This is a genomic window from Chitiniphilus eburneus, from assembly GCF_005048205.1.
Classification (GTDB): Bacteria; Pseudomonadota; Gammaproteobacteria; order Burkholderiales; family Chitinibacteraceae; genus Chitiniphilus; species Chitiniphilus eburneus.
This window is the reverse complement of the sequence record NZ_SUMF01000001.1, coordinates 1-57,027: the sequence shown is the minus strand read 5'-3', so window position 1 is coordinate 57,027 and position 57,027 is coordinate 1. Positions and strand designations below refer to the sequence as shown.

General features: G+C 63.0%; 54 protein-coding genes and 1 pseudogene (1 of these 55 only partly in view). 39 read left to right on the top strand and 16 right to left on the bottom strand.

The features are described from left to right. The 18 genes from FAZ21_RS00265 to FAZ21_RS00180 all read left to right on the top strand — a co-directional run. A protein-coding gene (locus FAZ21_RS00265; RefSeq protein WP_136771278.1) for an NAD-dependent epimerase/dehydratase family protein crosses the window boundary here: on the top strand, positions 1-409 show its 3' portion. It extends 386 nt beyond the left edge of the window; only the last 409 of its 795 coding nucleotides appear in the window; the start codon falls outside the window, past its left edge; its stop codon occupies positions 407-409. Next, on the top strand, positions 406-1,236 hold the full coding sequence (locus FAZ21_RS00260; RefSeq protein ID WP_136771277.1) for a sugar phosphate isomerase/epimerase family protein: 831 nt from the start codon (positions 406-408) through the stop codon (positions 1,234-1,236). The genes FAZ21_RS00265 and FAZ21_RS00260 overlap by 4 nt, the downstream gene beginning before the upstream one ends. Further along, the gene (locus FAZ21_RS00255; protein WP_136771276.1) at positions 1,236-1,592 is read left to right on the top strand and encodes an EamA family transporter; all 357 of its coding nucleotides are present in this window, start codon (positions 1,236-1,238) and stop codon (positions 1,590-1,592) included. The genes FAZ21_RS00260 and FAZ21_RS00255 overlap by 1 nt, the downstream gene beginning before the upstream one ends. After that, positions 1,589-2,407 (top strand): glycosyltransferase family 2 protein, encoded by an 819-nt coding sequence (locus FAZ21_RS00250; protein WP_136771275.1) that lies wholly within the window; start codon positions 1,589-1,591, stop codon positions 2,405-2,407. The genes FAZ21_RS00255 and FAZ21_RS00250 overlap by 4 nt, the downstream gene beginning before the upstream one ends. Positions 2,408-2,606: 199 nt before the next feature. Next, entirely contained in the window at positions 2,607-4,454 is a 1,848-nt protein-coding gene (locus FAZ21_RS00245) for a hypothetical protein (protein WP_136771274.1), read from the top strand. Between the two features lie 546 nt (positions 4,455-5,000). Then, on the top strand, positions 5,001-5,315 hold the full coding sequence (locus FAZ21_RS00240; protein WP_136771273.1) for a hypothetical protein: 315 nt from the start codon (positions 5,001-5,003) through the stop codon (positions 5,313-5,315). A 192-nt stretch (positions 5,316-5,507) separates the two neighbouring features. Continuing rightward, positions 5,508-5,723, top strand: coding sequence for a hypothetical protein (locus FAZ21_RS00235; RefSeq protein ID WP_136771272.1), 216 nt, complete (start codon positions 5,508-5,510; stop codon positions 5,721-5,723). A 262-nt stretch (positions 5,724-5,985) separates the two neighbouring features. Continuing rightward, positions 5,986-7,899: a methyl-accepting chemotaxis protein gene (locus FAZ21_RS00230; protein WP_136771271.1), complete on the top strand. Its 1,914-nt coding sequence runs from the start codon at positions 5,986-5,988 to the stop codon at positions 7,897-7,899. After that, positions 7,896-9,329, top strand: coding sequence for a chemotaxis protein CheW (locus FAZ21_RS00225; protein WP_136771270.1), 1,434 nt, complete (start codon positions 7,896-7,898; stop codon positions 9,327-9,329). Before FAZ21_RS00230 ends, FAZ21_RS00225 begins: the two co-directional genes overlap by 4 nt. After that, the gene (gene cheB / locus FAZ21_RS00220; RefSeq protein WP_136771269.1) at positions 9,322-10,407 is read left to right on the top strand and encodes a chemotaxis-specific protein-glutamate methyltransferase CheB; all 1,086 of its coding nucleotides are present in this window, start codon (positions 9,322-9,324) and stop codon (positions 10,405-10,407) included. Before FAZ21_RS00225 ends, cheB begins: the two co-directional genes overlap by 8 nt. Before the next feature lie 7 nt (positions 10,408-10,414). Continuing rightward, positions 10,415-11,023: a HEAT repeat domain-containing protein gene (locus tag FAZ21_RS00215; protein WP_136771268.1), complete on the top strand. Its 609-nt coding sequence runs from the start codon at positions 10,415-10,417 to the stop codon at positions 11,021-11,023. Beyond that, entirely contained in the window at positions 11,016-11,888 is an 873-nt protein-coding gene (locus FAZ21_RS00210) for a CheR family methyltransferase (protein ID WP_136771267.1), read from the top strand. The genes FAZ21_RS00215 and FAZ21_RS00210 overlap by 8 nt, the downstream gene beginning before the upstream one ends. Further along, positions 11,885-12,256 (top strand): response regulator, encoded by a 372-nt coding sequence (locus FAZ21_RS00205; RefSeq protein ID WP_136771266.1) that lies wholly within the window; start codon positions 11,885-11,887, stop codon positions 12,254-12,256. Before FAZ21_RS00210 ends, FAZ21_RS00205 begins: the two co-directional genes overlap by 4 nt. A gap of 1 nt (position 12,257) precedes the next feature. Next, positions 12,258-14,411 (top strand): chemotaxis protein CheA, encoded by a 2,154-nt coding sequence (locus FAZ21_RS00200; protein WP_136771265.1) that lies wholly within the window; start codon positions 12,258-12,260, stop codon positions 14,409-14,411. Continuing rightward, positions 14,411-14,707: a hypothetical protein gene (locus FAZ21_RS00195; RefSeq protein ID WP_136771264.1), complete on the top strand. Its 297-nt coding sequence runs from the start codon at positions 14,411-14,413 to the stop codon at positions 14,705-14,707. Before FAZ21_RS00200 ends, FAZ21_RS00195 begins: the two co-directional genes overlap by 1 nt. Further along, positions 14,700-15,074 carry a response regulator transcription factor gene (locus FAZ21_RS00190; protein WP_211243325.1) on the top strand — a complete coding sequence of 125 codons (375 nt, stop codon included), beginning with the start codon at positions 14,700-14,702 and terminating at the stop codon, positions 15,072-15,074. Before FAZ21_RS00195 ends, FAZ21_RS00190 begins: the two co-directional genes overlap by 8 nt. An 11-nt stretch (positions 15,075-15,085) precedes the next feature. Next, positions 15,086-15,709 carry a chemotaxis protein CheC gene (locus tag FAZ21_RS00185; protein WP_211243324.1) on the top strand — a complete coding sequence of 208 codons (624 nt, stop codon included), beginning with the start codon at positions 15,086-15,088 and terminating at the stop codon, positions 15,707-15,709. Further along, a complete protein-coding gene (locus tag FAZ21_RS00180) occupies positions 15,706-16,878 on the top strand; it encodes a sensor histidine kinase (protein ID WP_136771263.1) in 1,173 nt (390 codons plus the stop codon). The genes FAZ21_RS00185 and FAZ21_RS00180 overlap by 4 nt, the downstream gene beginning before the upstream one ends. 3 nt (positions 16,879-16,881) lie before the next feature. On the opposite strand, the gene FAZ21_RS00175 is transcribed toward FAZ21_RS00180, so the two are convergent. Further along, positions 16,882-17,619 carry a competence/damage-inducible protein A gene (locus tag FAZ21_RS00175; protein ID WP_136771262.1) on the bottom strand — a complete coding sequence of 246 codons (738 nt, stop codon included), beginning with the start codon at positions 17,617-17,619 and terminating at the stop codon, positions 16,882-16,884. 138 nt (positions 17,620-17,757) lie between these two features. Here FAZ21_RS00175 and FAZ21_RS00170 point away from each other — a divergent pair, with 138 nt between their 5' ends. The 6 genes from FAZ21_RS00170 (at position 17,758) to FAZ21_RS00145 (ending at position 23,534) form a co-directional block, all read left to right on the top strand. Beyond that, entirely contained in the window at positions 17,758-18,582 is an 825-nt protein-coding gene (locus tag FAZ21_RS00170) for a ferritin family protein (protein WP_136771261.1), read from the top strand. A gap of 3 nt (positions 18,583-18,585) precedes the next feature. Beyond that, positions 18,586-19,077 carry a D-glycero-beta-D-manno-heptose 1-phosphate adenylyltransferase gene (gene rfaE2, locus FAZ21_RS00165; RefSeq protein ID WP_136771260.1) on the top strand — a complete coding sequence of 164 codons (492 nt, stop codon included), beginning with the start codon at positions 18,586-18,588 and terminating at the stop codon, positions 19,075-19,077. Further along, positions 19,074-20,420 carry a mechanosensitive ion channel family protein gene (locus FAZ21_RS00160; RefSeq protein ID WP_169307187.1) on the top strand — a complete coding sequence of 449 codons (1,347 nt, stop codon included), beginning with the start codon at positions 19,074-19,076 and terminating at the stop codon, positions 20,418-20,420. The genes rfaE2 and FAZ21_RS00160 overlap by 4 nt, the downstream gene beginning before the upstream one ends. 210 nt (positions 20,421-20,630) lie before the next feature. After that, positions 20,631-21,824 (top strand): DesA family fatty acid desaturase, encoded by a 1,194-nt coding sequence (locus FAZ21_RS00155; RefSeq protein WP_136771258.1) that lies wholly within the window; start codon positions 20,631-20,633, stop codon positions 21,822-21,824. A 244-nt stretch (positions 21,825-22,068) separates the two neighbouring features. After that, a complete protein-coding gene (locus FAZ21_RS00150) occupies positions 22,069-22,422 on the top strand; it encodes a RidA family protein (RefSeq protein ID WP_211243323.1) in 354 nt (117 codons plus the stop codon). A 32-nt stretch (positions 22,423-22,454) separates the two neighbouring features. Further along, positions 22,455-23,534, top strand: coding sequence for a glycoside hydrolase family 18 protein (locus tag FAZ21_RS00145; RefSeq protein ID WP_136771256.1), 1,080 nt, complete (start codon positions 22,455-22,457; stop codon positions 23,532-23,534). Between the two features lie 76 nt (positions 23,535-23,610). Here FAZ21_RS00145 and FAZ21_RS00140 read toward each other — a convergent pair whose 3' ends face one another. Beyond that, positions 23,611-23,934 (bottom strand): hypothetical protein, encoded by a 324-nt coding sequence (locus tag FAZ21_RS00140; RefSeq protein WP_136771255.1) that lies wholly within the window; start codon positions 23,932-23,934, stop codon positions 23,611-23,613. Positions 23,935-24,195: 261 nt separating this feature from the next. Here FAZ21_RS00140 and FAZ21_RS00135 point away from each other — a divergent pair, with 261 nt between their 5' ends. Then, positions 24,196-24,741 carry a DUF2087 domain-containing protein gene (locus FAZ21_RS00135; protein WP_136771254.1) on the top strand — a complete coding sequence of 182 codons (546 nt, stop codon included), beginning with the start codon at positions 24,196-24,198 and terminating at the stop codon, positions 24,739-24,741. A gap of 71 nt (positions 24,742-24,812) precedes the next feature. Here the strand turns inward: FAZ21_RS00135 and FAZ21_RS00130 are convergent, their stop codons facing one another. Further along, positions 24,813-26,582: an ABC transporter transmembrane domain-containing protein gene (locus FAZ21_RS00130; RefSeq protein WP_136771253.1), complete on the bottom strand. Its 1,770-nt coding sequence runs from the start codon at positions 26,580-26,582 to the stop codon at positions 24,813-24,815. Positions 26,583-26,737: 155 nt separating this feature from the next. Between FAZ21_RS00130 and FAZ21_RS00125 the strand changes: the two genes are divergently transcribed. Next, on the top strand, positions 26,738-27,661 hold the full coding sequence (locus FAZ21_RS00125; RefSeq protein ID WP_136771252.1) for a bestrophin family protein: 924 nt from the start codon (positions 26,738-26,740) through the stop codon (positions 27,659-27,661). 52 nt (positions 27,662-27,713) lie between these two features. Here the strand turns inward: FAZ21_RS00125 and aceB are convergent, their stop codons facing one another. Beyond that, a complete protein-coding gene (gene aceB, locus FAZ21_RS00120) occupies positions 27,714-29,306 on the bottom strand; it encodes a malate synthase A (RefSeq protein ID WP_136771251.1) in 1,593 nt (530 codons plus the stop codon). Between the two features lie 453 nt (positions 29,307-29,759). Next, positions 29,760-31,040 carry an isocitrate lyase gene (gene aceA / locus FAZ21_RS00115; protein WP_136771250.1) on the bottom strand — a complete coding sequence of 427 codons (1,281 nt, stop codon included), beginning with the start codon at positions 31,038-31,040 and terminating at the stop codon, positions 29,760-29,762. Between the two features lie 659 nt (positions 31,041-31,699). Here aceA and grpE point away from each other — a divergent pair. From grpE to dnaJ, 5 genes and pseudogenes are all read left to right on the top strand, one after another. Next, positions 31,700-32,233 carry a nucleotide exchange factor GrpE gene (grpE, locus tag FAZ21_RS00110; RefSeq protein WP_136771249.1) on the top strand — a complete coding sequence of 178 codons (534 nt, stop codon included), beginning with the start codon at positions 31,700-31,702 and terminating at the stop codon, positions 32,231-32,233. A 136-nt stretch (positions 32,234-32,369) separates the two neighbouring features. Next, positions 32,370-34,298, top strand: coding sequence for a molecular chaperone DnaK (gene dnaK, locus FAZ21_RS00105; protein ID WP_136771248.1), 1,929 nt, complete (start codon positions 32,370-32,372; stop codon positions 34,296-34,298). A gap of 17 nt (positions 34,299-34,315) precedes the next feature. Beyond that, positions 34,316-34,501 (top strand): annotated as a pseudogene (locus FAZ21_RS21305) (four helix bundle protein); the annotation flags it as partial. A gap of 19 nt (positions 34,502-34,520) precedes the next feature. Then, entirely contained in the window at positions 34,521-34,670 is a 150-nt protein-coding gene (locus tag FAZ21_RS20695) for a four helix bundle protein (protein ID WP_308418433.1), read from the top strand. Between the two features lie 39 nt (positions 34,671-34,709). Then, on the top strand, positions 34,710-35,843 hold the full coding sequence (gene dnaJ / locus FAZ21_RS00095; RefSeq protein ID WP_136771247.1) for a molecular chaperone DnaJ: 1,134 nt from the start codon (positions 34,710-34,712) through the stop codon (positions 35,841-35,843). Between the two features lie 66 nt (positions 35,844-35,909). Here the strand turns inward: dnaJ and FAZ21_RS00090 are convergent, their stop codons facing one another. Both FAZ21_RS00090 and FAZ21_RS00085 read right to left on the bottom strand, forming a co-directional pair. Beyond that, positions 35,910-36,683, bottom strand: coding sequence for a DODA-type extradiol aromatic ring-opening family dioxygenase (locus FAZ21_RS00090; protein WP_136771246.1), 774 nt, complete (start codon positions 36,681-36,683; stop codon positions 35,910-35,912). A gap of 124 nt (positions 36,684-36,807) precedes the next feature. Next, a complete protein-coding gene (locus FAZ21_RS00085; protein WP_136771245.1) occupies positions 36,808-37,698 on the bottom strand; it encodes a glycoside hydrolase family 16 protein in 891 nt (296 codons plus the stop codon). A 271-nt stretch (positions 37,699-37,969) separates the two neighbouring features. Between FAZ21_RS00085 and FAZ21_RS00080 the strand changes: the two genes are divergently transcribed. After that, positions 37,970-38,404, top strand: coding sequence for a PilZ domain-containing protein (locus FAZ21_RS00080; RefSeq protein WP_169307186.1), 435 nt, complete (start codon positions 37,970-37,972; stop codon positions 38,402-38,404). Between the two features lie 26 nt (positions 38,405-38,430). On the opposite strand, the gene FAZ21_RS00075 is transcribed toward FAZ21_RS00080, so the two are convergent. After that, a complete protein-coding gene (locus tag FAZ21_RS00075) occupies positions 38,431-39,627 on the bottom strand; it encodes an MFS transporter (RefSeq protein ID WP_136771243.1) in 1,197 nt (398 codons plus the stop codon). Positions 39,628-39,661: 34 nt separating this feature from the next. Here FAZ21_RS00075 and FAZ21_RS00070 point away from each other — a divergent pair, with 34 nt between their 5' ends. The 6 genes from FAZ21_RS00070 to FAZ21_RS20115 all read left to right on the top strand — a co-directional run bounded on the left by FAZ21_RS00070 (position 39,662) and on the right by FAZ21_RS20115 (position 45,439). After that, on the top strand, positions 39,662-41,008 hold the full coding sequence (locus tag FAZ21_RS00070) for an aminotransferase class I/II-fold pyridoxal phosphate-dependent enzyme (RefSeq protein WP_136771242.1): 1,347 nt from the start codon (positions 39,662-39,664) through the stop codon (positions 41,006-41,008). After that, the gene (locus tag FAZ21_RS00065) at positions 41,005-42,462 is read left to right on the top strand and encodes a sensor histidine kinase (protein WP_136771241.1); all 1,458 of its coding nucleotides are present in this window, start codon (positions 41,005-41,007) and stop codon (positions 42,460-42,462) included. The genes FAZ21_RS00070 and FAZ21_RS00065 overlap by 4 nt, the downstream gene beginning before the upstream one ends. Beyond that, complete coding sequence (locus FAZ21_RS00060) at positions 42,459-43,013, top strand: hypothetical protein (protein ID WP_136771240.1); 555 nt, start codon at positions 42,459-42,461, stop codon at positions 43,011-43,013. The genes FAZ21_RS00065 and FAZ21_RS00060 overlap by 4 nt, the downstream gene beginning before the upstream one ends. A gap of 5 nt (positions 43,014-43,018) precedes the next feature. After that, positions 43,019-44,401, top strand: coding sequence for a sigma 54-interacting transcriptional regulator (locus FAZ21_RS00055; protein WP_136771239.1), 1,383 nt, complete (start codon positions 43,019-43,021; stop codon positions 44,399-44,401). 238 nt (positions 44,402-44,639) lie between these two features. Beyond that, positions 44,640-44,969 carry a BON domain-containing protein gene (locus FAZ21_RS00050; RefSeq protein ID WP_136771238.1) on the top strand — a complete coding sequence of 110 codons (330 nt, stop codon included), beginning with the start codon at positions 44,640-44,642 and terminating at the stop codon, positions 44,967-44,969. Between the two features lie 311 nt (positions 44,970-45,280). Beyond that, positions 45,281-45,439, top strand: coding sequence for a hypothetical protein (locus tag FAZ21_RS20115; RefSeq protein WP_169307185.1), 159 nt, complete (start codon positions 45,281-45,283; stop codon positions 45,437-45,439). On the opposite strand, the gene FAZ21_RS00045 is transcribed toward FAZ21_RS20115, so the two are convergent. Continuing rightward, the gene (locus tag FAZ21_RS00045) at positions 45,436-45,951 is read right to left on the bottom strand and encodes a P-loop nucleotide/nucleoside kinase family protein (RefSeq protein WP_136771237.1); all 516 of its coding nucleotides are present in this window, start codon (positions 45,949-45,951) and stop codon (positions 45,436-45,438) included. The two genes, FAZ21_RS20115 and FAZ21_RS00045, sit on opposite strands and share 4 nt — an antisense overlap. Positions 45,952-46,106: 155 nt before the next feature. Between FAZ21_RS00045 and FAZ21_RS00040 the strand changes: the two genes are divergently transcribed. Then, positions 46,107-47,624, top strand: a complete 1,518-nt coding sequence (locus tag FAZ21_RS00040; protein WP_136771236.1) for a methyl-accepting chemotaxis protein — start codon at positions 46,107-46,109, stop codon at positions 47,622-47,624. 99 nt (positions 47,625-47,723) lie between these two features. On the opposite strand, the gene FAZ21_RS00035 is transcribed toward FAZ21_RS00040, so the two are convergent. The 7 genes from FAZ21_RS00035 to FAZ21_RS00005 form a co-directional block, all read right to left on the bottom strand. Then, complete coding sequence (locus FAZ21_RS00035; protein ID WP_136771235.1) at positions 47,724-48,401, bottom strand: Fe2+-dependent dioxygenase; 678 nt, start codon at positions 48,399-48,401, stop codon at positions 47,724-47,726. 126 nt (positions 48,402-48,527) lie between these two features. Then, entirely contained in the window at positions 48,528-50,819 is a 2,292-nt protein-coding gene (locus FAZ21_RS00030; protein WP_136771234.1) for a catecholate siderophore receptor Fiu, read from the bottom strand. A gap of 481 nt (positions 50,820-51,300) precedes the next feature. After that, positions 51,301-52,242: a DUF6708 domain-containing protein gene (locus FAZ21_RS00025; protein ID WP_136771233.1), complete on the bottom strand. Its 942-nt coding sequence runs from the start codon at positions 52,240-52,242 to the stop codon at positions 51,301-51,303. Between the two features lie 88 nt (positions 52,243-52,330). Next, a complete protein-coding gene (locus FAZ21_RS00020) occupies positions 52,331-53,269 on the bottom strand; it encodes a DUF6708 domain-containing protein (RefSeq protein WP_136771232.1) in 939 nt (312 codons plus the stop codon). Next, on the bottom strand, positions 53,269-55,797 hold the full coding sequence (locus tag FAZ21_RS00015) for a T6SS effector BTH_I2691 family protein (RefSeq protein ID WP_136771231.1): 2,529 nt from the start codon (positions 55,795-55,797) through the stop codon (positions 53,269-53,271). The genes FAZ21_RS00020 and FAZ21_RS00015 overlap by 1 nt, the downstream gene beginning before the upstream one ends. Positions 55,798-55,823: 26 nt before the next feature. Beyond that, a complete protein-coding gene (locus FAZ21_RS00010; protein ID WP_136771230.1) occupies positions 55,824-56,684 on the bottom strand; it encodes a DUF4123 domain-containing protein in 861 nt (286 codons plus the stop codon). Between the two features lie 4 nt (positions 56,685-56,688). After that, positions 56,689-57,027 (bottom strand): DUF2345 domain-containing protein (locus FAZ21_RS00005; protein WP_136771229.1); only part of this gene is annotated, 339 nt, incomplete at its 5' end.

Below are 57,027 nucleotides of genomic sequence, written 5' to 3'. Positions count from 1 at the left end.
TATTCGCTTGCCTGGCTTGGTTGGGCCTGGCTTGCGTAAGAATGTGATTTTTGATTTTCTTAATAAAAACAACCTTCATTCAATCGAAAGCAGAGGGGTATTTCAATTCTACCCCATGGTAAATCTGTGGAGTGACATCCAGACTGCTCGGCGGGAAGGACTCCGGCTGGTGCATCTTACCGCCGAGCCAATGAGCGTTGCAGATATTTCCCTTTCAGGCTTTGGAATACCTTTTGCCCAGGAGCTTTCCAATGACCCTGCCCGATACGATATGAAAACAAGATATGCTCATCTGTTTGGTGCCGAAGGCGGTTATCAATATGACATGCGTGAAGTGATTCTGGCTGTTCGCGCATATGCACAATCCGAGCCGGTTACATTAAAACATGAATCGGGAGCATTATCGTGAGACTTGCGATCTCGAACATCGCATGGGATATCTCGGAGGATGACGACGTTGTTCAGCTGCTGAAAAAATTCGACGTCGATGCAATTGATGTCGCTCCGGGCAAATACTTTCCGGCCCCTGCCAGCGCAAAAGAGAAGGACATCTCCCGGGTCAAGCAATGGTGGTATGAAAGAGGGATCGAAATCACGGGTATGCAAGCCCTGCTGTTTGGTACGAACGGGCTGAATGTATTCGGGGCCGCAAACGTTCAGGAAGCGCTACTTGGCCATCTTGAAGCCGTTTGCCGTATTGGTGCAGGGCTTGGCGCCAAACGATTGGTGTTTGGCTCACCCAAAAATCGCGATCGTTCCGGGCTTAGTGATGATCAGGCACTAAACGAAGCGGTGGATTTCTTTAGACGCCTTGGAGATATTGCTCAGGCGCAGGGTGTCATCATATGTCTGGAGCCTAATCCTGTATGCTACGGCGCCAATTTCATGACTACTTCTGCGGAAACCGCGCACGTTGTGAGAGCTGTCGATCATCAATCCATTCGAATGCAGTTTGATACCGGAGCATTGGCAATCAATGCGGAGTCCGCAGAAGCCGTACTGGCTGATAATGCGGATCTGATAGGGCATGTGCATGCTAGCGAACCAGGCTTGCTTCCGTTGGGAGATGGCGGTGCCGATCATCTGTCGATGTATCAAGCACTCCTCAGGCACCTTCCGGATCACGTGGTATCCATTGAGATGGTTGCAACGAAAGAAGAACCCCATCTCCGTGCTATGGAGCGTGCACTGTCATGTGCGGTTAGCCACTATCGCCCGCAAAAGGATGCACTCTAATGAAATGGCTGATCTTGATGCTTGGTATCGGTGCCAATGCATCAGCAAGCGTTCTGGTTAAGATTGCGATGATGCCTCCTCGGAAATTTCCCTCCTTAACTGATCCCATGTCTGCCCTTACCAATTGGCCTTTCTGGCTGGGGCTGGCTTTGTATGGTGGGGCCTTTTTGCTCTATGCGGCCGCACTGGCGCGCTTGCCATTAAATGTTGCGCATCCTGTGCTGACATCCGGCGCTGTGGCGACCGTGGCGGTGCTTTCTATCTTGGTTTTTCGTGAACCATTTCAATGGACCACTATTACAGGCATATTGCTTGTAATTGCTGGTGTCGTGCTCATTACGGCAGGTGTGGCATGAATCAGGCCGATATCATCCAAATATCGCAGCAAGAGCGAGCGAAATGGCAGATTCCAAGCATGGAGGTATCGTTCTGGCAGGGGCGGCAAAGGGCCTATTGTGTTGTCATCCCCGTGATTAACGAAGGCAAGCGAATCAAGAATTTGCTTGGGCGGATGAAGGCGCTGCAAATTTCAGAGATGGCCGATATCATCATCGTCGATGGTGGCAGTACGGATGGCTCACTGGATAATGCGGAACTCCTGCAGGAGAACGTATGCGGTCTGATTGTGAAAAAAGGCCCTGGCAAACTGAGTAGCCAGCTTAGATGTGCTTATTCATTTGCCCTCGATCAAGGCTACATGGGAATCATCACTATCGATGGAAATGACAAGGATGATCCTGAAGCTATTCCGCGGTTCGTTGATGCACTCCAGGATGGCGTTGATTTCGTGCAAGCCTCAAGATTCCTATCGGGAGGCGTCGCAGAAAATACGCCAAAATCCAGAGATTTTGCAATCCGCTATATTCATGCTCCATGCCTTAGATTTGCATCCGGATTTAAGTGGACAGATACAACGCAGGGCTTCAGAGCCTATAGCAGAAAAATGCTTCTCGATACACGTGTCGCGCCGTTTCGAGACACTTTCTTTCAATATGAGCTGCTTGCCTATCTATCGTATCGAGCCCCCAGGCTCGGCTACCACTGTCTGGAGTTGCCAACAGTCAGGAGATATCCAAAGGGGGAGGTCCCCACAAAAATAAGTGGGATACGAGGCAACCTTGTTGTACTGAAGACGCTTTTTTGTGCCTGCGCAGGGTTTTATAACCCCTGATTTTCTTTTTGTTAACGGTAAAACATCAATTTTGGCGAGCAGAATGCTGAATAATCCGTGTGAGAAAGACAGGGCTCAGATATATGGTATCGTATACTGGGCGATCGTTATCTTGGTTGCATCGTTAAATATCTCGTTGGCATCGCATTATGTTTCATCGGCTCCGTTGGTGGATGGGTGGGCTGTTTGGAACCGAATAATGATGCTGAATTTCAAAGAGATGTCGTTCTTTGATTATCTGTTTGGTTATTTTGGCGCGCATCCACATTCTATTGTCATGTTCCTGGCATGGCTAGACTATAAGTTCTTTGATGGAAGCCAGGTACTGATGGCTTCGGTTTCGTATGCCAGTACCATGGCTTTTGCATTGTTTTCTGCATATCTGTTTTTTTGCTGGGCAAAAAGAAATAAGGCACCCTTGCTTTCCATGATGCTCGGGGGCGCCGTTATTGCCTCTTTAAGCACCAGCTTGGCAGATTGGCAAGTCATGACGATTCCGTTTCACTGTGTTTTATCCGTATCTCGGTTGTTTTACCTGGTTCTCCTCTGGGCTTTGCTCAAAAATCTTCGCAATGGGTCGGGGCTTGGAATGCTGACCCTGACACTCGTTGCCTGCCTTGCCACTACTTTTCATGGAACTGGGCTATTATTTTCAATAATATACTTGCTATTGACGGTTCTTGTTTTTCGAGGATGGTTACGTATATTCATTGGGGTCTTCCCAGTCATCACCTGGTCCGTACAGTCGTATTTTTATAAAATTGGCGGTGAAGTTGATAGCCTTTCTTCGGTTTTTTCTTTTGAAGGGCTTGCTGATTTATCAAAATCCTTTTTCATGTATTTCAGTACGCCGTTGGCTCCGCTATTCAATGGAGTAGATAAATACCCGTTTTTTGTCATTGGATTTATTTTGGTGGTCTTGTTGGTTTGGTTGGTCATGAAGGGGATGCTTAATGTCATTAAAGCCAGATCGTTAAGTGGTGAGCGTGATCCCGGTACAATTGAGAATATTTATGCTGGCACATTAAGCTTGCTTTTGTTGCTTTCAGGTCTTGCCGCATCAGCCCTGATGGTGGTTAGGACTGGTTCTTTGGCAGATGCATATGTTCTAATTACAGCCCGTTATGTTGCCTATGCCTTGATTTCATATTCGTTGGCTGTATGTTTTCTTGTAAAAATTGGTACGCTAAACCGCTCTCTTAGAGCGCTTTCAATGGTGGGTTTGCTATTCCTGGCATTTGTTGCGCTGTACCCTTCGGTTACTTTTTCAAAAAACTATCAGAATGATGTGATATTGAATCGGGCTGTTGCCTTGATTTCCTCCGGATCCTCCCCGCTCGAACCAACTGCCGATAGTATATGGCTTAATGCGAAAGGTGACTGGTATTGGGTTAATGCACTTCCCCGGACTGTAATGTATATGAAGGAGGAGAAATTAGGTCCATGGGCGGATTTGCCTTCCCTTGGCCAAGCATATATTGGTCTTGGGGGTGGAGTAAGAGTGCGTGATGTGATTTATTCTGACTTCGATTCCAGTTGCCACAATATCAGTTACTTTAAGGGGGTTCTTCAAGAACCTCCCCATAGGGCGTTTTCAAGAAGTGGCGTTGCTCCAGTCCTTGATATGGCGAAGAAAGTGATTGGTTTTTCTTCCTATACGAACAATTCTGGGGTCTACGAAGTGGAAGGATTCGTTGTCGATGATTCACGTGTGCCGACTAAACTCATTTCGATAGGCCCTTTGGGTAAGGAATATAGTGGGGATGGCAAGCTTATGGCCATAGCCCCCTACAACTTGACCGATCAAACATGGCTGAACGGTGTGGCTAGGAATTGGCCAGGGTTTTTTGTTGAAGATTCCGAGCCCAATCGAAAGATGCTTACTGTTGGGAGGGTTCTCAGATTTCCGGATGGCTCGTACCAATCAATTGAGCGTCAAATAATTGCAAACGGGTTTTTGAATATACATACAGACAACCCGATCAAGAATGGTGAGGCGGTAGGATTCCCGAAAAAAATCAAAGTGCTTGGTTGGTGCAACCAGTAGGGCTGTCCAGTTTTTGATAGAAATTGGCCCCGGGTGTAAGCCAGCATTGCTGTGCTTACCCGCTGCGGGCTCGATCCGCGGACGCCAATCCCTGGTGCAGGCGCTGGTGTGAGTGCCACCCCGCCCATCTATTGATGGGCGGGCTACCACACGGTGGGTGGTCACCGCAGCGGTAACGCTGAAGTTCATCCAAGGGGATCTGGGGCATTACTTGTATGGGTGGTGTGTGGGGGAAGTAGAGCCAGGGGGAGGGGGTTCTTCTTGCCTCGCATTATCGGCATATGGGAAAGCTGTAACTAAAACCGGCGTCATTGCGCTCGCTGACATCACTACCAGCGTTGGTGGCTACGGCTTGCTTGAAGGTAGTGTCGCTGCAGTGGCGCCGGGAAGTGCTGGGTATCCGGTTGCCTGGGCGACTCAAAAGACAGAAGTTGTGGGCTCCTGGCATGAAGGCCTGAGGCATACCACCGTTATGCCAATATTTCCCTCGTTTGAGAGTTGGTAGCGGCAATGCTAAAGGAATCGGATCACCATCCTGGAGCTCCCGTGCGTCACATGGCCTTGTTTGCGTTGCTGCTTGCCGCCCAGGCCCAGGCCCAGGCCGCGCCGGCCGGGCCCCATCCATTGCGCCTCACCGGGCAATATACGTGTGCCGACGACGTGCGTTTCCACGTGCGTGCCAATATCGACGGAAAGACGCTCTACCTCTACACCCCGCATCGCATCTTTCCGTTGCAGCAGCGGTCACGCAACGAGGGCTTCGAGTGGGCCAACCCCGAGCTCACCTGGGTGGGTACACCTGCAGCCAGCGCCCTGCATAGCGAGCATGGGGTGGTGGCACACGATTGCCGCAAACGTTAAGGGCCCGGGGCGGTTCGCTTTACCACGCGGCGTTCGAGCCCAACCGGCCAATCATCTACTGGTGGAGCTGGCCCCACGCATATTGCGCCATTGTCCGGCTTCAGCACTTCCAAACCTCCTACATCGCTTTCGTGTATCACGGCGTAACCTGAATTTCACGAAAGGGGTTGCTGCCACATGGAGGGCACGAAGATGCGCTACGAAATGTTGAATCACATGCCGGAATTGTTTCGCGCGCTAGGCAATATCCAGCACGGCAAGGGCCAGCCGGCCGACGCCGAATCCCATATGCACTACTGCATGCTGCAAGCCAATGGCCTTGCGCAACGCAGCGGTGGCGGGTTTATCCTGACCGAGCGTGGAGAGCACCTCATCTCGCGGCGCGAAGCGGATCAGGCCCGTCACTGACCGCCAGATACGGTTGCCAGGCAAACTTGGCCCGCGACGTCGCTCGCGGGCTTTCACATTCAGGTTCTTCTCACTTGCTCGGCGCTTGGTTTTGTAGGAATTCGCCTACAGGAACTTCAGCGCTTCGTACTCCTTACAGTCATCCCGCCTCTTTTAAACTCGCGGATGCCCGGTCGTGCGTGCAGTCGCACCCGCTCGCAACCCTCTATTTCTCCCATTCGGAACGCCCGAGCCGGTGCGTTCCCCACTCAGCGAGACCCCAATGGCCCTGGTGCGCAAAGGAACCGACCCCAGCCTGTCGCAATACGACGTCGAGCCTGGGACCGACCAGGCCCCGCGTGAGGTGGAGCGGCTGCGTCAGCAAGCGCGTGCCACCGCCCGTCGCCAGCAACTGGCCGAGCGCCTGGGCGTTGCCACCCAGCAACTGGCCGCCGGCATTGCCGAATCGGCTACCGCAGCCGAAGAACTCCAGCGCAGCATGGACCAGATCGCCAGCGGCGCCGAAGAAGCATCCGGTGCCTCGCAGGTTTCCGCCGTTGCCGTGGCCGAAGCGAGCCGGCACTTCGAGGCCCAACGTGAACTGACCGCCGATATGCAGCGCAAGGTGGAGCAACTGCAAGCGCTCGGCAGCGGTGTCAGTGCCCAGATCCGCCTCACGCTGGTGGGCATCGACGGTATCGATACCCATCAGCGCAACGCCGTGCAGCGGGTATCGGCCATGACCGCCATGGCCGGCGATATCGGCCAGATGGCCGATGCCGTCCTGTTCATTGCCGACCAGACCAACCTGCTCGCGTTGAACGCCGCGATCGAGGCCGCCAAGGCCGGACGGCACGGCAAGGGCTTTGCCGTGATTGCCGGCGAAATCCGCCAACTGGCCGGCGATGCCGAAACCAATGCCGGGCAGATCGGCGACCTGGTCAAGGGAGTCCAGGCCGGCATCGGCGAAATCGTCGCCGCCATCGAGCGCTCATCGCAGCGTATCGGCGAGCAGGTCGCAGCCGGCAGCCGGGTCGATGGGCAACTGGTCCGCATGCGAGACGACATCGAACAGATCCTGGTCGCCGCTGCGCGCATCAATACCGGGGCCGTCGAGGCCGCCCTGTCGGCGCAGCAGGTGGCGCGCGGCACCGAGGTGGTCGCCACCGCCGCGCAACAACAGTCCGTCGCCTGCCAGGAAGCACTCCAGACGATCACCGAGCAAAGCGTTGCACTGGCCCAGGGCGAGGCCGCAACGCGTGCGCTTGCCGCGCTGGCGGACGAGTTCCGTAGCGGCACCCAGGCGTCTCGCGTGTCCGCCATGTCCGAGGCCGCGCTGGCGCTGTCCACCACGGTCCAGGAACTGGGACATGCCTCGGGACAGATCAGCGTGGCCTTGCAGCAGATCGGCCGAGGCGCCCAGGACCAGTCGGCCGCCACCACCGAGCAGTCCGCCGCCGCCGATCATATCGAACGCAACGCCGCTGCGGCGCAGGAAGAAGCTCGCCACAGCATCGAGCGCGCCACAGCCATGCAGGTGCTGCTCCAGGACAATCGCCGCGAAGTCGAGGCGCTGATCGCCGGCGTGCGCGACACCGGCGAAGATAACCGGCGCTGCCAGGGGCTGATCGCCGAACTCGACACGCAGCGGCGCCAGATCGAAAAGGCCATCGAAGCACTGTCGATGATCGCCATCCAGACCAATATGCTGGCCGTGACCGGTGCGGTGGAGGCCGCCAATGCCGCCGAGAACGGCCGCGGTTTCGTCACCGTTTCGGCCGACATCAAGAAGCTGGCCGGCACCGCCCTCGGCAATGCCGGCCACATCAAGGACGTGGTGCGCCAGTTACAGGACACGCTGTACGAAGTACGGCGTGTTGTCGATGAAGTGGGCGTGCTGACGCAGGCCGAGATCGGCAAGACACAACGCATCGCCGAAGGGCTGGCGGACATGGAAGCCGACTTCGACGCACTGGTGGGGCAGGGGCGCAGTGTCGGCGATGCCGCGGGCGAAATCGGTCAGCGCGTCTCGCTGCTGCGCCAGGGCATTGGCCAGATTGCCGTGGCCGCAGCCCAGGCCAGCGGCTCGGCGGGCGAAGCATCGGTGGCCGCGCGACAGCAGATGCGCGGGATGGAAGATCTGGCCGCCGCAGTCGAGGAAGTGACCGCGCTCACCGACGCGCTGAAATCCGCATGAGCGCCACTGTTGCCGACGTCGCAAGCGGACAGGACGCCGGCTGGCTGGTCTATCGCGTCGGCGACCTCACGCTGACCAGCCCGCTCGACCAACTGGCCGAAGTCACTCGTCTGCCGACCTTGTATCCGGTACCGCTGGCGCCCCCTGGCATGCTGGGCATGATCAACCTGCGAGGACGTGCGCTGGCCGTGCTCAGCATGAGCGCATTGCTGGGCCAGCTTGCCGTGCCGCCCACGCCGGGCAGTCGCCTGTTGGTGCTGTACCACGGCGCGCAGGGTGTGCTGGTGGATGCGGTGCACGGCGTGGCCGAATTCGAGCCGGCCGCGCTGCAACCGGCCGATGCTGAACAGCGCGCCGCCGGCTGGGCCGGATTATTCGCCGCCCAAGGCGAATGGCCCGACCTGCTGGTGCCCGATCTCGCCCGCCTGGCCGCCGCCAGCGTGCGACCGGCGCGCAGCGCGCCCACACAGGCGCCCGCCGACACGCCGCAAACCATGGAGCAGGCCGCCGATCTGCTGCTGGCCTTTGCCCTGGGCGACCAGGAATACGCCGTGCCGGTGGCACAGGTGCGCGAAGTGGTGGCCGCCCCCACCGAACTGCTGGTGGCGCCGCGCATGCTGCCGCACATGCTGGGGCTGATGTCCTCGCGTGGTCGCCTGTTGCCGGTGCTCGACGCGCGAGCCGCGCTGGATGCGCCGGACGGCACGGCGCGGCAGGTACTGGTGCTGCGGGTCGGCGCGGTCGAGGCCGGCCTGTTGGTCGACGGCGCCACCGAAGTGATCGACCGTGCCGCCGGGCCGGTTCAGCCGGTGCCGCCCCTGCTGGTCGCCAGCGGGGAAATGGCCGAAATCGACGGCATTCTGCGGCTGGACGACGGTCGACGGCTGGTGTCGCTGCTGGCGACCGCACAACTCTTGAACGACCCGGCGCTCGCCGGGCTGGAGCACGACATGGCCGAAGACGATCCGGCATCGACGCAGGACGACGATGCGTTGCGCGTCGCGGTGTTCAGCGTAGGCGCCGCAGAGTTCGGCATCGACGTGCGGCAGGTGTTGGAAATCGTGGCCCAGCCGGATCGCCTGACACCCGCCCCGCGCGCACCGCTGGGGGTGATCGGCGTGGTCAACCTGCACGGCGTGGCCGTCCCGGTGATCGATGCCCAGGCGCGGCTCGGTTTCGCCCCCACGCCGCGCCCGCGTGCGCGCATCCTGGTGCTGTCCGGCACCGATGGCGCGCGCACCGGTCTGCTGGTCGATGCTGTGCATGACGTCCTGGCGTTGCCCGATGATGCGGCCGAGTTGCCCGCGCTGTCGGATGAACAGACGCGGCTGGTGCGCCGCGTCGCCGTCACGCCCGATCGCATGTTGCTGGTGGTCGATGCCGAAGGCCTGCTGGCCGGATTGCCCCAATGGGAGCCGGCGGATGCGTAGCCTGTCCCCGATCCGGTTACTGATCGTCGACGATTCCGCGCTGATGCGGCGGCACCTGGCGCGCTTGTTCGAAGCCGAAGGCGATTTCGAAGTGATGACCTGCCCCGACGGCGCCAGTGCCTTGCAGGCCGTGCCGCGATTCCGCCCCGACGTCCTGTCGCTGGATGTCACCATGCCTGGCCTGGACGGCCTCTCGGTGCTGGCGCGACTGATGGTCGAGCATCCACTGCCAGTGGTGATGGTATCCACGCTCACCGGGCACGGCACGCTGGCGACGCTGGAAGCGCTGGCGATGGGGGCGGTCGATTGCATCGCCAAGCCACGGCTGGCCCCGCTGACCGACGATGCCGAGGCCGCTCTTGCCGCCGCCAATATCGAGATCGTCGAAAAAATCCGCGCTGCCGCCAGGGCCACGATGCGTCCGGCGCCCGTTGTCGTCGCGCCGCGCGGCCCAGCGCGTCCTCCTGTCATGGAAAAGGGCGAGGCGGGACCATTGCCGGGCCTGGTGCTGATCGGCGTTTCCACCGGCGGGCCGCGTACGCTGGAGCGCATCCTGCCGTTGCTGCCGGCCGATTTTCCGTGGCCGGTGGTTGTCTGCCAGCACATGCCGGCCGCCTTCACCGGCGCCTTCGCCGCGCGGCTGGACAAGCTTTGCCCGCTGCGCGTGCGCGAAGTGGCCGCACCGACGCCGCTGGCCCCTGGCATCCATGTGGCGCGCGGCGATGCCGACCTGGTACTTGCACAGCGCGGCGACACCATTGTCGCCATGCCGCGTCCGACGCAACCCGACTATCACTGGCACCCTGCCATCGATGGCATGGTCCGCAGCGCCATGAACTGCCTGCCACCTCAGCGCCTGATCGGTGTGCTGCTGACCGGCATGGGCGACGACGGCGCCACCGCGATGCGCCAGCTGCGCAGCCAGGGGGGCCGCACCGTCGCCGAATCGGCCGAGAGCGCCGTGGTGTTCGGCATGCCCCAGGCACTGATCGCCGCCGACGGCGCCAGCGTCGTGCTGGCTGCCGACCAGATCGCCCACCAGCTACAGCAATGGGCGTGCGCGCCCATTGTTCAGTGAGAACCACATGGCCCTGATCAAGACCACCAGCCCTCTGTCACCCGCGCCGCCCCCAGCCCGTGACCGCCTGCTGGACGAACTGCGCGCCGTCGACGCCGCAACGCGTGGTTGCGCTGCCGCAGCGCTGGGATCGCGGGGCGATGCCCACGCCGAACTGCTCGATGCCTGGGATACCGAACCCGACGCCACCGTGCGCCTGCGCCTGTTGACCGCGCTCGCCACGCATCCCGACGAGCAGGTCACGCAGCGGCTGGCGCAGGCATTGCGCGGCGCCGATACCGTGCGCCGCACCGAACTCGTCGATGTACTACGCGAACTGCCCGGCAACGCCCCAGCCGTGGTCGTGCTGCTGGACGATCCCGATCCCGACCTGCGCATCTACGCGCTCAACGCCCTGCGCATGGTCCCCACGCCGCAGGCGCTGGCGCGGGTGGCGCAACTGCTGTGGGATGATCCGCACGTCAATGTCTGCGGCGTGGCGATCGAATGGCTGGCCGAAGTGGGCACTCCGACGCAACTGCCCGCGCTGCACGCGGTACGCGCCCGTTTTCCCGGCGTGGAATTCATCGGCTTCGCGGTGGATCTGGCGGTGGCCCGGATCGGCGGCCATGACTGAGCCCGTGGCGTCGCGCGAGCCCGAAATCAGTCATGCCGATTTCGAGCGCTTCAGCGATTTTTTCTACCGCAAGACCGGCATCGTCTTCGACCAGGGCAAGCGCTACTTCGTCGATCGCCGACTACAGCGGCGCATGTCCGAGACCGGGCACGCCGAATTCGACGCCTATTTTGGCGCGCTACTGGCCGGCTGCGACCGCCCCGGCGGCGAAATGCAGCAGTTGATCAATGCCATGACGATCAACGAAACCTACTTCTACCGCGAGGAATACCAGTTCCGCTGCCTGGTCGAATCGCTGCTGCCCGACCTGCTGTCACGACGTGGCCCGGACGAAACGCTGCGTATCTGGTCGATTCCCGCCGCCTCGGGTGAAGAACCGTATTCGCTCGCGATCTACCTGCTGGAACACTGGCCGCTGCTGGCTGAACGCAATGTCGAACTGCTGGCTTCGGACATCGATACCGAAATGCTCGACCTGGCCCGTGCCGGACTGTACCCCGCGCGCGCGCTGCACCAATTGCCGCAGCCACTGCGCGACCGCTACTTCATGCGCGAAGCGGGTGGCCATCGCATCGATGCCATGCTGCGCGACGCCATCGCCTTCAGCGCCGTCAATGTCTGCGATGTCGAGTCGATGCGCGCCTGGCGCGACGTGGACGTCGTGTTCTGCCGCAACCTGCTGATCTACTTTGACGACCTGTCACGGCGACAGGCCGCCGAGGCGCTGTACGACGCATTGCGGCCGGGGGGCTACATCTGCCTGGGGCATGCCGAATCGATGAGCCGTATCTCGTCGCTCTTCACCGTGCGCAAGTTCCCCGATGCCATCGTCTACCAGAAACCCATCGAATCGAGGCCGCGATGAAACACGTCCTGATCGTCGACGACGCGCTGACCGTGCGGCGTTACCACCGCCAGATCCTGGAGGCGGCGGGCTTTCGCGTCAGCGAGGCTGCCAATGGCGCGGAAGGGCTGGAAAAAGCGCTGTCCGACCGGTTCGATCTGCTGGTGCTCGACGTGAACATGCCGATGATGGATGGCTACACACTACTGAGCACGCTACGCCGCGAACCGGCGCTGGAGGCCGTTCCCGCCATCGTCGTCACCACCGAGCACGGCCCGGTGCAGCAGGCGCGTGCCGAAGCGGCCGGCGCCAACTTCATGCTGGTCAAGCCGGTGCCGGCCGCCGACCTGACGCTATACGCCACCATGCTCTGTGGCGGGGTCGGGTGACATGGATCCATTGCTGGCGCAGTTTCTCGACGAAACCCGCGAACACCTGCTGTTGATCGGCCAGGGGCTGGAGCAACTGGCGCGCAACCCGGCGCGGCGCGACGCCATCGAAGCGGTGCATCGCGCCGCGCACACCATCAAAGGCTCATGCGGGCTGTTCGGCTTCGAGCCGATCCTGGAGATCACGCACGCCGCCGAAACCTGCCTGGGCGACGCGCGCGACGACACGGCGACGCTGACACCGCCGCAACTGGCCGCGTTGCTGGCGGCCTTCGACGACATAGCCGACTGGCTGGAGCGACTGGATGGCACTCACTTGCCGCCAGAATCGGACGCGGTGGCCCGGCGCCATGTGGCCACCCTCGCGGGGCGGGGGGCGGTTACGCCCGTGACGACCTCCACCGTAGCGGTGCCGCAAGCCCTGCGCGATGCGCTGCGCGCATCGGGCTCGCCTGCCGGATCGTTGCTCCATGTGTGCTACACGCCGGATCCCGACTGCTTCTTCAGCGGCGAAGACCCGCTCTACACGCTGCGACAACTACCGGGCCTGGTGGCGCTGCACCTGGAGGAACCGGCGCCGCAGCCGCTGGCCGGGCTCGATCCCTATCGCTGCCGGCTGGTACTGCATGCGTTATCCGATGCGTCGCCGGACGACGTGACCAAGGCACTGCGCACGGTGGCGTCCCAAGTGAGCATCGCGCCGCTGCCCGCGTTGCCGGTGGTACTGGACAGCGGGCCGCAACGCGCGGCTGCAGCGTTGCTGACACAGCAGCGATCACTGCTGCGCCACGCCATCACCGCTGGCAACGCGGAAGGCGCCTTGCGCTCCATCGCCACCGTGTTGCGCAATTGCTGTACCGCGCTAGGCTGGCCGGAGGAAGCGGCGCACTGGCAGGAACCGTTGTCGCCGGAGGTCGCGCTGCAACGGCTGGATGACGTGCTCGCCCGCCTGGCCGCACCGGAAAAGCCGCATGTCGAGGCGCCCGCACCGCGTGCCGAAGCGTTGCGCATCGATCCGGCACTGATCGACCGCCTGCTCGATGTGACCACCGAGCTGGGTGTCTCGCGCACCGCGCTGGCCGATCTGGCGCGGCGCGCACAGGCCGACCCTGCCGCCGCATCGTTCGGTCGCGAACTGTGGAGCTGGCATACACGGCTGGACCGCGATCTGCGCGACTTGCAGGCGGCATTGCAGGAAGCGCGACTGGTGCCGCTGTCGGAGGTGTTCGAGCGCCTGCCGCGCCAGGCGCGGCAGTTGGCGCGGCAACTGGACAAGAAGGTGGCGCTGCATCTCGAAGGCGAGGGGCTGCGCGTGGACAAGAGCGTGGCCGCAGCGTTGCACGAGCCGATGATCCACCTGTTGCGCAACGCCATCGACCACGGTCTGGAGCCATCGGCCGAGCGGCTTGCCGCAGGCAAGCCGGCCGAGGGCACCCTGACGGTGCGGGCGAGCCAGGTACAGGACCGGCTGTTGATCGAGGTTGCCGACGACGGGCGCGGCATCGACAGCGCGCGCATCCGCCAGCGCGCCGCCGAGCGTGGCGTGCTGGATGCGGCGCAACTGGCGGCGCTGCCCGACGAGGCTGCGCTGCAACTGGTCTTCGAGCCGGGCTTTTCGACGGCGGCCACCGTGACCGAGGTGTCGGGGCGCGGCGTGGGCATGGACGTGGTGCGCACCGCTGTCGGCGCGCTCGGCGGCGCGGTCAGCCTGAGCGCCCGTCCGGGGGAGGGCACTACGCTGGCGCTCAGCCTGCCGGTGCAACTGGCGCTGGCGCAGGTCGTGGTCGTGGAGGTGGCGCGGCAACGCTTCGGCGTGCCGCTGACACAGTTGCTGGAAGTGGTGCGCCCACAGCCGGACGACCTACGGCGCTTGAAACGACGCGACATACTGGCCTGGCGCGACGAGGTCTTGCCGTTGGTGTCGCTGTCGCGCGTACTGGGCCTGCCCGTAACGGCGCGCCCGCCGGACGCCGCCGTGGTGCTGCATACCGCGCAGGGCCGCATCGCGCTGGCGGTGGATGCCGTGGGCGACAGCCTGGACATCGTGGTCAAGCCGTTGACCGGCCTGCTCGCCGGCCTGCCGTGCTACGACGGCTCGGCGCTGCTGGCCGATGGCAGCGTGCTGCTGGTGCTCAACCCGCAAGGATTGCTCTGATGTTCCGCGCCGACAATACCCAAGGCTGGCTGGAAGGCGTCTGCGGCATCGACGACGTGGCGCCGCTGCTCGACTGGCTGCTGGCAACCCCGGGGGCGCGGCTCGATCTGGCCGGCTGCCGACACCTGCATTGCGCGGTGATACAGCTATTGCTCAGCGCCCGCCCCAGGCTCATCGCGCTGCCGGCCGACGCCTGGATGGCGCGATTTCTTTCTCCGACGCTTGCCGGTCTGGCTGGCGTTCCAACAGAATCCGGGCCAGGCCCCGGTCACCCGACAAGGAACCCGCATGAGTGACATGGCAAAAACGGTATTGATCGTGGACGACAGCGCGCTCTCACGCATGTTGATTCGCAAGCTGATCCTGGAAAGCCATCCCGACTGGCAGATCCTGGAGGCCCCCGACGGTGAGGCGGCGCTGACCATGGCGCACGCCCGGTCGCCCGACCTGATCACGCTCGACATCAACATGCCTGGCATGGGCGGGCTGGATGCAGCGGTTGCGCTCAAACAGCAATGCCCATCGGCCAAGCTGGCGGTGATGACCGCCAACATCCAGGACAGCGTGCGGCAGAAGGTCCAGGCGCTGGGCATCTTCTTCGTCGCCCTGGTGGAAAAGCCCGTCACGCGCGAAGGCGTGGACAAGATCCTGTTCGGGCTGTGATCGTGGACGCCGTGCTCAACCCATTACAGCAGGACACGCTCACCGAGTTCTTCAACATCGCGATGGGGCGCGCCGCCGCCACGCTCAGCCGCATGGTCAGCGAAGAGGTTTCGCTCAGCGTGCCGCAGATGCGCTTCGTGCGCCGCAGCGAGGCGGCCGACCTGATCGGCGCCACCGAAGACCGCGTTTGCAGCGTGATGCAGACGCTGCGCGGCCACTTTGCCGCCGACGCGATGCTGATCTTCCCCGAGACGCGCAGCCTCGAAATCGTGCGCGTGATGATCGGCGACACACTGCCGCTGGAAGACATCACCGAGATGGAACAGGAGGCAATGACCGAGGTCGGCAACATCATCCTCAATGCCTGCATTGGCACCCTGTCCAACCTGCTGGATGGCGACTTCACCATCGGCCTGCCGTCGTTTCGCGTCGGCAGTTGCAGCGAGATCCTCAATGGCTTCCGGCCCGCGCTCGACGAACTGGTGCTGCTGCTGCACATCAATTTCAGCGTCGAACGCTATGCCATCCAGGGCTACGTGGTGTTCCTCCAGGACGTGGCCGCGTTTTCCTCCTTCGTCGAGAGCATCGACCGCTTCCTGGAACGCGCCATGAATGGCGCGGGGGCTGGAATGTGACACAGCCCACACGCTCCGAAGGGCTGGCCGAGCTGGGCTGGCAGGCCCTGGCCTCGCTCAACGTCGGCGTGATCGTCGTCGATCCGGATGAGCGCGTGCGCGTGTGGAACGGCTGGATCGTGGCGCACTCGGGCATCGCCGAAGCGGAAGCGCTGGATCGGCCGCTGCGTACCTTGTTTCCATCGCTGGAAGGCGGCTATCTGCACGAAACGCTGCGCGCCGCACTGGAGCTGGGACACCCGTCGGTGCTGTCGCATTCGCTGCACGAAGCCCAATTGCCACTCTATGGCCTGCCGCTGGGGGCGCAAGTGCCGCTGATGCAGCATGTGCATCTGATCCCCCTGCCCGGCACGCCGCGCCATTGCATGATCCAGGTGACCGATGCCAGCGCCGCGCTCAAGCGCGAGGCCATGCTCAAGCGCAAGGCGCGGCTGTTACAGGAAAGCCTCGAATTGCAGCACTCGCTGATCAACGAGCTGGAACACAGCCAGGACTCGCTGGAACTGCTGGTACAGGAGCGCACCACGCAACTGGAGGAACTGGCCGGGCATCTGCAGGATCTGAGCGAGCGTGAGAAAGCCAAGCTGGCGCGCGAGCTGCACGACGAACTCGGCGCCATCCTCACCGCCATCCGCATCGATATCTCGTGGTTGCAGCGCTCGCTGGGCGAGTTGCCGCCGATGGGTGCCGCCAAGCTGCAACGCATGCTGACCAACCTGGACCGCGGCATCCAGCTCAAGCGCCGCATCATGGAAGGCATGCGCCCCACGCTGCTGTCCACCTTCGGCATCGTCGTCACGCTGCGCGAGCTGGTACGCGAAGTCGCCGCGCTCAACCAGTGGGCGTTGACACTGCACCTGCCCGATGACGATCTGCAACTGAGCGAGGAACTGTCGATCACCGTGTTCCGGGTCACGCAGGAGGCGCTGACCAATGCCGCCAAGTACGCCGAGGCGACGCGCGTATCCATCGTGTTGTCGGTGGACGAGCGCGAGCTGCTGCTGGCGGTGGAGGACAATGGCGTCGGCATCAACGAACAGGACGCGCAGGCGCCGCGCCGGCACGGCATCCTCGGCATGAAACACCGCGTCTTTGCGCGCGGCGGCTCGTTCGAGCTTCAGAAAGTGGCGCCACACGGCACGCGGGTCGTGGCGCGGATGCCACGGTAGCGGTCAGGTCTCCGGCCGGTAATCCCGTGCCAGCAGGGCACGACAGAGATAATCGTATGCGGCGTCCACCTCGGGCTGGATGCCCGTCAGCGTGAACTCCAGATGCGGCCCGGCGTGGCGCGCATTGCCAAATGATGGCAGGCAGGAAAAGCGCACGTCGGGATAACGCGCCACCAATCGTTCCATTTCCTCGATCAGATCGCCTTCGCGGGCATCGGGCACCAGCAGCGAGCGCCTCACGCCGGCTTCGCCCGGGGTGTATTGTGTATCCAGTACCCATTCGAGCATCGGCCACGCCATTTCGGGGAACCCCGGCAGCAGGTAATGGTGACGGAAACTGCATCCGGCCACCTGGTTCACAGGGTTCGGGATCAGGTGCGCACCGAGTGGAAACTCGGCCATGCGGATGCGATGCGGATGGGCGGCGTCGCCGTGGCGCTCGACGATCAGACGCGCGGCGTCGTCGTTCAACTCCAGCGCGACATTGGCGGCCGAGGCCAGCGCCTGGCGCGTGTGGTCGTCCGGCGTGGCGCCGATGCCGCCGCACGAAATCACGTGGGCGCCGTCAGCCAGCGTCTTGCAGAAGGCCGCGGTCAGAGCTTCGGGGTCATCCGGCAGGTAATGCGCGCCGGTCAGCCGGTGGCCGCGCGGGCCGAGCCGTTCCAGCACCGCAGAAAAGTGCTTGTCCTGACGCCGGCCTTCCAGAATTTCGTCGCCAACGATAAAGAGCTGGAACTCCATGATGAAATCTCCATGACATGTGCAGAATTCGGCTTGCCGCTGGGGAGTGCAAGCAGGTCTAATACCGCCGGGCGCGAAACGCGCACCGTTTTCATCTTGATGATCCATCTTATAACTGCCCTCAGCAGGAGCATGCCGATGTTGTACCCCCAATTGTTCGCCGACCTGGAAAAAGCGCGCTGGAATATGGCCGACGATATTCCCTGGGATCAATTCGACGCCAGCCTCCTGACGGACGACCAGGCGATGACGATCAAGATGAACGCGATCACCGAATGGTCGGCGCTGCCGGCCACCGAGATGTTCCTGCGTGACAACCAGGACGACTCCGACTTTTCGGCGTTCATGTCGATCTGGTTCTACGAGGAACAAAAGCACTCGCTGGTGATGATGGAATACCTGCGCCGCTTCCGTCCGGAACTGTGTCCCACCGAGGAAGAACTGCACGCGGTGCGCTTCGAATTCGACCCGGCGCCGCCGCTGGAAACGCTGATGCTGCATTTTTGCGGCGAGGTGCGCCTGACCCAGTGGTATCGCCGCGCATCCGAATGGCACACCGAACCGGTGATCAAGCAGATCTACAAGGTGCTGTCCACCGACGAAGCCCGCCATGGTGGCGCCTATCTGAAATACATGAAACGCTCGATCGAACGTTGCGGGGTGGAGGCCAAGCAGGCTTTTGCCAAGATCGGCTTCCTGATGGCATCGAGCGCCCGTTCGGGCAAGCCGCTGCACCCGACCAATCTGCACGTGAACAAGGAGCTGTATCCCAACGATACGGTACAGAGCCGCCTGCCGGACCCGGAATGGCTGGAACGCTGGCTGGACGAGCAGATCCAGTTCGGCAAGGAGTGGGAAGCGCGCGTCGTCGGCGGTATCCTGCGCAATCTGTCCAACCTGTTCGAAGTGCCGCTGGAAACCACCGGCGACCTGAACCGCTATCGCAAGCAACTCACGGCCTGAGCCATGGACTACCCGCAGCCCGATTTCGAACGCAAGATCTGCCCGCCCGATCAACTGGCGCGTCGCATGGCCGAATTGCCGCGTCCGCTGGTGTTCACCAACGGCTGTTTCGACATCCTGCATCGCGGCCATGTCACCTACCTGGGCCAGGCGCGCGCGCTGGGCGCCAGCCTGGTGGTGGCGCTCAATACCGATGCGTCGGTGAAGCGCCAGGGCAAGGGCGATGATCGGCCGATCAACGTGATGGAAAACCGCGCGGCGGTGATGGCTGCGCTGGGCTGCGTCGATCTGGTGACCTGGTTCGACGAAGACACGCCGCATGCATTGATCCTGGCCTGCCGTCCCGACGTACTGGTGAAGGGTGGCGACTGGGCGATCGAGCGCATCGTCGGCAGCCGCGAAGTGCTGGAATGGGGCGGCCAGGTGCATTCCATCCCCTTCCTCCACCAGACCTCCACCACGCAAACCCTGCAAAGGATTCGCCAGCTCGGATGATGCAACGGGAAAACCTGATCGTTGAGTTGTTCTCCGATCTGAGCCAGCACGGCGTGGTCCGCCCTGATCTGCTGTGGCAGATCGGCGTGCTGGTGCTGGTGGTGGTGCTGGCCGTGCTCGGCAGCCGCTACATCAAGCCCAGGCTGCACAGCGAACAGCGCCGCTGGAAGTGGGGCAGCGAGGGCTTCTCGCGCGTAGTGTTCCCGCTGCTGGCATTGCTGGGGTTGCTGCTGGGCGGATTGCTGCTCGCACCGTTCTATCCGCTGCCGCACAAGCTGCTGGCGGTGGCCGTGGTGCTGTTCACCGCGATGGTGAACATCCGCACACTGGTCTACGTGCTGCGCAGCACCTTCAACAACGCGCAATGGTTGATCCGCAGCGAAAAATACATCGCGGGCGTCATCTGGACGCTGTATGCCCTGCATGTGGTCGGCGTGCTGGCCGATATCGTCGATGCGCTCAACAGCGTCAGCTTCAAGATCGGCAAGATCAACATCAGCATGCTGGGCGTGATCAATGGCGTGTTCTCGGTGGCGCTGACGCTGCTGGTGGCGATGTGGCTGTCACGGTTGATCGAACAGCGGCTGATGGGCGCCGCACTGATGGACATGAACCTGCGCGTGGTGCTGGCCAAGCTCACGCGCACGTTGCTGGTCACGCTGGCGGTGATCATCGCGCTGCCCCTGGTGGGCATCGACCCGACGGTCCTGTCGGTATTCGGCGGTGCGCTGGGCGTGGGCCTGGGCTTCGGCTTGCAGAAGATCGCTTCCAACTATGTCTCGGGCTTCATCATCCTGCTCGATCGCTCGGTCAAACTGGGCGACCTGATCCAGATCGACAGCCGTCAGGGCGTGATCACCGGGCTGACCTCGCGCTACGTTGTGCTCAAGGGCGCGGACGGCACCGAATCGCTGGTTCCCAACGAAACGCTGATCACCTCCACCGTGGTCAATCAGTCGTACAACGACCGCAGCGTCTGGATCAAGCTGCCGATCTCGGTCGCCTACGAGTCGGACCTGCAACTGGTGATGAAGCTGCTGGTCGATGCCACCCGTGGCATCGAGCGCATCGTGCAGGAGCCGCCGCCCCGGGCGTTCCTGGAAAACTTCGGTGCCAGCGCCGTCGATCTGTCCGTAGGCTTCTGGGTAAAGGATCCCGAGAACGGAACGCTGGCGCTCAAGTCCCAGATCAACGAACGCCTGTGGCAATCGTTCCGCGAGTACCGCATCAACATTCCGTTCAACCGGCTGGACGTCGTGCATTTCCGTCCCGGCGATCGCCTGGCCGGCGACGGCAACCTGCAAGGGCTCGGCCAGCAATCCCCTCCGGATCGCGGCGACTAACGGGGCTGGGCGCGTCGCCCGGGCACGTCCCGATGCGTGGCGATGCACCGGCCCACACCCATTCCGACGAACGTCGGGAACCCGGCATTATCACCATCGATCAATCCCGCCGAGCACGTTAACCAAATATTGATTAATATCAACTCCCTGCGCGCACCCTCTAGGTAGTTTCGGCGCGCGAATAGTTTGCATTTACGGAGAATCCGAAGCATGAACTGGCTTAATGGCGCCATCGACCTGCCCTGGTGGGGCTACATCGTGGTGACCCTGGTGCTGACGCACATCACCATCGCGTCCGTCACCATCTACCTGCATCGCCATCAGGCGCACCGCGCCATCGACCTGGGGCCGATCCCCAGCCATTTCTTCCGGTTCTGGCTGTGGCTCACCACGGGCATGGTCACCAAGCAATGGGCGGCGATCCACCGCAAGCACCACGCGCGTTGCGAAACCGCCGAAGACCCGCACAGCCCGCAGGTTCTGGGCATCAAGAAAGTGATGTGGGAGGGCGCCGAGCTGTATCGCGCCGAATCCAAGAACACTGAGACCATGGAGAAATTTGGCCATGGCACGCCGGACGACTGGCTGGAGCGCAACATCTACAGCAAGCGCAGCGCCATGGGCCCGACGCTGATGATGATCATCAACCTGTGCCTGTTCGGTGCCAACGGCATCTGGATCTGGGCGATCCAGATGATCTGGATTCCGTTCTGGGCGGCCGGTGTGATCAACGGCATCGGCCACTACTGGGGCTATCGCAACTTCGAATGCGAGGACGCCTCCACCAACCTGGTGCCCTGGGGCATCATCGTGGGCGGCGAAGAACTGCATAACAACCACCACACCTTCGGCACCTCGGCCAAGTTCTCGTACAAATGGTTCGAGTTCGACATCGGCTGGGGCTATATCCGCACGATGGAAATCCTGCGCATGGCCAAAGTGCGTCGCGTGGCACCGAAGATGAAGACCGCCGAAGTACGCCCCGAGCTGGACGAACACGCGCTGGCCGCCATCGTCGCCAATCGCTACGCCGTGGCCGCGCACTACGCCAAGTCGCTAAAACTGACGGTTTCCGAAGAGCTGGACAAGCTGCGCGGTTCCGCGCGCCTGCCGCATTTCGACTTCAACGTCGCGCGCCAGATGAAGCTGTGGCTGAAGCAGGACGCCAAGGACACGCCGGTGAACGACAAACCGCACCTGGATCAGTTGCTGGCGCAGAGCAAGACGCTGGAACAGGTGTACCAGATGCGCCAGGAACTCACCCGGCTGTGGGAGCGTTCGTCGCTGTCTCGCGCCGAACTGGTCAAGCATTTGCAGGACTGGTGCTTGCGCGCCGAAGCCAGCGGGATCAAGGCGTTGCAGGATTTCTCGCTGCGCCTGCGCTCGGTGGCCGCCGTGCACTGATCGCGCGATATGCGATGACAAGAAGCCGGGCATTGCCCGGCTTTTTGCTTTGTAGCGCGCTGCAAACCGGTTCGGTAGTGGGTGAAACGGTCTGGTTTCCGGTTTGCGCATTACCCCGGCGCGGACGATCATGACAGCATCGTCCGCTCGCCATTTGTGTCTTGGTTGGCATGGTTGAGCGCAATTCAAGCAAGGCGAACCTTACGAGGTTCCCCTTATCATGGGCCTACCCGAGGAGCACGCCATGTCCACCAGTATCCAGCGCTATCACATCGGTCCCCGCCTGGCCGAGATCGTCGTACACAACAACACGGTCTATCTCGCCGGGCAGATCGCGGAAACGCTCGACAAGGATGCTCGCGGGCAAACCGAGGAAGTCCTGGCCGCCATCGAACGCCTGCTGAACGAAGTGGGTTCGGAAAAGCAGAAGATCCTTTCCGCCACGATCTACCTGGCCGACATGGCCGACTACGACGCGATGAACGACGCCTGGTCCGCCTGGGTGGTGCCGGGACATACCCCCGCGCGTGCCACCGTCGAGGCGCGGCTGGCCGATCCGCGCTATCGCGTCGAAATGGTCGTCATCGCCGCGCTTTGAGTCAGCGCACGTAATCAATTCAAGGAGTTGTGATGTCCAGCAAACCGATCCTGCTCGCCTATTTCGCCGGCTGGAAAGCATGGGAACACCTCCCGCTGGAGCGTGATGCCCAGCGGCTGACCCATATCTGCATAGCTTTTGCCAACATCGTTGGCGACGGGCAAGTGGCGTGGTTCAAGGGCGACGACGGCCACCCCGTCGATCCGGCGCCGCATGCCGAGCGCCTGTACCGCATGCGCGAGATCAACCCCGACCTCAAGCTGTTGATCTCCATCGGCGGCTGGGCCGCGGACGGTTTCTCCGACGCAGCGCTGGACGCCGGCACCCGCGAGCGGTTCTCGCAGGCTGCCATCGAGTTCATGAAGTTGTACCAGCTCGACGGTATCGATCTCGACTGGGAATACCCCTCCAACGACATGTCCGGCATCAAGGCCCGCCCTGAGGACAAGCGCAACTTCACGCTGATGCTGGCCGACCTGCGCCAGCGGCTGGATGCACTGTCCGACGCCGAGGGCCGCAAAGGGAGCGATCGATACCTGCTGACCATCGCAGCCGGCGCCGGACAGTACTACCTGGATGGCGTGGAAATGCCCGAAGTCGCGCGCCTGTGCGATTTCGTCAACCTGATGACCTACGACTTCTACAACGGCTGGGCCACCCGCGCCGGTCACCACACCAACCTCTACAACACGCCCGTCGATCCCAGTGGCGACAGTTGCGCCAAGTCGGTGAAGCTGTTCCTCGAAAACGGCCTGCCACGCGACAAACTGGTGCTGGGCTGCGCATTCTATGGCCGCAGCCTCAAGGGCGTCGGCAACGCCGGGCTGGGTGCGCCGGGCACCCCCAAGAGCAATGGCGGCTACAGCTACAGCGAAATCGCCGCGTTGCTGCGAGCGGGGGATGGCCGCACGGTGCGCCATTGGGACGATGATGCCAAGGCCCCGTGGCTGCTGGTCGATGGCGACCAGTTCGTCAGCTACGAAGATGTCGAATCCATTGGCCTGAAGGCCGATTTCGTCAAGCGCGAAGGGCTGGCCGGGGCATTCTTCTGGGAATACACCGAAGATGCCGACGACCAGTTGCTCGCAACCTTGTGGCAGAAGCTGGGCTGATTCATCGGCCTGCTGAAAAGCCGTCCGCAAGGACGGCTTTTTGCATTTGGACGCTCGATGATGCCCGCCCAGACGGCTATTCCCCCTGTTCCACCCACGCCTCCTCCGCCGCATCGCGGTGCCAGTGCCGCCAGCCATGGCGATAGGCATGCTGGAGATAGGGCCCGCGCAGCACGCGTGCCGAAGTGTCGCTCCCGCAGTCGATCCCCAGCAGATAGGCCGCCTGCGCCCATGCCGCCACGCGGGTGGACGGTTGCCGCGCCAGTTGGGCATCGGCCAGTACGGCGGCGTGTTCCAGCGACTGGGCGCGTACCAGGAAGCAGGTGTCCTGCCCATCCGGGCCGCCGTTGAAAGGGTCGGGCGTATCGTTACCCCAGCGGATGATTTCATACAGGTTCAAGTGTCTTTCTCCACGAACGTGCGGCCCCATTGCGCCGAGCACGGATCATAACCTCGTACCGACGCGGCGGCGGTTGCCTTGTATCCCGCCCACCGCGCATACTTCGCCCTGGTCGGCAGTTCACCCAGGCGTCGCCACTCCGCAAGGAGCGCTAAACCTGCCATCGCAACACCACATCTTCCGACGCGCGATCCGTGCCGCGTCGGCAAGGGCGACCCCCGACCCCTGTCCTGCAGGGCTGGCACACATCGAGGATTGAACGTGTCCAGAACGCAACTTCCCTACGTCGCCGACGACATCTCGGCGCTTTCCCGTTCGCTGGTCAGACAGTTGAACCAGCTCGACCACCTGCCCGGCCATGTCGAGATGCTCAACCTGCTCGCTGGCGCGGCGGGCTTTCGCAACTTCCAGCATTGGCGCGCCGCCCGCCAGGCCGCCGACGCGCTTGCCGCACCGGCGCCGCTGACGCCGGAGATCGACTACACGCTGGTGCGGCGCCTGCTGCGCTATTTCGACGCGCAAGGCAGGCTGCAAGCGTGGCCGGGCAAGCACAGCCATCGCGCGCCGTGTCTGTGGGTGGTGTGGTCGCACCTGCCGCCGCGCCAGGCCATGAGCGAGCGCGAGATCAACGACGCCATCCGCGCGGTGGAAACGCTGGGCGATCATCTGCTGCTGCGGCGGCAGATGGTCGACGATGGCATGCTGACGCGCACGCCCGACGGTGCGGTCTACCGGCGCGTCGAGCAAGCGCCGCCGCCGTTGGCGCGGGCGCTGCTCGCCGTGCTGGCGGGCAACGCCGCGACGTAATGCGAAACGGGAGGCAAATGCCTCCCGTTTTTTCTTGACGATCCGGCGCGCCGAGCGGGCCGGCCGCCAGGTCAGCCGCCCACCGGGCCCTCGGCGAACTGCAACGCCGCCAGCCGCGCATAGAGCGGCGAACTATCCAGCAGCGCGGCGTGCGTGCCCTCGGCGACGATGCGGCCGTGTTCCAGCACCACGATACGGTCCGCCTGTTGCACGGTGGCGAGCCGATGCGCGATCACCAGGGTGGTACGGTCGTGTGCGGCGTTGTCCAGCGCCTGCTGCACCGCGCGTTCGCTGGCGGCGTCGAGCGCGCTGGTGGCCTCATCCAGCAGCAGGATCGGCGGGTTCTTCAGGATGGCACGGGCGATGGCGATGCGCTGGCGCTGTCCACCGGACAGCCGTACCCCGCGCTCGCCCAGAAAGGTGTCGTAGCCCTCGGGCAACGCGTCGATGAAGTCGGCCGCGGCGGCCATGGTGGCGGCGGCATGCACCTCGGCGTCGCTGGCGTCCAGCCGGCCGTAGCGGATATTGTCGGCCACGCTGCCGGCAAAGATCACCGATTCCTGCAACACCACACCGACCTGCGCGCGCAGGTCATGCAAGGCAGCATCCCGCGTATCGATGCCATTGAACACGATGCGCCCGCCTTGCGGATCGTAGAAACGCAGCAGCAGCTGGAACAGCGTGGTCTTGCCAGCACCGCTGGGGCCGACCAGTGCCACGTGTTCGCCGGGGCGGATATGCAGCGACAGCGCATGCAACGCCGGCGTATCGGGGCGCGACGGATAGGCGAACTGCACCGCGTCGAAGCGGATGCCGTCGCCCTGGTGCGGCAGCGGTCGCGGCGCGGTGGCGTCGGCCACCGGCGATTGCAGCGCCAGCAGTTCCATCAGCCGCTCGGCCGCGCCGGCGGCGCGTTGCAGGTCGCCCCACACCTCGGCAATGGCACCGACCGCACCAGCGGTGACCACTGCGTAGAGGATGAACTGCGACAGCTCGCCCGCGCTCATGCGGCCGTCCATCACCGCCTGGGCGCCCAACCACAGCACGAATACCACGGCGGCGAATACCAGCAGGATCACCACCGCGGTCAGCCACGAGCGGGCGCGCACCCGCTGTAGCGCGGCGGCATAGGCGGATTCCACCGCGCGGTCGAAGCGCGCCGCTTCGTGCGGCTCGCGGGTGAACGACTGCACCGTGGGCATCGCATTGAGAATCTCGCCAGCCAGCGCGCTGGCATCCGCCACCTTGTCCTGGCTGGCCTTGGACAATCGCCGCACCCGTCGGCCGAACACCAGGATCGGCGCGATCACCGCCAGTAGCGTCGCCAGGATATAGCCGGCCAGCGCAGGGCTGGTGACGATCAGCATGGTCAGCCCGCCCAGCAGCAGGAAGGCGTTGCGCAGGCCCATCGACAGACTGGTGCCGACCACGGTCTGGATCAGCGTGGTGTCGGTGGTCAGGCGCGATAGCACCTCGCCGGTCTGTGTGGTTTCGAAAAACTGGGGGCTCATGCGCAGCACGTGGTCGTAAACGGCACGGCGCAGGTCGGCGGTGGTGCGCTCGCCCAGCCACGACACCCAGTAGAAACGCAGCGCGGTGGCGATGGCCAGCACCACCGATACCGCGAACAGCGCGATGAAGTAGCGGTCGATATGCCCGCGGTTACCGGCGGCGAAGCCCAGGTCGATCAGGTGACGGAATGCCACCGGTAGCGCCAGCGTGGCACCGGCAGCCACGGCCAGCGCGGCGAAGGCGGCGATCCAGCGGCCCAGGTAGGGCCGCAGGAACGGCAGCAGCCCGAGCAAGGGGGTGATGCGGCGGGCAGGGGAAGTCTCGGACATGGCAACCTGGTGTGGGGTTGAGGGACGCCCTGGGGCGATTCACCCCAGATGAGGGTGCATCCCGGCTTTTGCCAGTGCGGGCGTATCAAGCGGTAACCCGACTTACACGGTCGCATGGCTAGAATTGCGCTCCCACTGCATTTCAGCGCCATTCGATGATCGTCCGCCCGCCGCAACACTGGTTGTTCATGGTTTTCACCTGGCGTGGCTCGGTGCTGTCGTCCATCCTGCCGCGTCTGGGGCTGAACCTGGCCTTCGCGTTGCTGGTGGTGGCGTTGCACGGCTGGTTCGAGGGCTTCGGCCTGCATCTGTCGATCGGGCCGTTCAGCCTGATGGGGATCGCGCTGGCAATCTTCCTGGGTTTTCGCAACAACACCAGCTACGACCGCTTCTGGGAGGCGCGCAAGCTGTGCGGCGGTGTGATGGTTCATACCCGCTCGCTCTTGCGGCAGGCCATCGCCATGACCGGCCGCGCGCCGGACGACGTGCGCATCGTCCACTTCGCCGCGCTGTTGCAGGCGTTCGCCTTCGCGCTCAAGCACCAGTTGCGCCAGACCGATCCGGCGGCGGACCTGGCGCGCCTGCTGCCCGCACCCGTGGCGGCACGGCTGATGACAGCACAGTTCGTGCCGGCAATGCTGCTGCGCGAACTGGGGCTGTGGCTGGCGGAGGAACGCGCCGCCGGGCGCCTGAGCGAGATCCTGTGGCAGTCGCTGGATGCCAACCTGGATCGACTCTCCGACATCCTGGGCAGTTGCGAACGCATCGCCAGCACGCCGCTGCCCTATGCCTACAGCGTGCTGTTGCACCGGACCATCTACCTTTATTGTTCGCTGTTGCCGCTGGGCCTGGTCGACAGCATCGGCCTGCTGACACCGCTGATCTCGGTGTTCGTCGCCTATACCTTCATGGCGCTGGAATCCATCGCCGGCGAGCTGGAAACGCCGTTCGGCACCGAGCCCAACGATCTGGCGCTCGACGCGATCTGCCGCACGGTGGAGCGAACGCTGCTGGAAATGACCGACGCGCCGCAACTGCCGCCGCCGTTGCAGCCGGATGCGCAGTACATTCTGACCTGACGCCATGAAAAACGGCGCCCCGAAAGGCGCCGTTCCGTGATGCCGGTGGCGATCAGATCTTCTCGTACAGCGGCAGCGTGAGGAACTCGGCAAAATCCTCGCTGGTGCTCATCTGCTCGAAAATCTGTGCCGCCTGGGTATATGGCACGCGGTTGAAGGTGTCGTCGCCGTGTTCGGCGCGGATCGCGTCGAGCACCTGCGGGATCATGCCGCGCACCATCTCGGCGGTGACCTTGCGGCCATCGTCCAGCACCCCCTTGGGCGAGCGGATCCATTGCCACACCTGACTGCGGCTGATTTCGGCGGTGGCGGCATCCTCCATCAGATTGTGGATCGGCACGCAGCCGTTGCCGGCCAGCCACGAGCCCAGGTACTGGATGCCGACGTCGATGTTCATCCGCAGACCGGCCTCGGTGATCGGCTGCTCGGGCTGGAAATCCAGCAGATCGGCGGCGCGGGTGGTCACGTCGTCGCGCTGCTTGCCGAACTGGTTGGGCGCGTCGCCCAGCACCTTCAGCCATTCCTCCATCGCGATCGGCACCAGCCCGGGGTGCGCCACCCAGCCGCCATCGAAGCCATCGTTGGCGTCGCGGGTCTTGTCGGCGCGCACCGCGGCCATCGCCTTGTCGTTGGCCTCGGCATCGTTCTTGATCGGAATCAGCGCGCTCATGCCGCCGATGGCGGGGGCGCCGCGCTTATGGCACGCCTTGACCAGATTCAGCGCGTAGGCGCGCATGAATGGCACGGTCATGGTGATCTGGGCGCGGTTGGCCAGGCAGAAATCGCGATCGGTCTTGAACTTCTTGATGCAACTGAAGATGTAATCCCAGCGCCCCGCGTTCAGCCCGGCCGAGTGCTCGCGCAACTCGTAGAGGATTTCTTCCATCTCGAACGCGGCGAGGATGGTCTCGATCAGAACCGTGGCCTTGATCGTGCCCTGAGGGATACCCAACTCGTGCTGCGCCGCGACGAAAATGTCGTTCCAAAGCCGCGCTTCCAGATGGCTTTCCATCTTGGGCAGGTAGAAATACGGGCCGCTGCCCCGTGCCAGCAGCTCCTTGGCGTTGTGGAACAGGAACAGCGCGAAGTCGAAGATGCCGCCCGACACGCGCGTGCCATCGACGGTGACGTGCTTCTCGTCCAGGTGCCAGCCGCGCGGACGCACCACCAGCGTCGCCACCTTGTCGTTCAGGCGGTACTCCTTGCCGGCTTCGTTGCGAAAGGAAAGGGTGCGGCGGATCGCCTGCTTGAGGTTGATCTGCCCCTGGATCTGGTTCGACCAGTTGGGCGTGTTCGAATCCTCGAAATCCGTCATATAGCTGTCGGCACCGGAATTGAGCGCATTGATGATCATCTTGCGCTCGACCGGCCCGGTGATCTCCACCCGGCGCAGCGCCAGGTCGGCCGGCACCGGCGCGATGCGCCAGTCGCCGTCGCGCACGGCCTGGGTCTCGGGCAGAAAGTCGGGGCGGCGGCCAGCGTCCAGCTCGGTCTGGCGGCGCACGCGGGCGGCCAGCAGTTCCTGGCGGCGTGCTTCGAAGCGGCGGTGCAGCATGGCAACGAAGGCCAGCGCATCGGGGGTGAGGATCTCGGCGAATTCGGAGGTGATTTCAGCGTTCAGTTCGATGCCGGGGGACAGCGTCATAGTGGTCTCCTGGATAATGGCGACACGCCATACGGGGCGCGCATCGCTAGGAATATTAGGGCAGCCGCGCTTTGGCGGCTGGCGCGGGCCATTCTTGCCTGCGGCGTTTACTGCGGCTGCCGACGCCGGGAGATACGGCGTCGGCGCTCCCTCTCATGGCGGGAACAGGTGGCGAACGATCCACGCGACGGACGCGGGATATGCCGTCGGATCGCTCGCCACATCGGGTACAGCCGGGAAGGCCATCCGATGGAGTGGATGCCTTCCACGCCCCAGGCGGCGCGGCCCGGCTTGCGGGTGGGCCGTGTCGCACCGCCTGGGACGGTACTACCTGGAACTCAAGAGCTGCTAGCAAAACCCAGCGAAGCGGTCCTGGCAAGAAGCGCGAAACGTAGACAGGACGTGTAGTACGGCAAGTTTGCGCGCCGCCGCCAGGAAGGTTTCGTTAGCGGCTCAGTGGAACTGCTCTTCCTCGGTCGAGCCGGTCAGCGCCGTGGTGCTCGACTGGCCTTGCTGGATCGTCTGCGTTACCGCATCGAAGTACCCGGTGCCCACTTCGCGTTGGTGTTTCACTGCGGTGAAACCACGCTCGGCGGCGGCGAACTCGGCCTGTTGCAACTCGACGAAGGCAGTCATGCCCGCACGGGCATAGCCGTGGGCCAGGTTGAACATGCCGTAGTTGAGGGCGTGGAAGCCGGCCAGCGTAATGAACTGAAACTTGTAGCCCAGCGCACCCAGTTCCTTCTGGAAACGCGCGATAGTGGCGTCGTCCAGGTTCTTTTTCCAGTTGAAGCTCGGCGAGCAGTTATAGGCCAGCATCTTGCCGGGGAACTTGGCGTGGATCGCCTCGGCGAACTTGCGCGCATACTCCAGGTCCGGCTTACCGGTCTCGCACCAGATCAGATCGGCGTACGGTGCGTAGGCCAGGCCGCGGCTGATGGCCTGCTCCAGGCCTGGCTTCGTGCGATAGAAGCCTTCGGGGGTACGCTCGCCGGTGCAGAACGGACGGTCGTTGGCGTCCACGTCACTGGTCAGCAGGTCGGCGGCCTCGGCGTCGGTACGGGCGACCAGGATGGTCGGCACGCCCAGCACGTCGGCGGCCAAGCGCGCGGCCACCAGCTTTTCCACTGCCTCGCGGGTGGGCACCAGCACCTTGCCGCCCATGTGGCCACACTTCTTCACGCTGGCGAGCTGGTCCTCGAAGTGCACACCGGCGGCACCGGCTTCGATCATGCCCTTCATCAGCTCGAAAGCATTGAGCACGCCGCCGAAGCCGGCTTCGGCATCGGCCACGATGGGGGCGTAGTAATCGATGCTGTCGTCACCCTCGGCGTGGCTGATCTGATCGGCACGCTGGAAGGTGTTGTTGATGCGGCGAACCACCGCCGGCACCGAATTGGCCGGATACAACGATTGGTCCGGATACATCTCGCCGGCGATATTGGCATCCGCCGCCACCTGCCAGCCCGACAGATAGATGGCCTTCAGCCCGGCCTTTACCTGCTGCATGGCCTGGTTGCCGGTCAGCGCGCCCAGCGCGTGGACATACGGCTGCTCGTGCATCAGGGTCCACAGCTTCTCGGCGCCACGACGTGCCAGGGTGTGCTCGATGTGTAGTGTTCCCCGCAGCCTTTCAACATCCGCTGCCGTATAAGCGCGCTCTATACCTTTCCAGCGCGGATTCTCGCGCCAGTCCTGTTCGATTTGTGCAATGCGTTGTTCCCGCGTGGTCATGGCTTTCTCCCGCAAAAAAGCTGGCCTTGAGGCCGGGTTGTTCGATCGAGGCAAGCTGGCCTCCGTGCACCGCAACACAATGCGGCGTCGCACCATAACAATGTAGTTGCGCGAAGATGACTACAAGTTGGGGAATGCACCTAGCGCGATGTTTGATTGCCGAACGGCACAGCGCAGCCCCTCGCGGCGGCGAGGGTAGGGAGTGGATTCAAACAGGGAAGGGCCGCTACGTGCATACCATTGACCTGTAGCGCCCGGCTTTGCCGGGGGCCTGCTTCGACTTGCGCACCATCGTAGCCTGCCACCCGGGCCAGGGCCTCGCGGCGGCGAGGGTAGGGAGTGGATTCCAACAGGGAAGGGCTGCTGCGTGCGTACCATTGACCATGTAGCGCCCGGCCTTGCCGGGAGCCTGCTTCGACTTGCGCACCATCGTGGCCTGCCACCCGGGCCAGGGCCTCGCGGCGGCGAGGGTAGGAAGTGGATTCAAACAGGGAAGGGCCGCTGCGTGCGTACCATTGGCCATGTAGCGCCCGGCCTTGCCGGGAGCCTGCTTCGACTTGCGCACCATCATGGCCTGCCACCCGGGCCAGGCCCTTGAAATGTGCCGCCCCGCGCCCATCTTGGGCACAGCAATGAATCTGGAACGGAGTGGCAAGGTTATGAGCGAACAGAACGATCTGAACGAACAACAAGAAAACCAGCAGCAAGACCTTCAGCAATTCGAGGACGCGGAGGCCGCGCAGGACGAACGCATGGCCGTGGTGGCCGCCGAGTTGGACAAGGCACGCCAGGACGTGTTGTACGCCAAGGCCGAAGGCGAGAACATCCGCCGCCGCGCCGCCGAGGAAGTGGACAAGGCCCGCCGCTTCGCCGTCGAGAAATTCGCCCGCGAACTGATGGCGGTGAAGGACGCGATGGAAATGGCGCTGCTGGACCAATCCGGCAACTTCGAAGCGCTGAAGATGGGCGTCGATCTCACCCACAAAGCGCTGGTGAGCGCGTTCGAGAAATTCGAGCTGACCGACATCGCGCCCCAGGCCGGCGACAAACTCGATCCCAACCTGCACCAGGCGATCTCGGTGGAGCCGTCGGCGCAGGAGCCGAACACCGTGGTGCGCGTGCTGCAAAAGGGCTACCTGCTCTCAGGCCGCGTGCTGCGCCCGGCCATGGTGATCGTGGCCGCGCCGCAGTAAGCATGTTGCCGCCGGATTACCGCCGCATGAACGGCGGTGCTTGAAAACCCGGGCGGCATCCCCACTTGCGCATCAAGGTTATTTGAATTCAACGCCGCGGCTCCGCCAGCGGCTCGGAACAAGAGGACAGAACGACATGGCAAAGATCATCGGTATCGACCTGGGCACCACCAATAGCTGTGTGGCCGTGCTGGAAAACGGCCAACCCAAGGTCATCGAAAACTCGGAAGGCGCGCGGACCACCCCGTCGATCATCGCTTACCAGGAAGACGGCGAAATCCTGGTCGGCGCCCCGGCCAAGCGCCAGGCGGTGACCAACCCGAAGAACACCCTGTACGCGGTGAAGCGCCTGATCGGTCGCAAATTCGACGAGAAAGAGGTGCAGAAGGACATCGACTTGATGCCCTACACCATTTCCAAGGCCGACAACGGCGACGCCTGGGTGGAAGTGCGTGGCGACCGCAAGGCTCCGCCGCAGATCAGCGCCGAAGTGCTGCGCAAGATGAAGAAGACCGCCGAGGACTACCTGGGCGAGGAAGTGACCGAGGCCGTGATCACGGTACCGGCCTACTTCAACGACAGCCAGCGCCAGGCCACCAAGGACGCCGGCCGCATCGCCGGCCTGGAAGTGAAGCGCATCATCAACGAGCCGACCGCGGCTGCGCTGGCCTTTGGCCTGGACAAGAAGGAAAAGGGCGATTCCAAGATCGCCGTGTATGACCTGGGCGGCGGCACGTTCGACATCTCGATCATCGAAATCGCGGATGTCGATGGCGACAAGCAATTCGAAGTGCTGGCCACCAACGGCGATACCTTCCTGGGTGGCGAAGACTTCGACCAGCGCATCATCGACTACATCATCGGCGAGTTCCAGAAGGAACAGGGCATCAACCTGAAGCAGGACGTGATGGCGCTGCAACGCCTGAAGGAAGCTGCGGAAAAGGCCAAGATCGAGTTGTCGTCGTCCAGCCAGACCGAAATCAACCTGCCGTACATCACGATGGATGCCACTGGTCCGAAGCACCTGGTGCTGAAGATCACCCGCGCCAAGTTCGAATCGCTGGTGGAAGACCTGATCGCCCGCTCCATCGAGCCGTGCCGCATCGCGCTGAAGGATGCCGGCCTGAAGGCTTCCGACATCGATGACGTGATCCTGGTCGGTGGCCAGAGCCGCATGCCGATGGTGCAGGACAAGGTAAAGGAGTTCTTCGGCAAGGAAGCCCGCCGCGACGTGAACCCGGACGAAGCCGTGGCCGTCGGTGCCGCGATCCAGGGCGCCGTGCTGGGGGGCGATCGCAAGGACGTGCTGCTGCTGGACGTGACCCCGCTGTCGCTGGGTATCGAAACGCTGGGTGGCGTGCTGACCAAGCTGATCAACAAGAACACCACGATCCCGACCAAGGCATCGCAAGTGTTCTCCACCGCCGACGACAACCAGAACGCGGTGACGATCCACGTGTTGCAGGGCGAGCGCGAAAAGGCGTCGGCCAACAAGAGCCTGGGCCAGTTCAACCTGTCGGACATCCCGCCCGCACCGCGCGGCGTGCCGCAGATCGAAGTGACCTTCGACATCGACGCCAACGGCATCCTGCACGTGAGTGCCAAGGACAAGGCCACCGGCAAGGAAAACAAGATCAAGATCCAGGCATCCTCCGGCCTGTCCGAAGAGGAAATCCAGCGCATGGTGCGCGACGCCGAACTGAACGCCGAAGAAGACAAGAAGTTGTCCGAACTGGTGGGCGCGCGCAACCAGGGCGATGCGATGATCCACTCGGTGAAAAAGTCGCTGACCGAATTCGGTGACAAGATCGCCGCCGACGAAAAGACCGCGATCGAAACCGCGATCAAGGAACTGGAAGACGTGGTGAAGGGCGACGACAAGGAAGTGATCGAAGCCAAGACCAACGCGCTGATGCAGGCCAGCCACAAGCTCGCCGAACAGATGTACGCCCAGCAAGGCGGCGCCGAAGCGGGCGCGGCCGGCGCGGCGGGTGGCGAAGCCGGCAAGGGCGAGGACGGCAACGTGGTCGATGCCGAGTTCACCGAGGTGAAGGACAACAAGTGAGACGTGAGGAGTGAGGGGTGAGGCGTAAACACCACGACCTGCTGGCCTGGCAGTCGGCCATGCGGCTGGTCGAGGCAGTCTGCGCCTTCACCTCCACGCTCTCGCGTGATGAAGCTTTCAACTTGACCAGCCAGATGCGACGCGCGGCCGTTTCCGTGCCGAGCAACATCGCAGAAGGTGCCGCCCGGATGACCCAAAAGGGAATTCGGGCATTTTCTTGGCATCGCGCGTGGCTCGCTCAGCGAGCTGGAAACCCAGTATTTGTTTGCGTGTCGGCTGGAACTGGCGCAACCGTCTCACTCTCTGGAGGAAGGTCTGAATGAAGTGTTTGGTTTGTTGAGTGGCCTGATTCGCTCGCTCAAGCGCGAATAACGGTACACCTCACACCTCACGCCTCACACCTCACACTCAATGTCCAAAAAAGATTTTTACGACATCCTCGGTGTCAATCGTGATGCCAGCGACGAAGACATCAAGAAGTCCTATCGCAAACTGGCAATGAAGTACCACCCGGACCGCAATCCGGATAGCAAGGAAGCCGAGGAAAAATTCAAGGAGGCCAAGGAGGCCTACGAGATTCTTTCCGACGCGCAAAAGCGCGCCGCGTACGACCAGTACGGCCATGCGGGAGTGGACCCGCAGGCGGGGATGGGCGGCGGCGGCTTTGGCGGCGGTGGCTTTGCCGATGCGTTCTCCGATATCTTCGGCGATATCTTCGGCGGCGGCGGCCGGGGCGGTGGCGGACAGCGTTCCAACGTCTATCGCGGGGCGGACCTGCGCTACAACATGGAGATCACGCTGGAAGAAGCCGCGCGCGGCGTCGAAAAGCAGATCAAGATTCCCTCGCACGAAGAGTGCGATACCTGCCACGGCAGCGGCGCCAAGCCCGGCACCGAAGCCAAGACCTGCCATACCTGCAACGGCCACGGCCAGGTGCGCGTATCGCAGGGCTTCTTCAGCATCCAGCAGACTTGCCCCACCTGCCACGGCAGCGGCAAGTACATCCCCGATCCTTGCCGCACCTGCCACGGCACCGGCCGGGTGCAGACCGCCAAGACCCTGGCGGTGAAAATCCCCGCCGGTGTGGACGAGGGTGATCGCATCCGCCTGTCCGGCGAGGGCGAGCCCGGCGTGAACGGCGGCCCTCCGGGCGACCTGTTCGTGGTGGTTCACCTCAAGCCGCACGGCGTATTCGAGCGCGAAGGCAACGACCTGCACTGCGAAATGCCGATCGGCATCGGAACCGCCGCGCTGGGGGGTGAGATCGAGATTCCCACGCTGGAAGGCAAGGCGCGTATCAGCATCCCGGCTGGTACTCAGACTGGTCAGGTGTTCCGCCTGCGCGGCAAGGGCATCCGTGGTGTACGTACCGCCATCACCGGCGACCTGATGTGCCACGTGGTGCTGGAAACGCCGGTCAACCTGACCAGTCGCCAGAAGGAGCTGCTGAAGGAGTTCGAAGAGATCAGCCAGGGCGATGCGGAAAAACACAACCCGCGCGCCAAGTCCTTCATGGACAAGGTGAAGGCGTTCTTTTCGTCCTGAGGGGCGATGGCCGCAAAAAAAGGCTGGACGATTCCGTCCAGCCTTTTTGCTTTGCGGTTGCCGCCGTTACCCGAACCGGTACACGTCCATCGCCAGCACCCGGTCCGTTACCTCATCGTGCAGCCGGGTTACGCGCTCGCCTTCGGCGGCGCCCAACGCCACGAACAGGGGCAGCAGATGTTCCTCACTGGGATGTGCGCGTTCGGCATGCGGCGCGTGGCGGCGATAGTCGAGCAGCGCACCCAGGTTGCCGGCATCCAGTTGTCCGTGCATCCAGTCCTGGAATGGCGCCACATAGTCGGGCGACACCGGTTCGGGCCCAAAAACATCGTGCAGGTTGTGCGTCATGCTGCCGCTGCCGACGATCAGCACCCCGCTGTCGCGCAGGCTGCGCAGGGCCTGGCCCAGGTGGTAATGCCAGGCGGGGCCCTGGCGCATGTCCAGCGCCAGTTGCACCACCGGGACATCGGCCTTGGGATACATCACGCGCAGCGGCACCCAGGCACCATGATCCAGCCCCCGGGCGGGGTCCGTACGCGGCGTGAAGCCATGATCGGTCAGAGCCTGGAACACTTCGCGGGCCAGGGCGGGATCGCCGGGGGCGGGGTATTGCAGCGCGTACAACGCGGGCGGAAAGCCGCCGAAATCATGGATGGTTTCCGGTTCCGCCACGGCGCTGACGGCGCTGCCGGTGGCATGCCAGTGGGCGGATACCATCAGCACGGCGCGCGGACGCGGCAGGTCCTGGCCGATTTGCGCCCATGCCTTGCCGGCGTTGCCGGCATCCAGCGCCAGCATCGGCGAACCGTGAGAGACGAAAAAGGTGGGCAGGCGGGTCATGGCAAAGCTCCAGTGATGGGGTCGCGAAGCGACTTTTGCCTGGAGTATGCCGCCGCCGATTTATGGGATAAACCGGCGGCAACAGGATAGTTTGTCCTGTTTTTCGGGGTAGACCCGCAGAACGCTACAAGTTGCAGGGTGACGGCAGGCCGCGCGTGGGCACGGTATCGCGGAACGGCACCTTCGCGCCGCGCAGCGTCTTCACCTGCTCGTTGACCTGCGCCGGTGTGAGCATCTCATCCTTCACGTGCAGGACCCAGTCCACCTCCTGCTGGTACTCGCGGCGTGCGGCACCGAGCGAAGCCAGGCCGGTGAACCACAGGTTGAAGTTGATCGACATCGGCACCTCCGGGTAGTAATCGCCCCCGTGCCGGGCAAAGGGCTTGCCGTCGAGGAAATAGTTCACCTGCTGGCCGGCGATGGTCAGCACCAGCGTGTGCCAGCCCTCCTGGCTGCCGGCCACGCGGTCGTACTGATTGTCCTTCCAGAAATTGGGCGCGGGGATGAAGGTCTCCCAGGTGGTGGCGTAGAAATACGCACCGTTGCTGCCCCAGCCGCCGTTGGGCAGATACTCGAAATCGGCCTCGCTGTAGTCGGGGTCCTTGGGTGCCTTCAGCGGACTGATCAGATAGAAGGTCTCGACGATGGGGTCGCCATCCGGCCCGCTCACGGGTGCATCGTGAAACCGTACCCGCGCCGCGTAGGTGCCTTCCAGGTACTTGCGGGCATGGCACAACTGCGCCTGCCGCGTACCCTTGGCGGTGCCGTCGGTGGCGGCGCGCAATTGCAGCAGACGGTTGTTCTTGTCAGCCGGATCGGCGATCACGCGCACGCCATCGGCCCAGAATTGCGCGCCTTCCACGCCGGGCCAGCCACTCCCGGTACGCACGATCCAGCCTTTGGCGGCCATCGCCTGGCGATCCGTGTATTGAAAATCATCGAAAAACAGTTTGGGTTCGGCGTGGGCCAGCGGAGCGAGCGTGGCCAGCAGCACCAGGGCAGGTAATGCGCGCATGGGGATTCCCTCTTTGTCGCGTGAGCGGCGGCTCGGCACGGTGGCAATTGCGCCCGAACGGGGTTTCATGGCTCGATTCGGCTTGGCGTGGCGGTGACCGCGTTGCTCTGTTTGTTGGATTCCGGCCGTACGATGTATGGATTTTGTGAGCCGGACGGCCCACCGCAGGCGGGCCCATGCGGTTATAGCGCGTGGGCCGAACGATTGCCATGCACCGGGCGCATGGCGGTCAGTCCTATAATGCATGGCTACTTGCCCGATGGATTTACCCATGGAAAAAGGAATGCCCAATCTCTTCCTGCCCGGCCTGGACGCCGCCGATCCCGATTGGGCGGAGCAGCGCCACGAGGCACGCTTCCTGGTGAACTGGCGGGTGGCCATCGTTTACGAAGAGCGCGAGCAACGGCTGTCTTTTCGTGGCAGGGCTTTCGATATCTCCCATGGCGGCTTCAGCCTGCATTCCGATTTCAGCCTGCCGATGTCCGACAAGGTGACGGTGCTGATCTCCATCCCGGCCGTGAGTGCGGGCCAGCGCCCCAAGGTGGTCGAGGTGAAGAGCCGGGTGATCTACACCGTGCTCTCCAACGAATTCGGCCTGTTCCGCACTGGCGTCCAGTTCGTCGAGTTCAAGGCCGATGGCCGCGAATCGCTGGACTTCCATCTTTCCTACCGCAATCCCGCGCCGCAGCGGATGCGGCAGGAGTAGCGCGCCGGCGGCGCGCTCCTGCCGCCTCAGGCGGCTTCCCGCCGGGCGATGCCCGCCCAGGGGCGGCGCGTCAGCCATAGCGCCGCCACGCCCAGTCCCAACGTCAGCCCCAGCGCGATACGGGCCACCGCATACCAGCCCAGCGCTTGATATACCCAGCCCGCCAGCCCCGCGGCCAGTGCCACCAGGCAGAAGGTGAAGAGTTCGTTGGCCGATTGCAGCCGCGCACGGGCGGCTGGCGGGCTTTGGGCGATCAGCGTGCTGCCGCCCATGTACATCAGGTTCCAGCCCAGCCCCACCAGCAACAGCGACAGGTGGAAATGGTTCAGTGTCAGGCCGGCCAACGCCATCACGCAGGCCACCAGATTCAGCAAGCCGCCTGCCACCGCGATACGCGGCGCACCGAAGCGGGCGATCAGGCGGCCGGTGATCAGCGAAGGCGCGAACATACCCAGCATGTGCCACTGGATCACGCTGGCGGCGTGTACCGGCGTAAAGCCGCAGCCGGCGATGGCCAGCGGGCTGGCCACCATCATGAACATCATCAGCGCGTAGCCCCCGGCGCAGGCCAGGATGCCGCCCATAGCGGGGGGAGCGGCCAGCACGTCGCGCCAGCGCGGACGCTCGGCAGCGGCCACCACCGGTGGAGGCGCGGGCAGGCGTGTCAGCGCCAGCGGCAGCAGTGCCAGCAAGGCCATCAGCGCCATGCCGATGAAGCTGCCGGCGTACAGCACACCGGGAATCCGGTCCACTGCATAGCCTCCCAGCAGCGGTCCGGCGAAGGCGGCCAGAATGCCACCGCTCAGCACCCACGCCATGGCCGATCCCTTGTGCGCATCGGGCGCGCTTTCCGCCGCCGCATAGCGGTAGTACAACGAAGTGGCCTGGTAAAACCCCTGCAACGGCGCCGCCAGGCAGAACAGCGCGAACGACTGCGCGAACAGCGCCGCCACGCAGGTCATCCCGCCCAGCAAGCCGATCACCGCGCCCAGCGCGAACACCTTGCGATAACCCAGGCGCGCGATCAGCCGTGGCACCACCAGCGTGGCCAGCGCAGTGCTGGCGGTGATCAGCAGATAAGGTACGGTGGCCAGCGCCGGCCATGGCGCCAGCCGCGCCCCGACCAACCCGCTGAACGAGATACCGGTGGCCGTGGCCGCCATGTAGCAGAACTGGCATAGTCCGAGCAGCCACGCGTTTTGTCTGGCGAATGCTGGCTTCATGTTTATTTGTCCTATGACGAAATATTGTTGATTGATGGTACAAACAAAAGTTCTCGCCTGCAAGGGGCGTGGCGCCGAAGATATTTTTCAGCGTGTACGCGACCTGATCGAAGACGGCAGCCTCGGCCAGGGTGAATCCTTGCCACCGATCCGCGCACTGGCACAGGCGCTGGAAGTCAACCGCAATACCGTGGCGGCCGCCTATCGCCGGCTGGTCGCCGCCGGGCTGGCGGAAGCAGCCGGCCGCGCCGGCACACGCGTGGCCCCGCGCACCCGGCTGGGCATGCCGCTCGGCGTCCACGCATTCACCGCGGCGCCCGGGCTGCTGGAACTCGCGTCGGGCAACCCCGACCCGGCATTGCTGCCCGATTACGCCCCCTACCTGGCGGCGTTGCCGCCGATGCCGCCCGCGCTCTATGGCCAGCCCTGCTACCTGCCGGAACTCCAGGCCTGGGGCAGGGACTGGTGGCTGCGCCAGGGCGGCATCGGTGCCACGGTGGCCGAACCGCTGCTGGCGCAAGGCGCGCTGGATGGTATCGAGCGTGTGCTCGCGGCCTGGCTGGCGCCGGGCGACACCGTGCTGGTGGAGGAACCCTGCTTCCCAGGATCGCTGGCGCTGTTGCGGCAAATGGGCGTGACGCTGATCGGGCTGCCGCTCGATGGCGAAGGCATGCTTCCCGATGCGCTGGAAGCCGCGCTGGCGCGCAAGCCCAAGGCACTGCTCTGGACACCGTATTCGCACAATCCCACCGGCGTGAACACGACGCAGGCGCGTGCCGCCGCGTTGCGCGCCATCATCGATACCCATCCTGAGTTGCTGTTGATCGAGGACGATCATTTCGCCGCCTTCAGCGATGCGCCCACGCCATCGCTGGTATCGCCCGGCCGCGCGCGTTGGGCGGCGGTGCGCTCGTTGGCCAAATGGCTGGGGCCGGATATCCGGCTGGCCTTCCTCACCGGCGACGACACCACGCTGACCCGGGTGCAGCGCCGCCAGTACGTCGGCCCGCGTTGGCCCAGCTTCCTGCTGCAACGGCTGGCGCTGGCCCTGTTGCAGGCGCCGGAAGTGGAAGCGCTGCGGCGCCGGGCGGCGCAATGCTATGCCGAGCGCCATGTCGCGCTGACGACGGCGTTGCGGCGGCACGGCCTGGCCGCACAGCCGGGCGGCGGGCTGAATGTCTGGTTGCCACTGGCCGACGATGCCGTGGTGGCGCAGGCGCTGGCCGCACGCGGCTACCTGGTGCGGGCCGGCGACGCCTTCCGTGTCACGCGGCGTTTATCGGCGCTGCGCATCAGTTGCGCTGCGCTGCCGGTCGAGCGCGCCGACGAACTGGCCGATGCCGTCGCCGACTGCCTGGGCGGCCTGGGGGCCGCCGCATGAGTCGCGACCCCACGCGTGAACCGCCGCGCCGTACGCCGCTGCGCTATCGGTTGTCGTTCCGCCAGTTGTTGCTGGTGGCTTTTTTGCTGGTGGGGGCGGTGTTGTCCGCCAGTTCGCTCTATGTGCTGGTCACCCTGGAACGGCTGGCCGCGCACAGTCGCGAATCGGCACGCGAAGCGGTACGGCTGACCGAGGCCGCCGAACGCCTGGGCGAGCGCACGCTCACCATGGAACGCAGTGCGCGGCAGTTCCTGGTGCTGGACGATCCGGTGTTCCGCCAGCGCTTTCTCGATGCCTGGCAGGAAGCTCGCGTCGCGCTCGACACCCTGGCCGGCGTACTGCCCGAGGCGTCGGCCAGCGATTTCGACACCTGGCAGCACCATGGCGAAGGCGCACGTGAGTTGCTGGAAGGCGGCAAGCCCCGGCGCGGCGGCAACGAAGCCGCGCTGTTCGCGCACTTCGCGCAATTGCGCGACGTGAACGAACGGCTGGCGCTGACCGCCAAGCGCCGGGTCGAGCGCGGCAACGACGCACTGATCGCCGAACTGGAGCATCAGCGTGGCCTGCTCGGCGCGCAGGTAGCGGCTGCGGCGGTACTCGCGGTACTGCTCGCCATTGGTTTCGGCCTGTGGCTGACCCGGCCGCTGGCGCGGCTGGAACGTGCCATCGGTCGATTGGGCGACGGCCGGTTCGACCAGGAAATCGTCGTGCGCGGGCCGGATGACCTGCGCCGCGTTGCCGAGCAACTGGATTGGCTGCGTCGTCGCCTGGCCGCGCTGGAAGCCGACAAGGCGCGTTTTCTGCGGCACGTCTCGCACGAACTCAAGACGCCGCTGGCTTCGCTGCGCGAAGGCGTGGCGTTGCTGGACGACGAAGTACCCGGCCCGCTGGGACCGGCGCAGCATGAAGTGGTCGGCATTCTGATGCAGAATGTCGCCGCATTGCAGGCGCAGATCGAAGGCCTGTTGCGCTACAACGCTGCCGTGTTCGACGCCGGCCGCGCCGCGCATCGGCGCGTGGCGCTGCAACCCCTGATCGCGCAGGCCGTCGAAGCCCAGCGGCTGCAATGGCAGGCGCACGCGCTCAATGTCGAGGTGGCAGGCGACGACGCCACGCTGCTGGCGGATGCCGACCAGCTCGGCGTGGTGTTCGGCAACCTGTTGTCCAATGCCATCCGCTTCAGCCCCGAGGGCGGGCGCATCCGCTTCGAACTGGCGACGCAATTGCAGGTGGTGTGGATCGATTGCCGCGACGAAGGCCCTGGTGTGGCGCCGGACGACGCCGCGCGCATCTTCGAGCCGTTCTACCAGGGCCGGCGTCAGCCGCCCGGAGCGCGGCACGGCAGCGGCATCGGCCTGTCCATCGTCCACGAATACATCGCCGTCCTGGGCGGCACCATCGCGCTGCGGCCCAGTGAACGCGGCGCGCATTTCAGGATCGAATTGCCCTTATGAAACGTTTCGCCGCCCTGACCCTGATCCTCGCCCCGCTGTGGCTGGCCGGTTGCGTGACGCCGCCGCCTCCGCCGCCCGTGCCGGTGGTGGAACCCACGCCGACGCCCGAGCCGCTGGTCTACGTCGAGCACCTGCCCAGCGAAGTCGACGCCGTGCTGGTTTACGGCGCCCGTATCCGCGCCTTGCCGGTGGGCGAACTGGCCCGCGAGCTGGCCGCGCTGGCCGGCGACCCCACTGGGCCGGATACCACGCTCAAGCGCGCGCTGGTGCTGTCGCGCATGCACGGCAACGGCGAGCTGGCGCGTGCCATCGGCCTGCTGGATGCGCTGGGCAAATCCACCGACGAAGCCACCACGCCATTCAAGCCACTGGCCGCCGTGCTGCTGGCACAGTTCAACGAACGCCGCAAACTGGAGGACCAGGTGGAGCGCTTGGGACAGCAGGTGAAGGACGAGCAGCGCCGCGCCGACGAGGCCAATGCCAAGGTCGAGGCCCTGAAGAAGATCGAAAGCACGCTGCCCGCGCGGCCCAGCGCACCGGCCAGCAAATGAGCGCCATGTCCGACACCGCCCCGCACCTGCTGCTGATCGACGACGACGCCGATATCCTGCGGCTGCTCACCATTCGCCTCACCGCCGCCGGTTACCGCGTCACCACCGCCGACAGCGGGCAGGCGGCGCTCAACCGGCTGGACATCGAACGGCCAGTGTTGGTGCTGAGCGATGTGCGCCTGCCGGACCGCGACGGGCTGGCGCTGTTCGACGAGATTCGCGCGCGCCATCCGGCGTTGCCGGTGATCCTGCTGACCGCGCACGGCACCATTCCCGATGCGGTGGAAGCCACGTCGCGCGGCGCCTTCGCCTATCTGACCAAGCCGTTCGACGGCCGCATGCTGCTGGACAAGATCGCCCAGGCGCTGGCGCTGACCGCGCCCACCCCCATCGAGGCACCGCGCGGCGAGGAATGGCGCGAAAGCCTGATCAGCCGCAGCCAGCGCATGGCCGAACTGCTGGCCGAAGCCAAACTGGTGGCGGTGACCGATGCCAGCATCCTGATCCGTGGCGAGAGCGGCAGCGGCAAGGAGGTGCTGGCCCGTGCCATCCACCGCGCCAGCCCGCGCGCCAAGGCGCCATTCATTGCGGTGAACTGCGGTGCCATTCCGGAACAACTGCTGGAAAGCGAACTGTTCGGCCACGTGAAGGGCGCGTTCACCGGCGCCGTCGCCAATCATCGCGGGCTGTTCCAGGCCGCCAACGGCGGCACGCTGTTCCTGGACGAGATCGGCGACATGCCGCTCGCCTTGCAGGTGAAGCTGCTGCGCGTATTGCAGGAGCGCGCGGTGCGCCCGGTGGGCGCGGCCGAGGCCGTTGCCATCGACGTACGCATCCTGTCTGCCACTCACCGCGATCTGGATGCGGCAATGGCCGACCATCAGTTCCGCGAGGATCTCTACTACCGCTTGAACGTGGTGACGCTGGCGCTGCCGACGCTGACCGAGCGGCGCGAGGATATCCCGCTGCTGGCCAATCATTTCCTGGCCACGGTGTCCGAGAAGTACGGCCGCCGCGTCAACGGTTTTGCACCCGACGCGCTGGAGGCGCTGTCCACCGCGCCCTGGCCTGGCAATGTGCGGCAGTTGTACAACGTGGTGGAGCAGGTATGCGCGCTGTCCACCGCGCCACTGGTGCCGCTGGCGCTGGTGCAACGCGCGCTGCGCGCACCCGGCATCGAGGTGCTCAGCCTGGCCGAGGCCCGCCAGCGCTTTGAGCGCGATTACCTGGTCAAGCTGCTCAAGCTGACTGGTGGCAATGTGGCGGATGCCGCACGGCTGGCCGATCGCAATCGCACGGAGTTCTATCGCCTGTTGCAAAAGCATGGCCTCACACCGGAGCTGTTCCGTGCGGACGAAGGGCCTGTTGCCGAAGGGCGACAAGAATAACTTCATAAAAAACATGCGCTTGTAGGCTTTACACGCTCATCTGTCGTCAAACAGCGACAGCCTGACGGTGCCCCGCATTGCGCCACGGGGATAGAATCTTCCCAATCTTCTGATTCGATGGTGTTTTTTCGATTTGGCACGGCACTTGCTGTAGGGGTCGATACGAGGCTACCGCCTTTGCACCGCAAGAACCGCGCGCCATCTCGTTCCACTGGCGCGCTACCCAAGGAGATACACCATGACTTTCCGTACCCTGCTTGCCCGCGGCTTCGCCGCCGTCGCCCTGTCCACCGCCGCCGTGGCGCCCTTGTACGCCGCCGATGCCGCAACCGACAGCACGGTGGGGGCCTATGTCGATGACGCCACCATTACCACCAAGGTGAAGGCCGCGCTGATGAAGGACAAGCAAGTATCCGCACTGGACGTGAAGGTCACGACCGACAACGGCGTGGTCATGCTGTCCGGCACGGTGGATACCCCCGATGCCGGCGTACGCGCCATCGAGATCGCCGCCGGCGTGGAAGGCGTGAAGGACGTGAAGAGCGCGCTGACGGTCAAGGCCGGCTGATCCTGGCCGGGCCTTGGGGCCCGGCTGCTTTCGATTCTTTCGATTGAATTGCAATACCCTGCTCTGGGCGACACTCTTGGTGCCGCCCTTTTTTGTTTCCTTTCTTCGTTCTCGCGATCGCGTGAGCGAACGATGAACGGAGAAGGATGAGCCGGAACCACTGGCGGCGGTGGTCGGCGGCTGGTCGTAAGGCTGGTGGGGCAGGTCGCGCAGTGGCTCGCCGGGCAGGGCCTGCCACCCGTGGCGGGGCGGCAGATCAGCGATATCCAGACGTGCTCCCGCTGCGGGCGGCTGGTACCGGTGTGGCCATCATGCCGCGTAGCGCCACATGCGTTGCCCCACCCGAGGTGCGGCTCCTGCCGCTACCGGGCGCGCTGTGCGACTGGCAGGTCGGGCACCCGGGGCGTGACGAGCCGGCACGCGGCCGCTTCGTCGGGCTGGCGACCGCTGGCCCCCATGCGGCGGACTAGATCGCGCGTACCGCAACGAGCAGTTGATCAAGGCAGTCGGCCGGAGAACGATGGGCGGTGTCGATGACGATGTGCCCACTCTCCCACGGTTGATTGTCGCGCGTCTGCACGGCATCCCAGTCGGGCAGCCTCAGGTCCGGGATATCGGTTACCCGGGTTTCCACTCGCCGCCGGTGTTCGGCGACATCCGAACAGACTATTTCGATGTCGACGTGCCGGGCGCCGGTGTCGAGCGATACCTGTTGCCAGTGCCGTCTCGTCAGCATCCACGGGTTGCAGCAATCGGCGATCACGCTGGTACCCAGCATCAGGTTGTCGGCGGCGATGCGTTGCCCCAGCGCATACCCTTCCCCTTGTACAGCCAGCCCGCACAGGTCGCGCAGCGCCTGTTCGACGGTATCGATGCGCAGGTAACAGGCGGGAAGCCGACGGGCGAGTTGCCGCGCCAGCGTGGATTTGCCGACGCCGGGCAGGCCGGCGAAGACACAAAACAGGGGAGGGGATTCATTCATGGGGGGATTCGGGGCAGATGCCCCTCCAAAAGGATTGATATGCCACGCTGATCGTTGCAGGTGCCTGGTTCTCTTTTAGGATCAATTGGTTTGATGTCGTGCGCGCCCGGCCGGGCGCGCCGGGTCCAGAATTCCGTTTCCCCCAGGATTAAACAATGAAAATCGGCATTCGGATGCGATTGCTTGGCTTGATCAGCCTGATTGCGCTGATTCTGACCACGCTCACAGGCTGGCACTACATCGAAAAAACCCGCGCTCCCGTACTGGATCTCACCGGGAACATCGTGCCGACCCTGGCGATCCTGAATCGGCTCAGCACCGAATTCTCCGATTCCCGGAGAAACCTGCTGCTGATGGTGATGGAGCAGGACGAATCCCGGATGCGCGAACTCGAACGGCAATTCAATGCGGGGCAGGAACGAATCCAGGCGCTGATGAGTGACTACGACACGCTGCTATTCGACGAGCAGGATCGTCGCTATGCCATGCAGGCCCGAAAAGAACTGGCCACCTACAACGTATTGGCCCGGCAGGTGATCCTGGCCGCACACCAGCAGCACAAGGCCCAATCGATGGATATGATCAATCGGATGACCGCGCCCCAGGCGACCAAGGTATTCGATCAATTGCTGACGATGTCCCATTACTATGGGCGGCTGACCAGCCAGGCCAACAAGTCCATCAGCAATGGCTTTGCCACGCTGCTTTCAGTGTTGAGCGGGCTTTGCCTGGCGGCGGGGCTGCTGATGCTGTTGACCAGCGAGTTGGTGACGCGCTCGGTGATCGAGCCACTCTACCGGCTGCGTGATTTTGTCGTGGGCATGGTGCAACACCTGGAGCTTTCCCAGCGACTGACGCCGCGTGGTCATGACGAGGTCGCGGAGACCACCCGGGCGTTCAATTCCTTGCTGGATTCGATACAAAATCATCTGCGCGAGTTGCCGTTCCTTGGCGCCGCCCCTGGGGACCACGTGGGATGGCTGCGGGCTCCGGATGATGACGCTGGGCGCAATCCGTCAAAGGAAGCCCCTGCTGCCCTGCCTTCGCCGAATGCCCGTGTCCAGGATGGGGGCACCGTGGATTCCTACGCCTTTGTCGATGCTGCGGAACCCGAGGAGGGGAAAGCCAGGGCCGAGCCACCCGCCGATATCGTCAATGTGCCGGACCGGGACTGCCACCACGCCGAAGTCATTCGGCAAATTGCCGATCAGGCACATGTATTGTCGCGCAACGCCGCCGTTGCGGCGGCCCAGGCAGGGGAGCTGGGCCGGGGCTTTGCGATCTCCGCCGAACAGGTGCGCAGGCTGGCCAGGCGCTCGGCATCCTCTTCCGACGAGATCGTGGGTTCCATCGGTCTGATCCGGCGTGAAGCCAGCCAGGCGGTCGAAGTGATCGACCGCCTGGCCACTGGCGAAAAGGCCGGCCTTGATGATGAGGTTGTTCGGCAACTCAACCTGAATGCCGAAGTGGTGGAGCGGAGAATGGGCTGGATTTCTTCTGCGCTCCAGGCTCATGGCAGCGTCAGTGGCGCAATGGTGCAGGAGATCGACAAGGTGGCGCGGATGACGGAGCAGACCAGCGCCACGGCCCTGGGCACCAGCGAGGTGAGCAATGACCTGCATCGGCTGGCGTGCCAGATGCAGCAACTCATCCGGCAATGCGGCAGCGCGTGAGCCAGCAGCGAATCGAGTGCATTTGAAGGGGGCCCTGACGGGAGCGCCTGGGGTCGGCCGCCCCCGCAAGAGCGCCGGCTGGCATGTGAACCCGCGAAATCAGGCTTCAGCCCATTGCCGTAGCAGATTGTGGTAGTGACTGGTGAGTGCAACCACGTCGGCGTTGTCGCCCAGTTGCGCGCGCAGACGCTGGATGGTCTGGTCCAGCTCGAACAGCATGCCGCGCCTGCCGTCGTCGCGCACCATGCTTTGCAACCAGAAGAACGACGCCACGCGCGCGCCACGCGTCACGGGTGCCACGCAGTGCAGACTGGATGACGGATACAACACCAGATCGCCCGCCGGCAGCTTCACCTCGTGCTGACCATAGGTATCGTTGATCATCAACTCCCCGCCCTCGTATTCGTCCGGTTCCGCCAGGAACAGCGTGCACGAAAGATCGGTGCGCAACATGCCGCCGTCGGGCAGGGCGCGCATCGAGCCGTCCACATGAAATCCATAGTGCTCACCACCTTCGTAGCGATTGAACAGCGGCGGCACCGTGCGCAGCGGTAGCGCGGCGGAGAAATAGAGCGGATGCAGCGCCAGGGCCTGCAGGATCACCGGCCCCCAGTGCCGGGCCAGTGGCGAGCCCTCGGCGAGTTGCCGGTTCTGCTTTACCGCCGCGCCCTGCGGCCCCACCGTGCGGCGGCCGTCCACCCAGTCGGCGCTGTCAAGGTCGGCACGCAAGGTGCGCAACTGGTCCGGGTTCAGTACTTGGGGAAGGTGCAGCAGCATGACGCGTCCTTTGCGGATGACCAATGACAACGCCGCCTCGCGCGAACGAGGCGGCGCAGCGGCGGATGAACATGGAATTATTCAGCCGCCCCCGAGCGCCAGCGGTTTCCCACTGGCGGCAGGCGCTCAGAAAGTGAAGTTGGCGGTGAGGCGTGCCGAACGCGGCGTGCCCGGCGTATAACGGTAACCGCTCTTGTTGATGGCGGCCACGTAGTCTTCGTCGAACAGGTTGTACACGTTCAGTTGCAGGTTGATGTTCTTGTTGACCGCGTAGGCGGCCATGCCATCGAACACCCAGTACGATTCGACATACTTCGGCGTGCCGACCGCGCCGTCCTTGCCGCGCTGCAACTGGCCGACATAACGTCCGCCACCGGCCACCGTGATGCCGTGGCCCAGGTTGTACGAGGTCCACGCGGTGAAGGCATTCTTCGGCGTGTAGTTCAGGTCCTTGCTGTCGTCATTGCCGACATTGGCGCCGCTCAGCACCTCGGTATCCATGATCGTGAAGCCTGCGCTGATGCCCCAGGCCTTGGTGATCTGGCCGACCGCGCCCAATTCGATGCCCTGCACCCGCTTCTTGCCGGTCTGGTAGTACTGGAGATCGACCGGGTCCTGCTCGACCTCGTTGCGTACTTCGGTACGGTAGATTGCGGCCGACAACGACAACTGCTGGTCCAGCAGATCCCACTTGGTGCCGATTTCTGCGGTGCGGGCTTCCTGCGGCTTGTAGTCCGGGTTTCCGGCGTTGTTGGCGTTGGTGCTCAGCGTGAAGTTGGAGCCGCCCGGAGGTTGCTGCGAGGTGGCGTAGTTGGCGTAGATGCTGCCGTTGGGTGCCGGCTTGTAGAGCACGCCCAGCTTCCAGTTGAACAGCGTATCCGAATCGTCGAGATCGGCGGCGGTCACCAGCGTACCGGTGGCCGCGCCGTTGCATGGGATGGCGCTGTTACCGGTGCCGCCGCACGCAGCGATGTTCTGGTACTCGGTCTTGTACCGCTCCACGCGCATGCCACCATTGATCTGCCATTGCTCGTTCAGCTTGAGGGTATCGAACAGGTAGGCGGCGGCGGTGCGTGTTTCACCGTCGGCATGACCGCCGTTCAGCGCCCATGTCATCCCCGAAACGTTCGGGTCGGGATCGTACAGGTTGGCGGCGGGCCAGTTGCCGGTGCGCACCGTCGACAGATTGGTCTGCTTTTCCTGGATGAACTCGATGCCGGCGCTCAGGTCATGCGTGATACCGCCGGTGACCAGGGTGGCGTTCACATTGGTCTGGTTGGTGAGGATTTCGTTGGTCTGATTCTTGAACGTCGGGCTGCTGCGCGCCAGGGTCCAGGTGGACGGATCGGCCGGGTTGGGTGTCAGCAGATTGGCGGTGGAGCCCATGAACGAGGTCAGCAGGTAATCCTGGCGGGTCTTGCCCCAGCGAGTGGTATTGCGCAGCGTGGCGGTCGGAGACAGATCGTGCTCCACCGTGAACGTCACCATGTCGGTACGCACATCGTCATAGTCGGACGTGGTGCCATAGAAATTCTCGGGGTTCACGCGGCCCGCATCGGTGAGGAACGGGCGCTTGGGATCGGGGCTGCTGTAGCCGGGCAGGCCAATGGTGGGTACGCCACCATCCGGCATGTTGTTTTGCTGGACATGCATGAGATCGAGGAACGCACGGGTCGGCGAGCCGAGGCCATAGGCCAGCGACGCGGCAACGCCCCAGCGATCGTTCTCGACTTCATCGCGACCTTCGACGCCGCCTTGCTGGCCCATCACATTCAGCCGGATCGCAGCCCCTTCGATGGCGGTGATGGCGCGGTTGAGGTCCGCGGTGGCGCGCAGGTAGTCATTGCCGGCGGTCAGCGATGCCGCGCTGGCGTTTTCCAGCGAAGCGCGCTTGGTCACCAGATTGATCGCGCCGGTGGGGGCGCTGCGGCCATAGTCGGTGCCTGCCGGACCCTTGGTCACTTCGATCTGGCCCACATTGAAGGTATCGCGCGATACCGACCCCAGGTCACGCACACCATCCACATAGATACTGTTGGAGGTATCGAAGCCACGCATGTAGATGGCGTCGCCGGTGGTGGTGTTGCCATTCTCGCCCAGGAAGAAAGTGCTCACCCCCGGGCTGTTACGCAACGCTTCGGTCAGCGTGGTTGCACCCTGTTCCTTGACCAGTTGCTCGCTGATCACCGAAATCGTCTGCGTGGTATTCAGCAGCGGCTCGGTGAATTTGGGCGACGAAACGCGATCGACCTTGTATTCGGGTTGCTCGGTGGGCGCGGTGACGGTCACCGTCGGCAACGTGGCTTCCGCCGCCACCGAGGCAGCGGGAACCGCGAGGGCCAGCAGGGTGGCTGCGGTGGTGGATTTCAACGCGGGCGCGCAGTGCGCACCGTGCTTGCGGCTACGGATGTAGGCCATGAAGTGATACTCCCTGAGTGGTAAGTCGTGCTTGTAGCCGACGCTCTGACGGCGTCATGCAAATGCGAATTTCTCGTAATTGTAACAATACATCTGAGAATTATTCTCATTTATTTTGTGTTTGGAATGAGTAAGCAAGTAGAAAGAAGATTGGAGAAGGCTGACAAAGCTTCATTTCCATGGTGACGTGTGACAGTGGGGCGCACCCAATGAAAAAGCCCCCAAAGTTGGGGGCTTCTTGTTAGACACCTGGCGAACGCATTCGCGCGTTCCTTTCGAGTACGCCATCTTCGACTTGGTGCGTGGGCACGTCTGCTGGCGAAGGTCATGTTTACCTGGTCATTGCAGAAGAGAATCGAGATCGACGGGACGGAGGCATCAGCCCCCGCGTTCAGCGGTGAGTGTCATGAGGTCCATACCGTGATGAAGCCCGATGAGAATCGAAGAGGGCGCTTGGCGAAGCGAAAGCAGCGCCCAGGAATCAATTCTGCTGTTGCGGTGGCACGTAGGAGTGCTGTGCATCGCGCTGATAGCGGTCCTCGGGATCGATCTGGCTTTGCGCGACCACGTCCTCTGGCCATTGCGGGATTTTGCAGGTACGCATCGTTACCCAGCGAACGATGGCGAGTGGGAACAGCAACGGCGACATCAGCCAAGCCAGCAGTGGCGCGACGCTGAACTCAGCCATTAGACGCTGAAAACCGAACCAGAAAGTTTCATGTCGGTCGGTGATATCCAGCGTGTATTGCACCTTGTCCAGCAATTGAGCGGGGCCTTTTTCCATGTAGTGGCGTACGAATTCCCATTGCGCCAGCAGGTAGGGACTATCCCAACTGGCGTAGGTCGGTAGCACAAAAGTTTCGAGCACCGTGGAGCGATCCTCGCTGAGCACGTGCCCCCGCACCTCCCAAAAATTGCGCATCTGGGCGGGGTTGAGCGCGAAATGAATCTCGCGCCAAGGCACGCTCAATGTGGTGCCATCCAGGCGAAATACGTGCACCATGCCGGTCTTGCGATTGAAGCGCAGTGGGTAATGGGTATAACAGAAAGCTTCCTTTTTGAGAAACCATAGCGCAAGCAAGGATGGGATTGCGACAGAAACCAGAATGATAGGGACGAATAGCAGCGACTCTGACTGCTGCGCTGCACTTTCTGTGGGGTATTTGCTAATGGCAATATTCAGAATGCTCAAGGCTGTATAACTGCAAAGCAAGCTCACAAAGCTTGTAAATGCAGCCATCAGGCCTTTCCATGGGTAAAATTTATCGCTGCACTCGAGATAAGTAGAATTAATTTTAATTACCGAGATTTGAGCCAATGGCTCTGCATTGCTGGCTTTGTTCTGCGGCAAGTGGTGCTGCTTTTCAGCATCACTTAGTGGGCGGTTGACCTGGTATTTGGCGGTCAGGCCGGCGTAGTCCACTACTCGTCGATCCTTTTGAATTTGAGCATTTTTTCTTCACGGATTGAGTTCGGCGTACGCAGGAGCGAAAGGGGCCAGCGTGGCAGTTTCACTTCTGTGGTGGCGGGACGTAGGGATGCTGAGCATCACGCTGATAGCGATCCTTGGGATCAATCTGGCTTTGCGCGACCACGTCTGCCGGCCATTGCGGGATTTTGCAGGTACGCATCGTTACCCAGCGCACTATCGCGAGACACAGCAATAGCGGAGATACCAGCCAAGCCAGCAATGGCACGCTACTCAATCCCGCCATCAGGACATGGAACCCGAACCAGAAGGTCTCGCGTTGGTCGGCGATATCCAGCGTGTGCTGCACTTGATCCAGTAATTGTGCGGGCCCTTTTTCCATGTAGTGCCGCACGAACTCCCATTGCGCCAACAGGTATGGACTCTCCTGGAGAGAATAATTTGGCAAGACAAATGTTTCGAGCACCGTGGAGCGATCCTCGCTGAGCACGTGCCCACGCACCTCCCAGAAATCACGCATCTGGGCCGGGTTGAGCGCGAAATGAATCTCGCGCCAGGGCACGCTCAATGTGGTGCCATCCAGGCGAAATACGTGCACCATGCCGGTCTTGCGATTGAAGCGCAGTGGGTAATGGGTGTATCGGAAGGCTTCTTTTTTTAGAAACCAAAGTGCCAGCAGTACCACCGGGGCCGACATGGCACACATAGCCAAGAAGGTGAGTATGGATTGTTGTCGTTGATCTGCACTGATTCCAGGCCATTGAGCTACGCTGATCATGACAATACTGATGAGGGCATAACCAATCAGCAAAATTGCAGAGCCCGTACATGCTGCCATTAAACCCTTCCAGGCGTAAAACTTGTCACAGCACTCCAGATAGGTCGAGTTCATACGGATAACCGAGAGCTGGTATAAGGGCTTGGCAGAGCTAGCTTTGGCCTGCGGTAGATGGTGCTGCTTTTCAGCATCGCTCAATGGGCGATTGACCTTGTACTTGGCGGTGAGCCCAGCGTAATCCATTACTCGTAAATCCTTTGGAGTTCCAACATTTCTTCATCAAGTGAGCGAAAACTCTTGTTGCCAAAAAAGCTTTGCTTTAGCCATTCCTGGACCGGATTGGGTTTGAAGTATTCAATGAGTACAGAGATGCACAAGGCTAGCAGGATCAGAATGAGGCCGACGCCGGTGGCTGCGGCAAAGGTTCCAAACATGATGATCAATGTGCCCGCCATCCCTAGCAAGGCTGAGGAGAAATAGCCCAGGGCAAGGCCTTGATTCCCTTTGCTTTGTTCAGCTAGTCCCTTTTTGAAGTCCCAGAAAGCGACAATACCAGCACCAACTACTCCGAGGCCTTTACCTATAACGCGCATTCCTTGGGCAAGCATCTGGGACGCTGCCGGTCCCAACCTCAACGCAGCAAGTGGGATCTTGGAAACCGCCGTCCCCAGCGATTCCGCCACCGTACCGCCAAAGGCCGCCCAGCCGGCGCGATAGCGCCATGTGGCATCGTCTTTGTCTTTCCCGGTCTTGTTGGCTTTTTCAAGATCCTCGGTCAGTTTGCCCAGCGCCACCCATTGCAACAACGCCGCCACGGCGCCGAAGGCCAGGGGGAGCGAGCCTTTCAGGCGGATCACGCCTTTGTTCACGCTTTGCCGCCAGCGCGATAGTTCCATCTTGCGCAGCTCGTCCACATTGGCCAGCGCCTTGGCGAGTGCCTTGGCGCGTTCGGTCTGCTTGCCGCCGGCGGCTACCTTTTCGAGGTCGTCCAGGCCAGCGATGACCAGGAATTTCTTCTGCCGTGTTCCTTCCAGCTTGATGCCCTTGATCTGCATCAGCCGCAGTTCACGGTTGACCGCAGCCTTGAGGCCATGCGGCGGCAGCGTTTCGCCGCGGGCCTTGATCAGTTCTTCGACCACATACGCCTGGAAGTCGCGCAGGTTGCCCTTGAATTCGATGCGCAGGATCGGCGCCTTGCTGACTACGCCGACGGCCACCAGCGCTTCCGGCAAGGCTCCGCTCTCGGCCACGGTCTTCATGCTGCGCATGATCGGGCCGGTCATTTGCACGATAAGCCGCCCGATCAGGTCGGGCTTGTTTTCCAGGGTGCGGTCGATGGAGGCACCCACGCCGCCGATCATGCCATCCCACGGCAGGCCGCGTGGATCGACGCTGACTGTGGCGCCTTTGGCGATCACCTTGGCGTATTCGCCTTGATTCAGGATCAGGCCACGCAGTAGCAGGTTTTTCTTGTCGTCCAGGCGGCCGTGCATCCATTCGCTGTAGAGATCGAAGCAGGCCTGTTTGTCCTGGGTGGCGCCGACGCACAGCGAAAGCACGCTGGTATAGACTTGGCCGCTGTCGGTGTTGTGTTCATCGAAGTTGCATTCGAAGACATTGGCCATGCGCTGGCTTTTCATCCAGGCGGCGTGGGCTACGGCCAGTGGGCCGATGTAGCTGGCATCCAGTTCGCCGAGTTTTTTGTCGAACTCTTTCTGGAACTTGGCCCGTTCCGGCTCGTGGTAGCTGGTCTGATACTTCTTCCAGGCTTTGGTCTTGTAGTCTTCCAGGGTGTCGGCCGATACCTTGCCCATGGCATCGTAGCTGCGCCGGCCGCTTTCGGTCATCAGCAGCATGCCATTGCTTTGCGCCAGCATCTGGCCTTGCGCCATGTCTGCGTCAGCCATCGCTTCTTCTTCGGCATGGCGGTAGATGCCGGCCTGAATGCTCTGGATTGCGGTGCTGACGGTCAGTTTGCGGTGATGATCGGTCCGCGTCATGAAGGCATTGAGCGTGCTGGTCATCAGCGTGGCCAGATCCATGGCCAGCCCCGCAGGATCGTTCAACGCCACGAATACGCCCTTGCCGCGATTCAGGTTTTCGAAGTCGTGGATCAATGCTTTCGACTGGCCGGTACGCTGGTTGAACTGCGCGGGGCTGAAAGCGAAGGTCTTTTTGTTCAAGCCCGGGGTGTATTCCGCGATGTAGCTCGCATGCAGGTGGATGCCGCCGGCATGGCGATGGGTGCCTGAGCCCAGCCACTTCGCCACGTCGAACTCCCGCATATGCAATTTTCGATAGCTGGCCTCTTGATGGCGCTGCCACACCGTCTTGGTCCATTCCACGTCGGAGAAACCGAACCACACCTTGCCGGCCTCGGTTGGTGTGGAAAGGGTAATGCAGCCCGCAATGACCCCGTTCTTCTCGGGGTTGCAGGGTACGATCTTCTTGGGGTTGCCCGTAATCGCCGGCGGGGTGGGGCCGGTCTTGGGGATGTCGAACGGCATGTAGTAGCCGTCGGGGGTGATGAAATAGCCGTACCAGCGATTGCGTTTCTCGTCGAAGACATAAAGGTACCCGCTGCGCAGCAGGCGTTGGGTATACATCGCAGCATCCTTCAGCTCGATCTTGGCACCACCCTGGTCGGTGACGATGAAGCCGCCCTGAACCTCCGGGGCCCCCGAGTCATGTGGGGCGATGGCATAGCGGGTCAGCAGGATGGGCAAGCCACGCTTGTCGCACATCTTGCACTTGGTTTTGCATTCGCTCATGGCTATGAATTCTCGAAAAAAGCGGCTCAGTGCGCGAGGTGGCCGGCAATGCCGGCCCATTCCGGCGCTTCGATCAAGGCGCAGGCATCGGCATAGGTGGTTTGGCCGGCGCGAACGCGCGCCAGCAACTGCTGGATGCGGTCATCCAGATGAAATACCGCGCCGTGACGTAGCGCGTGCGAGGCAAACTCGATCAGGTCGGCTTCATCCTGCAAGCCATAGCGTTGTTGCGCGGTGCTCAGCGCGGCATCTGCCTGCCTTGCCGCGATGGCAAGCGCCGCAAGGTCGGCCCAGCCCGGGTGGTCTGACGCCAGCTCGCAGCTCAATGCGGTATTGATCAAGCCCACCCGATCCAGTTGCAGGCGTTGCTGGCGATCCACCCCCCAGTACCGGCCAGGTACCGGTGTCTGGGCGCAGGGCAAGTGGGTCCAGCTTCCTTTCAGGTAACAGGTCCACCGTGTGATGGGGCCGAAGAGTTCAGCAAGCTGTTCCCGGTTCAAAATCCAGGAAAGGTGGGCAAATACCCGGGGATCGTAGTAGCGCAGCAGTGCCCTGCCTTGCGGCGCGCGCAGTAAAAGGCGGGTGGTCAGATGTTGCATGAGCTGACCGAAGTCCGCGGTGGGGGCCTCCAGCAGGCAGGCCAGCAACACATCGTCTTCGCCCTGCTGTGCAGCCAGCAGGTTATCGCAGACCAGTTCCCGCTGTGGCGCGGTCAAGGCTCCCAGCGGCAACAATGCAGGCATCTTGTCCGCATCCGATTGCAGCGGGCTGGGCACCAGTGGATGCAGTGGCAGGCCCTGATGCCAGGGGGCTGGATTGACCGCGGCGCGATCCACGATGGCGTAGTGATGCTGGGCCAGCAAGGTTTGAGGGGCTCGGGATGACATGAAGTCAGTCCCCGACCGGGACGGTCGCACCGCCTTGTGCCACGGCAACCTGGTTTTGTGCCGCGCAGACCTTGCCCTGAGGCATTTCGTTTTCGAAGGCCATACTGGCCGGCCCACTAAAATCGAACCCACTCCCCTTGAAGCTCACCGAACCCGGCGCATGGATCTCGATATCGCCACCCTTGAGCCGCACATAGGCACCGGCACAGGTCAGCAGCAGCTCCTGCCCGGCGGCGAGCGTGAGCTTCTGCTTGTTGGCGTAGAGGCGCACGTTCTTGTCGCCGACGATTTCGACATCGCCCGATTGCGCATGCAGGTTCGCATGCCCCTTGGCCGTGATCAG

Bases quoted from the DNA above. Each gene is read 5' to 3' on its own strand.
- rfaE2 (WP_136771260.1), top strand. From the start codon at position 18,586: ATGGACTACCCGCAGCCCGATTTCGAACGCAAGATCTGCCCGCCCGAT.
- FAZ21_RS00150 (WP_211243323.1), top strand. From the start codon at position 22,069: ATGTCCACCAGTATCCAGCGCTATCACATCGGTCCCCGCCTGGCCGAG.
- FAZ21_RS00065 (WP_136771241.1), top strand. From the start codon at position 41,005: ATGAGTCGCGACCCCACGCGTGAACCGCCGCGCCGTACGCCGCTGCGC.
- FAZ21_RS00145 (WP_136771256.1), top strand. From the start codon at position 22,455: ATGTCCAGCAAACCGATCCTGCTCGCCTATTTCGCCGGCTGGAAAGCA.
- FAZ21_RS00060 (WP_136771240.1), top strand. From the start codon at position 42,459: ATGAAACGTTTCGCCGCCCTGACCCTGATCCTCGCCCCGCTGTGGCTG.
- FAZ21_RS00210 (WP_136771267.1), top strand. From the start codon at position 11,016: ATGACTGAGCCCGTGGCGTCGCGCGAGCCCGAAATCAGTCATGCCGAT.
- FAZ21_RS20115 (WP_169307185.1), top strand. From the start codon at position 45,281: ATGCCGCGTAGCGCCACATGCGTTGCCCCACCCGAGGTGCGGCTCCTG.
- aceB (WP_136771251.1), bottom strand. From the start codon at position 29,306: ATGACGCTGTCCCCCGGCATCGAACTGAACGCTGAAATCACCTCCGAA.
- FAZ21_RS00175 (WP_136771262.1), bottom strand. From the start codon at position 17,619: ATGGAGTTCCAGCTCTTTATCGTTGGCGACGAAATTCTGGAAGGCCGG.
- FAZ21_RS00035 (WP_136771235.1), bottom strand. From the start codon at position 48,401: ATGCTGCTGCACCTTCCCCAAGTACTGAACCCGGACCAGTTGCGCACC.
- FAZ21_RS00020 (WP_136771232.1), bottom strand. From the start codon at position 53,269: ATGGATTACGCTGGGCTCACCGCCAAGTACAAGGTCAATCGCCCATTG.
- FAZ21_RS00205 (WP_136771266.1), top strand. From the start codon at position 11,885: ATGAAACACGTCCTGATCGTCGACGACGCGCTGACCGTGCGGCGTTAC.
- FAZ21_RS00080 (WP_169307186.1), top strand. From the start codon at position 37,970: ATGGAAAAAGGAATGCCCAATCTCTTCCTGCCCGGCCTGGACGCCGCC.
- FAZ21_RS00075 (WP_136771243.1), bottom strand. From the start codon at position 39,627: ATGAAGCCAGCATTCGCCAGACAAAACGCGTGGCTGCTCGGACTATGC.
- FAZ21_RS00090 (WP_136771246.1), bottom strand. From the start codon at position 36,683: ATGACCCGCCTGCCCACCTTTTTCGTCTCTCACGGTTCGCCGATGCTG.
- FAZ21_RS00045 (WP_136771237.1), bottom strand. From the start codon at position 45,951: ATGAATGAATCCCCTCCCCTGTTTTGTGTCTTCGCCGGCCTGCCCGGC.
- FAZ21_RS00050 (WP_136771238.1), top strand. From the start codon at position 44,640: ATGACTTTCCGTACCCTGCTTGCCCGCGGCTTCGCCGCCGTCGCCCTG.
- FAZ21_RS00245 (WP_136771274.1), top strand. From the start codon at position 2,607: ATGATGCTGAATTTCAAAGAGATGTCGTTCTTTGATTATCTGTTTGGT.
- cheB (WP_136771269.1), top strand. From the start codon at position 9,322: ATGCGTAGCCTGTCCCCGATCCGGTTACTGATCGTCGACGATTCCGCG.
- FAZ21_RS00235 (WP_136771272.1), top strand. From the start codon at position 5,508: ATGCGCTACGAAATGTTGAATCACATGCCGGAATTGTTTCGCGCGCTA.
- FAZ21_RS00170 (WP_136771261.1), top strand. From the start codon at position 17,758: ATGTTGTACCCCCAATTGTTCGCCGACCTGGAAAAAGCGCGCTGGAAT.
- FAZ21_RS00230 (WP_136771271.1), top strand. From the start codon at position 5,986: ATGGCCCTGGTGCGCAAAGGAACCGACCCCAGCCTGTCGCAATACGAC.
- FAZ21_RS00160 (WP_169307187.1), top strand. From the start codon at position 19,074: ATGATGCAACGGGAAAACCTGATCGTTGAGTTGTTCTCCGATCTGAGC.
- FAZ21_RS00215 (WP_136771268.1), top strand. From the start codon at position 10,415: ATGGCCCTGATCAAGACCACCAGCCCTCTGTCACCCGCGCCGCCCCCA.
- grpE (WP_136771249.1), top strand. From the start codon at position 31,700: ATGAGCGAACAGAACGATCTGAACGAACAACAAGAAAACCAGCAGCAA.
- FAZ21_RS00200 (WP_136771265.1), top strand. From the start codon at position 12,258: ATGGATCCATTGCTGGCGCAGTTTCTCGACGAAACCCGCGAACACCTG.
- dnaJ (WP_136771247.1), top strand. From the start codon at position 34,710: ATGTCCAAAAAAGATTTTTACGACATCCTCGGTGTCAATCGTGATGCC.
- FAZ21_RS00130 (WP_136771253.1), bottom strand. From the start codon at position 26,582: ATGTCCGAGACTTCCCCTGCCCGCCGCATCACCCCCTTGCTCGGGCTG.
- FAZ21_RS00070 (WP_136771242.1), top strand. From the start codon at position 39,662: ATGGTACAAACAAAAGTTCTCGCCTGCAAGGGGCGTGGCGCCGAAGAT.
- FAZ21_RS00010 (WP_136771230.1), bottom strand. From the start codon at position 56,684: ATGTCATCCCGAGCCCCTCAAACCTTGCTGGCCCAGCATCACTACGCC.
- FAZ21_RS00055 (WP_136771239.1), top strand. From the start codon at position 43,019: ATGTCCGACACCGCCCCGCACCTGCTGCTGATCGACGACGACGCCGAT.
- FAZ21_RS00195 (WP_136771264.1), top strand. From the start codon at position 14,411: ATGTTCCGCGCCGACAATACCCAAGGCTGGCTGGAAGGCGTCTGCGGC.
- FAZ21_RS00040 (WP_136771236.1), top strand. From the start codon at position 46,107: ATGAAAATCGGCATTCGGATGCGATTGCTTGGCTTGATCAGCCTGATT.
- aceA (WP_136771250.1), bottom strand. From the start codon at position 31,040: ATGACCACGCGGGAACAACGCATTGCACAAATCGAACAGGACTGGCGC.
- FAZ21_RS00250 (WP_136771275.1), top strand. From the start codon at position 1,589: ATGAATCAGGCCGATATCATCCAAATATCGCAGCAAGAGCGAGCGAAA.
- FAZ21_RS00190 (WP_211243325.1), top strand. From the start codon at position 14,700: ATGAGTGACATGGCAAAAACGGTATTGATCGTGGACGACAGCGCGCTC.
- FAZ21_RS00155 (WP_136771258.1), top strand. From the start codon at position 20,631: ATGAACTGGCTTAATGGCGCCATCGACCTGCCCTGGTGGGGCTACATC.
- FAZ21_RS00255 (WP_136771276.1), top strand. From the start codon at position 1,236: ATGAAATGGCTGATCTTGATGCTTGGTATCGGTGCCAATGCATCAGCA.
- dnaK (WP_136771248.1), top strand. From the start codon at position 32,370: ATGGCAAAGATCATCGGTATCGACCTGGGCACCACCAATAGCTGTGTG.
- FAZ21_RS00225 (WP_136771270.1), top strand. From the start codon at position 7,896: ATGAGCGCCACTGTTGCCGACGTCGCAAGCGGACAGGACGCCGGCTGG.
- FAZ21_RS00125 (WP_136771252.1), top strand. From the start codon at position 26,738: ATGATCGTCCGCCCGCCGCAACACTGGTTGTTCATGGTTTTCACCTGG.
- FAZ21_RS00085 (WP_136771245.1), bottom strand. From the start codon at position 37,698: ATGCGCGCATTACCTGCCCTGGTGCTGCTGGCCACGCTCGCTCCGCTG.
- FAZ21_RS00015 (WP_136771231.1), bottom strand. From the start codon at position 55,797: ATGAGCGAATGCAAAACCAAGTGCAAGATGTGCGACAAGCGTGGCTTG.
- FAZ21_RS00030 (WP_136771234.1), bottom strand. From the start codon at position 50,819: ATGGCCTACATCCGTAGCCGCAAGCACGGTGCGCACTGCGCGCCCGCG.